Annotated in this window: 47 protein-coding genes, 3 tRNA genes and 2 pseudogenes (2 of these 52 only partly in view); 30 read left to right on the forward strand and 22 right to left on the reverse strand. The window is 55.4% G+C overall.

The annotated features are described in order from the left end of the window. Positions 1-578, forward strand: the 3' portion of a protein-coding gene (kduD, locus tag OVA10_RS06560) for a 2-dehydro-3-deoxy-D-gluconate 5-dehydrogenase KduD (RefSeq protein WP_100779059.1). It extends 184 nt beyond the left edge of the window; only the last 578 of its 762 coding nucleotides appear in the window; the start codon falls outside the window, past its left edge; the stop codon is at positions 576-578. Positions 579-888: 310 nt separating this feature from the next. Continuing rightward, positions 889-2,307 (forward strand): arabinose-proton symporter AraE, encoded by a 1,419-nt coding sequence (araE, locus tag OVA10_RS06565; protein ID WP_255409579.1) that lies wholly within the window; start codon positions 889-891, stop codon positions 2,305-2,307. 39 nt (positions 2,308-2,346) lie between these two features. Here the strand turns inward: araE and OVA10_RS06570 are convergent, their stop codons facing one another. The 5 genes from OVA10_RS06570 to OVA10_RS06590 form a co-directional block, all read right to left on the reverse strand. After that, positions 2,347-3,474 (reverse strand): oligogalacturonate lyase family protein, encoded by a 1,128-nt coding sequence (locus OVA10_RS06570; RefSeq protein ID WP_268195649.1) that lies wholly within the window; start codon positions 3,472-3,474, stop codon positions 2,347-2,349. 66 nt (positions 3,475-3,540) lie between these two features. After that, positions 3,541-4,827 (reverse strand): ABC transporter substrate-binding protein, encoded by a 1,287-nt coding sequence (locus tag OVA10_RS06575; RefSeq protein ID WP_123428604.1) that lies wholly within the window; start codon positions 4,825-4,827, stop codon positions 3,541-3,543. Positions 4,828-4,841: 14 nt separating this feature from the next. Then, entirely contained in the window at positions 4,842-5,969 is a 1,128-nt protein-coding gene (locus tag OVA10_RS06580) for an ABC transporter ATP-binding protein (protein WP_268195650.1), read from the reverse strand. A gap of 12 nt (positions 5,970-5,981) precedes the next feature. Then, entirely contained in the window at positions 5,982-6,884 is a 903-nt protein-coding gene (locus OVA10_RS06585; RefSeq protein WP_100779064.1) for a carbohydrate ABC transporter permease, read from the reverse strand. Further along, positions 6,877-7,767, reverse strand: a complete 891-nt coding sequence (locus OVA10_RS06590; RefSeq protein WP_100779065.1) for a carbohydrate ABC transporter permease — start codon at positions 7,765-7,767, stop codon at positions 6,877-6,879. The genes OVA10_RS06585 and OVA10_RS06590 overlap by 8 nt, the downstream gene beginning before the upstream one ends. Before the next feature lie 546 nt (positions 7,768-8,313). On the opposite strand from OVA10_RS06590, the gene wzz(fepE) reads away from it, so the two are divergent. Beyond that, complete coding sequence (gene wzz(fepE), locus OVA10_RS06595) at positions 8,314-9,444, forward strand: LPS O-antigen length regulator Wzz(fepE) (RefSeq protein WP_268195651.1); 1,131 nt, start codon at positions 8,314-8,316, stop codon at positions 9,442-9,444. 47 nt (positions 9,445-9,491) lie between these two features. Here the strand turns inward: wzz(fepE) and OVA10_RS06600 are convergent, their stop codons facing one another. Beyond that, positions 9,492-9,815 carry a cupin domain-containing protein gene (locus tag OVA10_RS06600; protein WP_268195652.1) on the reverse strand — a complete coding sequence of 108 codons (324 nt, stop codon included), beginning with the start codon at positions 9,813-9,815 and terminating at the stop codon, positions 9,492-9,494. Between the two features lie 136 nt (positions 9,816-9,951). Between OVA10_RS06600 and OVA10_RS06605 the strand changes: the two genes are divergently transcribed. Further along, positions 9,952-10,644, forward strand: coding sequence for an aspartate/glutamate racemase (locus OVA10_RS06605; protein WP_123428610.1), 693 nt, complete (start codon positions 9,952-9,954; stop codon positions 10,642-10,644). Positions 10,645-10,648: 4 nt separating this feature from the next. On the opposite strand, the gene OVA10_RS06610 is transcribed toward OVA10_RS06605, so the two are convergent. Further along, positions 10,649-11,569, reverse strand: coding sequence for a LysR family transcriptional regulator (locus OVA10_RS06610; protein WP_268195653.1), 921 nt, complete (start codon positions 11,567-11,569; stop codon positions 10,649-10,651). 121 nt (positions 11,570-11,690) lie between these two features. On the opposite strand from OVA10_RS06610, the gene lysA reads away from it, so the two are divergent. After that, positions 11,691-12,953 (forward strand): diaminopimelate decarboxylase, encoded by a 1,263-nt coding sequence (gene lysA, locus OVA10_RS06615; protein ID WP_268195654.1) that lies wholly within the window; start codon positions 11,691-11,693, stop codon positions 12,951-12,953. On the opposite strand, the gene OVA10_RS06620 is transcribed toward lysA, so the two are convergent. Beyond that, the gene (locus OVA10_RS06620; RefSeq protein ID WP_107702910.1) at positions 12,945-13,961 is read right to left on the reverse strand and encodes a LacI family DNA-binding transcriptional regulator; all 1,017 of its coding nucleotides are present in this window, start codon (positions 13,959-13,961) and stop codon (positions 12,945-12,947) included. The genes lysA and OVA10_RS06620 overlap by 9 nt on opposite strands. 401 nt (positions 13,962-14,362) lie before the next feature. Here OVA10_RS06620 and OVA10_RS06625 point away from each other — a divergent pair, with 401 nt between their 5' ends. From OVA10_RS06625 to OVA10_RS06640, 4 genes are all read left to right on the forward strand, one after another. After that, positions 14,363-15,700, forward strand: coding sequence for a PTS sugar transporter subunit IIC (locus tag OVA10_RS06625; RefSeq protein ID WP_268195655.1), 1,338 nt, complete (start codon positions 14,363-14,365; stop codon positions 15,698-15,700). Positions 15,701-15,707: 7 nt separating this feature from the next. After that, entirely contained in the window at positions 15,708-17,135 is a 1,428-nt protein-coding gene (locus OVA10_RS06630) for a glycoside hydrolase family 1 protein (RefSeq protein ID WP_268195656.1), read from the forward strand. 95 nt (positions 17,136-17,230) lie between these two features. Then, positions 17,231-18,004, forward strand: a complete 774-nt coding sequence (locus OVA10_RS06635; RefSeq protein ID WP_100779075.1) for a GntR family transcriptional regulator — start codon at positions 17,231-17,233, stop codon at positions 18,002-18,004. Next, positions 18,001-18,477, forward strand: coding sequence for a GNAT family N-acetyltransferase (locus tag OVA10_RS06640; RefSeq protein WP_248859101.1), 477 nt, complete (start codon positions 18,001-18,003; stop codon positions 18,475-18,477). Before OVA10_RS06635 ends, OVA10_RS06640 begins: the two co-directional genes overlap by 4 nt. On the opposite strand, the gene galR is transcribed toward OVA10_RS06640, so the two are convergent. Then, a complete protein-coding gene (gene galR / locus OVA10_RS06645) occupies positions 18,438-19,454 on the reverse strand; it encodes an HTH-type transcriptional regulator GalR (RefSeq protein WP_100779077.1) in 1,017 nt (338 codons plus the stop codon). The genes OVA10_RS06640 and galR overlap by 40 nt on opposite strands. 625 nt (positions 19,455-20,079) lie before the next feature. On the opposite strand from galR, the gene aas reads away from it, so the two are divergent. Further along, entirely contained in the window at positions 20,080-22,239 is a 2,160-nt protein-coding gene (gene aas, locus OVA10_RS06650; protein WP_268195657.1) for a bifunctional acyl-ACP--phospholipid O-acyltransferase/long-chain-fatty-acid--ACP ligase, read from the forward strand. After that, entirely contained in the window at positions 22,232-23,425 is a 1,194-nt protein-coding gene (gene lplT / locus OVA10_RS06655) for a lysophospholipid transporter LplT (protein ID WP_100779079.1), read from the forward strand. The genes aas and lplT overlap by 8 nt, the downstream gene beginning before the upstream one ends. Positions 23,426-23,477: 52 nt before the next feature. On the opposite strand, the gene OVA10_RS06660 is transcribed toward lplT, so the two are convergent. The 4 genes and pseudogenes from OVA10_RS06660 to OVA10_RS06675 form a co-directional block, all read right to left on the reverse strand. Then, complete coding sequence (locus OVA10_RS06660) at positions 23,478-24,518, reverse strand: NADP(H)-dependent aldo-keto reductase (protein ID WP_102104674.1); 1,041 nt, start codon at positions 24,516-24,518, stop codon at positions 23,478-23,480. A gap of 133 nt (positions 24,519-24,651) precedes the next feature. Beyond that, the gene (locus OVA10_RS06665; protein ID WP_100779081.1) at positions 24,652-24,870 is read right to left on the reverse strand and encodes a YgdI/YgdR family lipoprotein; all 219 of its coding nucleotides are present in this window, start codon (positions 24,868-24,870) and stop codon (positions 24,652-24,654) included. Positions 24,871-25,005: 135 nt separating this feature from the next. After that, the gene (gene mutH, locus OVA10_RS06670; protein WP_100779082.1) at positions 25,006-25,692 is read right to left on the reverse strand and encodes a DNA mismatch repair endonuclease MutH; all 687 of its coding nucleotides are present in this window, start codon (positions 25,690-25,692) and stop codon (positions 25,006-25,008) included. Between the two features lie 152 nt (positions 25,693-25,844). Then, a pseudogene (locus tag OVA10_RS06675) lies at positions 25,845-25,922 on the reverse strand (hypothetical protein); the annotation flags it as partial. Between the two features lie 454 nt (positions 25,923-26,376). Between OVA10_RS06675 and rppH the strand changes: the two are divergent. The 12 genes and pseudogenes from rppH (at position 26,377) to recD (ending at position 44,711) form a co-directional block, all read left to right on the forward strand. Then, entirely contained in the window at positions 26,377-26,907 is a 531-nt protein-coding gene (gene rppH, locus OVA10_RS06680) for an RNA pyrophosphohydrolase (RefSeq protein WP_100779083.1), read from the forward strand. Between the two features lie 12 nt (positions 26,908-26,919). Continuing rightward, entirely contained in the window at positions 26,920-29,166 is a 2,247-nt protein-coding gene (gene ptsP, locus OVA10_RS06685) for a phosphoenolpyruvate--protein phosphotransferase (protein WP_100779084.1), read from the forward strand. Positions 29,167-29,355: 189 nt separating this feature from the next. After that, positions 29,356-30,231, forward strand: coding sequence for a prolipoprotein diacylglyceryl transferase (gene lgt, locus OVA10_RS06690; RefSeq protein ID WP_107702914.1), 876 nt, complete (start codon positions 29,356-29,358; stop codon positions 30,229-30,231). A 6-nt stretch (positions 30,232-30,237) separates the two neighbouring features. Beyond that, on the forward strand, positions 30,238-31,032 hold the full coding sequence (gene thyA, locus OVA10_RS06695; protein WP_100779086.1) for a thymidylate synthase: 795 nt from the start codon (positions 30,238-30,240) through the stop codon (positions 31,030-31,032). Positions 31,033-31,216: 184 nt separating this feature from the next. Next, on the forward strand, positions 31,217-31,678 hold the full coding sequence (locus OVA10_RS06700; protein ID WP_268195658.1) for a prepilin peptidase-dependent protein: 462 nt from the start codon (positions 31,217-31,219) through the stop codon (positions 31,676-31,678). Further along, positions 31,672-32,235, forward strand: a complete 564-nt coding sequence (locus OVA10_RS06705; protein ID WP_268195659.1) for a prepilin peptidase-dependent protein — start codon at positions 31,672-31,674, stop codon at positions 32,233-32,235. Before OVA10_RS06700 ends, OVA10_RS06705 begins: the two co-directional genes overlap by 7 nt. After that, entirely contained in the window at positions 32,232-32,633 is a 402-nt protein-coding gene (locus tag OVA10_RS06710) for a DUF2509 family protein (RefSeq protein ID WP_102104670.1), read from the forward strand. The genes OVA10_RS06705 and OVA10_RS06710 overlap by 4 nt, the downstream gene beginning before the upstream one ends. Further along, a complete protein-coding gene (locus OVA10_RS06715; RefSeq protein ID WP_248859095.1) occupies positions 32,618-32,941 on the forward strand; it encodes a prepilin-type N-terminal cleavage/methylation domain-containing protein in 324 nt (107 codons plus the stop codon). Before OVA10_RS06710 ends, OVA10_RS06715 begins: the two co-directional genes overlap by 16 nt. Positions 32,942-32,953: 12 nt before the next feature. Further along, positions 32,954-36,329, forward strand: a pseudogene (recC, locus tag OVA10_RS06720) (exodeoxyribonuclease V subunit gamma). Positions 36,330-36,469: 140 nt separating this feature from the next. Beyond that, a complete protein-coding gene (ptrA, locus tag OVA10_RS06725; RefSeq protein WP_268195660.1) occupies positions 36,470-39,352 on the forward strand; it encodes a pitrilysin in 2,883 nt (960 codons plus the stop codon). Then, positions 39,349-42,894, forward strand: a complete 3,546-nt coding sequence (recB, locus tag OVA10_RS06730; RefSeq protein ID WP_268195661.1) for an exodeoxyribonuclease V subunit beta — start codon at positions 39,349-39,351, stop codon at positions 42,892-42,894. Before ptrA ends, recB begins: the two co-directional genes overlap by 4 nt. Beyond that, positions 42,891-44,711, forward strand: coding sequence for an exodeoxyribonuclease V subunit alpha (gene recD / locus OVA10_RS06735; protein ID WP_268195662.1), 1,821 nt, complete (start codon positions 42,891-42,893; stop codon positions 44,709-44,711). The genes recB and recD overlap by 4 nt, the downstream gene beginning before the upstream one ends. 50 nt (positions 44,712-44,761) lie before the next feature. On the opposite strand, the gene argA is transcribed toward recD, so the two are convergent. Further along, positions 44,762-46,093: an amino-acid N-acetyltransferase gene (gene argA, locus OVA10_RS06740; protein WP_100779095.1), complete on the reverse strand. Its 1,332-nt coding sequence runs from the start codon at positions 46,091-46,093 to the stop codon at positions 44,762-44,764. A 228-nt stretch (positions 46,094-46,321) separates the two neighbouring features. Here argA and amiC point away from each other — a divergent pair, with 228 nt between their 5' ends. Then, a complete protein-coding gene (gene amiC / locus OVA10_RS06745; protein ID WP_100779096.1) occupies positions 46,322-47,575 on the forward strand; it encodes an N-acetylmuramoyl-L-alanine amidase AmiC in 1,254 nt (417 codons plus the stop codon). An 89-nt stretch (positions 47,576-47,664) separates the two neighbouring features. Here amiC and OVA10_RS06750 read toward each other — a convergent pair. The 3 genes from OVA10_RS06750 to OVA10_RS06760 all read right to left on the reverse strand — a co-directional run bounded on the left by OVA10_RS06750 (position 47,665) and on the right by OVA10_RS06760 (position 47,993). Beyond that, positions 47,665-47,741: transfer RNA gene (locus OVA10_RS06750), tRNA-Met, on the reverse strand. A gap of 43 nt (positions 47,742-47,784) precedes the next feature. Beyond that, a tRNA-Met gene (locus OVA10_RS06755) sits at positions 47,785-47,861 on the reverse strand. 55 nt (positions 47,862-47,916) lie between these two features. Further along, a tRNA-Met gene (locus OVA10_RS06760) sits at positions 47,917-47,993 on the reverse strand. A gap of 208 nt (positions 47,994-48,201) precedes the next feature. On the opposite strand from OVA10_RS06760, the gene mltA reads away from it, so the two are divergent. Together mltA and tcdA are read left to right on the forward strand one after the other, a co-directional pair. Then, the gene (gene mltA / locus OVA10_RS06765; protein WP_100779097.1) at positions 48,202-49,299 is read left to right on the forward strand and encodes a murein transglycosylase A; all 1,098 of its coding nucleotides are present in this window, start codon (positions 48,202-48,204) and stop codon (positions 49,297-49,299) included. 97 nt (positions 49,300-49,396) lie between these two features. Continuing rightward, positions 49,397-50,203 (forward strand): tRNA cyclic N6-threonylcarbamoyladenosine(37) synthase TcdA, encoded by an 807-nt coding sequence (tcdA, locus tag OVA10_RS06770; protein WP_123428642.1) that lies wholly within the window; start codon positions 49,397-49,399, stop codon positions 50,201-50,203. Here the strand turns inward: tcdA and csdE are convergent. Both csdE and csdA read right to left on the reverse strand, forming a co-directional pair. Continuing rightward, on the reverse strand, positions 50,194-50,640 hold the full coding sequence (csdE, locus tag OVA10_RS06775; RefSeq protein WP_123428644.1) for a cysteine desulfurase sulfur acceptor subunit CsdE: 447 nt from the start codon (positions 50,638-50,640) through the stop codon (positions 50,194-50,196). The genes tcdA and csdE overlap by 10 nt on opposite strands. Beyond that, a complete protein-coding gene (gene csdA, locus OVA10_RS06780; protein WP_248859090.1) occupies positions 50,640-51,845 on the reverse strand; it encodes a cysteine desulfurase CsdA in 1,206 nt (401 codons plus the stop codon). The genes csdE and csdA overlap by 1 nt, the downstream gene beginning before the upstream one ends. Before the next feature lie 191 nt (positions 51,846-52,036). On the opposite strand from csdA, the gene OVA10_RS06785 reads away from it, so the two are divergent. The 4 genes from OVA10_RS06785 (at position 52,037) to rlmM (ending at position 55,062) form a co-directional block, all read left to right on the forward strand. Beyond that, the gene (locus tag OVA10_RS06785) at positions 52,037-52,264 is read left to right on the forward strand and encodes a YgdI/YgdR family lipoprotein (RefSeq protein WP_100779101.1); all 228 of its coding nucleotides are present in this window, start codon (positions 52,037-52,039) and stop codon (positions 52,262-52,264) included. Between the two features lie 349 nt (positions 52,265-52,613). Beyond that, the gene (gcvA, locus tag OVA10_RS06790) at positions 52,614-53,528 is read left to right on the forward strand and encodes a glycine cleavage system transcriptional regulator GcvA (protein ID WP_095283191.1); all 915 of its coding nucleotides are present in this window, start codon (positions 52,614-52,616) and stop codon (positions 53,526-53,528) included. 45 nt (positions 53,529-53,573) lie between these two features. Then, complete coding sequence (locus tag OVA10_RS06795; protein ID WP_100779102.1) at positions 53,574-53,969, forward strand: DUF423 domain-containing protein; 396 nt, start codon at positions 53,574-53,576, stop codon at positions 53,967-53,969. Beyond that, positions 53,962-55,062 (forward strand): 23S rRNA (cytidine(2498)-2'-O)-methyltransferase RlmM, encoded by a 1,101-nt coding sequence (gene rlmM, locus OVA10_RS06800; RefSeq protein ID WP_100779103.1) that lies wholly within the window; start codon positions 53,962-53,964, stop codon positions 55,060-55,062. Before OVA10_RS06795 ends, rlmM begins: the two co-directional genes overlap by 8 nt. A 75-nt stretch (positions 55,063-55,137) precedes the next feature. On the opposite strand, the gene xni is transcribed toward rlmM, so the two are convergent. The 3 genes from xni to OVA10_RS06815 form a co-directional block, all read right to left on the reverse strand. Next, positions 55,138-55,893 carry a flap endonuclease Xni gene (gene xni / locus OVA10_RS06805; RefSeq protein ID WP_268195663.1) on the reverse strand — a complete coding sequence of 252 codons (756 nt, stop codon included), beginning with the start codon at positions 55,891-55,893 and terminating at the stop codon, positions 55,138-55,140. A gap of 108 nt (positions 55,894-56,001) precedes the next feature. Further along, positions 56,002-57,369, reverse strand: a complete 1,368-nt coding sequence (locus tag OVA10_RS06810; protein WP_123428650.1) for an L-serine ammonia-lyase — start codon at positions 57,367-57,369, stop codon at positions 56,002-56,004. A gap of 61 nt (positions 57,370-57,430) precedes the next feature. After that, positions 57,431-57,671: the 3' end of an HAAAP family serine/threonine permease gene (locus tag OVA10_RS06815; protein ID WP_100779106.1), read on the reverse strand. 1,049 nt of this gene lie beyond the right edge of the window; 241 of the gene's 1,290 nt are visible here — the last part of the coding sequence; the start codon falls outside the window, past its right edge; it ends in the stop codon at positions 57,431-57,433.

Raw genomic sequence — 57,671 nt, forward strand, 5'->3', positions numbered from 1 at the left:
TGACCGCGGACCTGCGCAAAATCGACGTGATCCCTGAACTGCTGGATCGCGCCGTGGCGGAATTTGGTCATATCGATGTGCTGGTCAACAACGCGGGTCTGATTCGTCGTGAAGACGCGATCAACTTCAGCGAGCGCGACTGGGATGACGTGATGAACCTGAACATTAAGAGCGTGTTCTTCATGTCTCAGGCGGCGGCGAAACACTTTATCGCCCAGGGTAACGGCGGCAAGATCATCAATATCGCCTCCATGCTCTCTTTCCAGGGTGGCATCCGTGTGCCGTCTTACACTGCGTCAAAAAGCGCCGTGATGGGCGTGACCCGTCTGCTGGCAAACGAGTGGGCGAAGCACAACATCAACGTCAACGCGATTGCACCAGGCTACATGGCGACCAACAATACCCAGCAGCTGCGTGCGGATGAACAGCGTAGCGCGGAAATTCTCGACCGCATCCCGGCGGGCCGTTGGGGTCTGCCAAGCGATCTGATGGGGCCGATTGTCTTCCTGGCCTCCCCGGCATCTGACTACATCAACGGCTACACCGTTGCGGTGGACGGTGGCTGGCTGGCGCGTTAATTCTCGCCTTATAAAGAAAACCTCTGCCTGGTGCGGAGGTTTTTTTTGCCAAAAAATCAGCTTGTCCATATTCGCAAAGTCATAAAATCCATAGTGAAAATCCATGATGGATGCATATCACAACTTTATTGCTTATAAATTAATGCATTAACAATAAATGGTGATTAATTACCCAGAGTTGAAATTGTAATGTCCATCACAGATCGCTACTGCCCAGCCAAATAATCCATAACTTCGCGTCTAACAGCCTGACACTTTTGCTGGCTTTCTCGTAATTTCAGTTAACGTCTTAACGCTGTTCAGGCAGGAAATTATGACATCTATCAATGACTCTACCTTTATGCCCCGCGCCCTGCGCGATACCCGCAGAATGAATCTGTTCGTGTCCGTTTCAGCGGCGGTGGCCGGTTTACTGTTTGGGCTGGATATCGGCGTGATCGCCGGTGCGCTGCCGTTTATCACCGACCACTTTACGCTTAGCAGCCGTCTGCAGGAGTGGGTGGTGAGCAGTATGATGCTCGGCGCGGCGCTGGGTGCCCTGTTCAACGGCTGGCTCTCTTTCCGGCTGGGGCGCAAATACAGCCTGATGGTGGGGGCAGTGCTGTTTGTCGCCGGTTCGCTCGGTTCCGCGTTTGCCACAGGCGTTGAAGCGTTACTGCTTTCCCGGGTGCTGCTGGGCGTAGCGGTGGGGATTGCGTCCTACACGGCCCCGCTCTACCTCTCTGAAATGGCGAGTGAAAACGTGCGCGGGAAAATGATCAGCATGTACCAGCTGATGGTGACGCTGGGTATCGTGCTGGCATTTCTTTCGGATACTTATTTCAGCTATAGCGGCAACTGGCGCGCAATGCTGGGCGTGCTGGCGCTGCCCGCCGTACTGCTGATGGTGCTGGTGATTTTCTTGCCGAACAGCCCGCGCTGGCTGGCACAAAAAGGGCGCCACGTGGAGGCGGAAGAAGTGCTGCGGATGCTGCGCGATACCTCGGAAAAAGCGCGCGAAGAGCTGAATGAAATCCGCGAAAGCCTGAAGCTGAAGCAGGGCGGCTGGTCGCTGTTTAAAGCCAACCGCAACGTGCGCCGCGCGGTGTTTCTTGGGATGTTGCTGCAGGCGATGCAGCAGTTTACCGGGATGAACATCATCATGTATTACGCGCCGCGCATTTTCAAAATGGCCGGTTTTACCACTACCGAACAGCAGATGATCGCCACGCTGGTGGTGGGCCTGACCTTTATGTTCGCCACCTTTATCGCCGTATTTACCGTCGATAAAGCGGGGCGCAAACCGGCGCTGAAAATTGGTTTCAGCGTGATGGCGCTCGGAACGCTGATCCTCGGCTACTGTCTGATGCAGTTCGATAACGGCACGGCCTCCAGCAGTCTCTCCTGGCTCTCCGTCGGCATGACCATGATGTGCATCGCAGGCTATGCGATGAGCGCTGCGCCGGTGGTGTGGATCCTGTGCTCGGAAATTCAGCCGCTGAAGTGCCGCGACTTTGGTATCACCTGTTCCACTACCACCAACTGGGTGTCGAACATGATTATCGGCGCGACCTTCCTGACGCTGCTCGACTCCATCGGCGCAGCGGGAACCTTCTGGCTCTATACGGTGCTGAATGTGGCGTTTATCGGCATCACGTTCTGGCTGATTCCTGAAACCAAAAACGTCACGCTGGAACATATCGAACGCAAGCTGATGGCGGGGGAGAAGTTACGCAATATCGGCGTCTGATTTTTGCTGCCCGGCGGCGCTACGCCTGCCGGGCTTTTTTTACACTCGCGCTAAATACAGCGCCGGCATTCCTTCCTCATCCGACGTATACAACACCCACTGATTATCCGGTGAAAACGACGGGTGTGGATGCGTCACCTGGCGGTCACCGTCCAGCACTTTCCAGCTGGTGTTATGCTGGCAAACGGCGTGTTGCGTTCCGGTCGCAATATTAAATACCCAGATAAAAGGATCGTTCAGGCTGATATCGCCCGTGTTGTGCGGCGCGCCGTCGCCCACGATCAGCGAGCCGTCGTGGTTACTCATCAGATGCGAACAGGGCGGTATTGCCATCAGCTGACGATTTTCCAGCGTCAGTGGATCGGCGCTGCAAAGATAGCGCTGAGGATCGTTCTCCTTGTGCGCGACGTAATAGAGCGCGGAACCATCCGGCACCCAGAATTCATGGGTAAAACTTTCCCCCGGCGCATGCTGGCGCACCTTGCGAAGCTGGCTGCCGTCGGGATTGATGAGCCACATACGGGCGTCGATGGCATCTCGCGGTCCTTCATGGCAAAACGCCACTGTGCTGTCGTCAAACGGACGATAGATCGGATGCCCGAGCCAGCGTTTTTCCTGCAAAATCACCTGCTGCTCGCCGGTGCGTAGATCAATATTGCTCAGGCGGCATTCGGGCTGGGTAAAGTAAAAGGCGCGGAACTTGCTCCAGTCGGTCAACGGCTGCCAGTCACGCTTTTTGATTTCGATCCCGACCAGTTTTGTGCAGTCTGAATTCGCGACCCAGGTGCCATACGCCACCCACTCGTCGTCGACCGCATACACAATCTGCTCTTCGAAACTGTCGAGACAGACGCGCCGCAGTTCGCGGTTGTTTTTCACATACCACAGCGAGTTATCATCATGAGATAAGAACCCGCCAAAGGTGTTATCACCCGCACCGTCGGTGAGCTGGGTGGCCTGCTCTCTGGCGATATCCAGCAGGTAGTAGTTCCAGTGGCCCTCAAACGCGCCGCCAAAAATCAGCTTGCTGCCGTCCTGAGTAAAACACTTTTGATAGAAGTAGTTGCGGTGACAAATGATGTGCGGGGGCGTCATCCGTATCACCTCGTGCCCCGTTTCACTGTCCTGGCGCGTGCGAAAATTCAGCGGGATGATTTTGCCTTTCATAGCGTGTTCTCCGGATAAAAAAATACCCTGCTACCGGAGGTAGCAGGGCAGGGAAGGTCACAGGAATTAGCGCATCGCGCGTTTCAGGATACGTTCAGCCTGACGCTGGAAGTCGGTTGCCGTCTCTTCCACGGATTTCTGACCGTAGTCGAGATACTGCAGGGAGGTGCCGAACTGCGCCACGATCTGCGGGTCGTCAAAGTATGGCGAGACAGAGAGTTTGGCTGGCAGAGACTGCGCCAGGCGCAGGCCCGCAACGGCCGGATCGTTCTCTTTGATGGTGCCGTCTTCTGTCAGGTATTGCACCGCCACTTTACTCAGCGGCACGCCGCGCTCCAGACCCAGCGTATCCACCCCTTCTTTGCTGTTCAGCAGGAAGTTAATGACTTTTGCTGCGGCTTCCGGGTTTTTGCTCGATTTACCGATAGAGAGCATCTGCGCCGGTTTGAAGAACAGGCCAGCATCCGTTGCGCCTGGCAGCATTGGGTAGCTACCCAGCTCCAGTTTCGCCGGTGGCTTCAGGTTGTCGGAATACTTGTTAATGGTGGAGTTCCACATGTAGGTACCGCCCCATTCACCCTGAATCCACGGCTTCATTTCATACATGTTGCTCTTGCCGAATGACGCGTAGTATTTGGTGTCTGGCATCACGTGGCTATCCACCAGATCTTTGTAAGTCTGGAAGAATTCCACCCACTGCTCTTTGCTGTAGGAGAATTTTTTCGCTTTTTCGTCAACGGCTGGAATGTTGTATTTCTGAATCATGTAGGAGTTCAGCAGTGCCAGCGTGTCCTGATGTTCCAGAACCACCGGGTAATACTGTTTACCCAGTTTGCTCTCAAAGGCTTTACCCGCGGCTTTCAGCTCGTCCCAGGTTTTCGGGTATTCGACGCCCGCTTTTTTCCAGGTCTCATCGTTAAAATAGAACACGCGCGCGGTCACGGAGATCGGAATACCGTTCAGCTTGCCGTCGACAGTGGTGGACTGCAGCTCTTTGGCATCGAACTGACTTAAGTCGATCACGTCTTTCATTTTGTTGAGATCGTAGAAGCCGTCGCCGGTTTTCGAGAAGATCGGCAGCCAGTTCCAGTTAGTCTGCATAACGTCCGGCTCGGTGCCGCCTGCAATCTGGGTGGTCAGGCGCGACAGGTGGCCGTCCCAGCCGGTGTATTCGGCTTTGACGTTAATGTCCGGATGCTGTTTGTGGAACTCTTCTAACGCTTTCAGGGTAACCTGATGGCGGCCATTACCCCCCCACCAGGACATACGTAAATCAACATCTTGCGCCATCGATGGCAAAGCAGTAAGGCCCAGGGTAGCGGAGATTGCTGCGCTTAAAAGCACTTTTTTCATTTTTATAACTCCAGTTAGATTGAGATGTTCAGTTCAGTTTTTGCATCAAAAATGTGGCACTTATTCATATCAAACTTGAAATACACCTTACGGTGAAGTCCTTTATCAATCATAGGCTTAGCTTCATCGGAAGGAATTCGGGCAGTCAGTTCGTAATCAGAGACTTTCAGGTAGACGAAGAACTCGTGACCCATGTTCTCTACGCGGACCAGCTCGCCGCTGCAGCTACCTTCTGCGAACGGCTCGTCAGAGACAGAGACGAATTCCGGGCGGATGCCGTAGAAGGTGTCTTGCGCCTGATGGCCGATCACTTTGTCGTGCAGGGTTTCGCTTAATGGCATCGTTTCATTGCCGATGCTCAGCGCCAGACGGCCCTGCTGATCGACCAGTCGAGTGGCGCGAATATTCATCTCAGGTGCGCCGATAAACCCGGCCACGAACATGTTTTTCGGTTTGTGGTAGAGGTTGTCCGGGGTATCCACCTGCATGATGTGACCGAGTTTCATCACGCAGATGCGGTCGCCCATGGTCATCGCTTCCGTCTGATCGTGGGTGACGTAAACGGTGGTCGCCGGTTTACCGGATTTCTTCAGCTGTTTGTGCAGGTCAGAAATACGGATACGCATCGAGGCGCGCAGCTTGGCGTCGAGGTTGGAGAGCGGTTCATCGAACAGGAACACGTCAGGTTTTTTGACGATGGCGCGACCCACGGCCACACGCTGTGCCTGACCGCCGGAGAGCTGGCGCGGTAAACGGTCCAGCAGCTCTTCCAGTTCGAGGATTTTCGCCGCTTCGTTGACCTGTGCTTCAATCTGATCTTTCGGCATTTTGCTGAGCTTCAGACCGAAGGCCAGGTTTTCACGCACGGTCATGTGCGGATAGAGCGCGTAGTTCTGGAACACCATCGCAATTCCGCGCTCTTTTGGCGCGAGGTTGTTGACGATCTTCTCACCGATGCGGACTTCGCCACCGCTGATGGTCTCAAGACCCGCCAGCATACGCAGAGTGGTCGATTTGGCGCAGCCGGATGGCCCGACGATCACCATAAATTCCCCCTCAGCGATTTTCAGGTCGATAGCATGTACCGCTTTGAAGCCGTTGGAGTAAACCTTTTCCAGTTTGTTGAAAATAACTTCAGCCATGATATTTCCCTCTTAACCTTTAATTCCGCTGCTGGTTACGCCCTGTACGAAGTAGCGCTGTGCCAGGAAGAAGACAATGATGGATGGCAGAATGGAGATGCTCGCCATTGCCAGAATTTCGTTCCACGGCGCACCTTCGGTGACGTCGATGGACATTTTCAGAGCCAGTGCAATCGGGTATTTATCCACGCTGTAGACATAAATCAGCGGCCCGATGAAGTCGTTCATTGACCACATGAACTGGAACAATGCGACGGAGATAATGGCCGGTTTCAGAATCGGCACTACCACATACCACAGCACCTGCAGGGAGTTACAGCCGTCGATCTGTGCGGCTTCTTCCATGTCACGCGGAACACCGCGCAGGAACTGAATCAGCATGAAGACGAAGAACCCTTGGGTGGCGAACGCCAGCGGCAGGTACAGCGGCATATAGCTGTTCAGCATGCCCATTTCGCGGAACATCAGGTACTGCGGGATCAGCAGTACGGTGCTCGGCAGGAGCATGGTGGTGATGAGCGTGGCGAACCAGAATTTCTTCCAGGGGATCTCGAAGCGGGCAAAGCCGTACGCCACGATGGTGGAGGAAATAATGGTCAGAATCACTTTCGGGATCACATACTTAAAGGTGTTCAGCATGTAATGGCCAAAGTTGTATTCGGTACCGGTTTTCCAGCCGTTGATAAAGCCGTCCCAGGTGGCGTGTGCGGGCCACAGGCTCAGGGTGGTGAAGATCTCGTGGTTCGGTTTGAACGACGCCGAGAACATCCACACCAGCGGATAGAGCATCAGCAGGCCAACAAACAGCAGGATCACGTAGCGGATACTGGCGTTGATTTTCTCTTTGCGCAGCGTGCGGGCCACTTCGCGTTCCGCGATGCTTCTCGCCGTGGAGAGTTCCTGAATATCAGCCATTTTTGCCTCCCTTATCGGCAGAGTAGAACACCCAGTATTTCGAAGATTTAAAGGCGATAGCGGCAAAGACCGCGACGACCAGGAACAGGATCCAGGCCAGCGCTGCGCCGTAACCCATATCAAAGTACTTGAAGGCGGTGTCGTAGATGTAAAGCGAGAACAGATAGGTCGAATAGGTTGGTCCACCGCCCGTTATCACGTACGGACCGGTAAATTCCTGGAACGCCTGGGTGGTCTGCATAATGAAGTTGAAGAAGATCACTGGTGTAATCAGCGGCACGGTCACTTTCATGAACATCTGCCATTTGGAAGCGCCGTCGATCATCGCCGCTTCATACTGAGACTGCGGAACGTTTTGCAGAGCGGCCAGGAAGATGACCATAGCGGAACCAAACTGCCAGACGCGCAGTAAGGTGACGGACATCAGCGCCAGAGACGGTTCACCGAGCCAGTTCACCGGGTCCAGACCAAATACACCGATAAAGCTGTTCAGCAGGCCATCAATCGCAAACAGCGCGCGCCACAGAACGGCAATAGCGACGGAGCTGCCGAGGATTGACGGAATATAATAGGCCGTTCGGAAGAATCCAATGCCGCGTAATTTAAAGTTCAGGACAAACGCAATTCCCAGCGCAAAGGCCAGCTTCAGCGGGATGGTCAAAAATACATAGGCAAAAGTGACGCCCATGGATTTCCAGAAGAGGGTATCTTCTGTAAACATGTAGCGGTAGTTTTCTATGCCGTTAAATACCGGCGGGCTCATCAGATCGTAATCAGTGAAACTGAGAAAGAAAGATGAAACAAAGGGAAACGCGGTAAAGATTATCAACCCGATTATGTAGGGTGATATCCACGCTAGCCCCAGCATTTTGTTTTCATTCATACATACCTACCTGGCAATCAATGGTTTAAAACGGAATCTGCTGGTGGTGCTGCTGCCCGCATCGGTTTTACGAGACGGGGAAGCGAGTGTTCGGTGTGCGTCGCACGAGGTCTACTCCATTTACCTGCTGATAAATAAGATGTTTTATCATTCCATTTGGACACGCCTTGTCTGGGTTTCAAAAACAAACGAACCGTTGTTCTTGATTTGTAAAACATCGTTTTAATTTATTTTATTGCGATTTGTTTCTGCGTCATTCTATTAATGATGGAAATGTGATCGCTGTCGAAACGCTGTTTCAATAAGGTGAGGTGGCTGGCAATTTTGACTTTTAGACAGAAGAAAAGCCGAAGGAGGAGATCGGTGACGGGTGAAACATGTGTCTTTGTAACATTCAATAACTCATTGCGACTAACTACTAAATTTCGTAGCGCATTCCTCATTTTTTGCAAACGCACATTCAGATGATTCTTAGTTTCGGGTATCATCCATTTCACCTAACTGTGATTGGCAGGATTTCACTGCAACTCAACCAGAAGAATTAGAATGTCTGCTATGGATATCAAAAAAAGCACGGAGCTGCATTTTGCCAGTTATCCACCCCCGGTCGTTGCCCAGAAAGAAATTGACCTCCTGGGGCTCTTCGAAATCTTATTTGCTGCCAGAAAGCGGATTATTGCTGTGGTTTTCGCTTTTGCTGTCGTGGGGCTTATCGCCGCCTTCCTGATGCCACAAAAGTGGACCAGTAAAGCGGTAGTGACCCCCGCGGAGCAAACCCAGTGGAGTGACGTGCAGAAAATGCTGATCGCGCTGCAGGTGCTGGATGTCGATGTCAGCGTTAAGCGCTCGGACGTCTTTAACCTGTTTATCAAAAAGTTTCAGTCTCAGTCGCTGCTGGAAGAGTATCTGAAAACCTCCCCCTTCGTGATGGCGCAGTTAAAAGATGCTGAGATCGATCCGCAGGACTTGCATCGCGCGGCGGTGAATATTGCTGAACGCATGACCGCGACCGATAACGCAGCAGCCAAAAATTCCGATAAAGCGCCCTACGCGTCATGGACGTTGAGTTTTAGCGCGCCGACGGCGCAAGACGCGCAGATCGTGCTGAAAGGGTACATCGATTACATCTCTGCCATCGTTGAGAAAGAGACGATGCTCAACGTGCGTAACGCGCTGGGACTGAAAACGCAGATGGAAAAAGAGCGGCTGGAGCTGGACCGTGTCCGTCTGACGACGATCCATAACACCAATCTTCAGCGCCTTAACTACTCTCTGGAAGTGGCAAACGCCGCCGGAATCAAAAAGCCGGTCTACAGCAACGGTCAGGCGGTAAAAGATGATCCTGATTACTCCATCGCGCTGGGCGCGGACGGGATTGCGCAGAAACTGCGAATTGAGAAATCGTTGAAAGATGTGGCCGAGCTGAACGCCGATTTCCAGAACCGCGAATACCATCTGGCTCAGCTGGAGAAGCTCTCCATCAATGATGTGAATTTTGAACCGTTCAAGTATCAGCTTTCGCCGTCGATGCCGGTGAAAAAAGACGGACCGGGCAAGGCTCTGATCATTATCCTGGCCGCTCTGATCGGTGGAATCGTGGCTTGTGGCAGCGTGCTGATTCGTGAGGCAATGCATGCACGTTCACCGCTACCAGAGCATGAACTGGCGACGAACTAAATCACATTGATGACGAGAAGGGCGGGGTAACAACCGCCCTTTTTTATTTATTTGAGGAAATCTTCGCGCACGGGGGTGAAGGTATCCAGCAGCGTGCCAGGTTTCAGGCACACGCAGCCGTGCATCACGTGCGGCTCTTTATAGAGGGTATCGCCCGCCGTCACCACGTGCTTCTTTTCGCCAATGGTGAACTCGAATTCGCCGGAGAGCACATAGGTTAACTGTTCGTGCGGATGGTTGTGCATTGGCCCAATCGCCCCCTGCTCAAAATTGACTTCCACCGCCATCATCTTGCCGTCGTGCGCCAGAATACGACGCGTCACGCCATTGCCCAGATCCTCAAGCTGTGTCTCTTTGTGGAAAATAAACATCGTGGTGTCCTGTTAATTAGTGAAACATTGTTTTAATTAATTTATATCAGCGCGAGTGAAAAGGAAACGGCAAGCCAAATAACTGGAAACAGGATCACAAGTTTGCTTCACTGGAGAAATCTGAACAGGAGAACATATGAAAACGATCGGTCTGCTGGGAGGAATGAGCTGGGAGTCCACCATTCCTTATTATCGCCTGATTAATGAAGGCATCAAACAACGTCTCGGCGGCCTGCATTCGGCGAGCCTGCTGCTGCACAGCGTCGATTTCCATGAGATAGAGGCCTGCCAGGCCAGCGGTGAGTGGGATAAAGCGGGCGAAATCCTCGCACAAGCGGCCCTCGGGCTGGAGCGTGCGGGCGCGGATGGCATTTTGCTCTGTACCAACACCATGCACAAAGTGGCGTCACATATTGAGGAAAGCTGCTCGCTGCCGTTCCTGCATATCGCCGATGCCACCGGGCGGGCCATAACCGCCAGCGGGATGACGCGCGTGGCACTCCTGGGGACGCGCTACACCATGGAGCAGGATTTCTATCGCGGGCGACTGGAGTCACAGTTCGGCATTGAAAGCCTGATCCCCAACGAGGCCGACAGGGCGCGCATCAACCAGATCATCTTTGAAGAGCTGTGCCTCGGTACCTTCAGCGACGCCTCGCGCCACTATTATCTCGGCGTGATCGATAAACTCGCGGAGCAGGGCGCCGAAGGGGTGATCTTTGGCTGCACCGAGATTGGTCTGCTGGTTCCGGCTGACGACAGCGCGCTCCCGGTCTTTGACACCACGGCAATTCATGCCGCCGATGCCGTCGAGTTTATGTTGTCGTAAGAGGCTAGTTTTGCAGGTCCGGTAACTGCTGCGCCACCCGGTGGGAGTGCTCCACCAGATGCGCCGTAAACGCATCAACCAGCGCAGACGCCGGGCGATGCAGCGGACGAATCAGGCTCACGGTAAAGGGAACGGAAATGCTAAAGCGGCGGATCACAATCCCGCTTGCGGCATAGTCCAGCGCCGTGAGCGGATTCACCACCGCAATCCCCACGCCCGCCCGCACCATCGCGCAAATGGACGCCGCGCTGTGGGTCTCTACCACCATCCGTCGTTTCACCTGATGTTCCTGGAACAGCGTATCCAGCAGCTGTCGGTAGCTGTCGGTCTGTGACAGGCTGATATAGTTTTCACCGTGGAAATCCGCCGGTGTCAGCACGTTTTTGCTGGCAAGGCGGTGGCCCTCAGGCAACACGCAGACTTCATCCAGAGACAGCAGTTCAGTGCGCTCCGTTCCCGCAGGTGTGACCAGGGTTTCGGTCAGGCCTAAATCGTGGCGCTGTGCCGAGAGCCACTCTTCAAGCAGCGGCGACTCCTGCGGCACAATAGTGAGATTCACGTCGGGATAGCGGGCGAGAAACGGCTGAATCAGCGGCGGCAGGAACGACTGGGAAAAGACCGGCAGGCAGACAATCGATAGCTCGCCCTGGCGGAATTCCCGCAGACTCTCCGCTGCACTGACGATGCGGTCCAGGCCGTACCACGAGCGCTGAACTTCTTCGAACAAGCGCAAACCCTGCACCGTCGGATGCAGCCTGCCGCGCGTACGCTCAAACAGCGTCAACCCTAACACTTTTTCAAACCGCGCCAGCTCGCGGCTCACCGTGGGCTGCGAGGTGTGCAGCATCTGCGCGGCTTCGGTCAGATTACCGGTGGTCATCACCGCGTGAAAAATTTCGATATGGCGTAGGTTAACGGCGGACATAGGGCACCTGTTTTGATCGGGAATCCATATCATTTTTGCATAGACTCGCGATAAAACGATATTTTTTATTCTCTTCGCGCTGTGGCGTAATGTTAAAAAATGACGTTACCCGGAGAACACCATGCCACGCCCCCTGAACAGTACCGATACCGATCTGAATGCCGAGAACCTGCTGCGCTTACCCGCTGAGTTTGGCTGCCCGGTCTGGGTTTATGACGCGCAGATCGTTCGCGAAAAGATTGCGGCGCTGCATCAGTTTGACGTGGTGCGTTTCGCGCAGAAAGCCTGTTCAAACATCCATATTCTGCGTCTGATGCGCGAGCAGGGCGTGAAAGTGGATTCCGTTTCGCTGGGTGAAATCGAACGTGCGCTGACGGCAGGGTACGATCCGAAGCACGACGGCGAGGCGATTGTCTTCACCGCTGACGTGATTGACAGCGCGACGCTCGCCCGCGTGCATGAGCTGCAGATCCCGGTCAACGCCGGTTCGGTGGATATGCTGGAACAGCTGGGGCAAGTTTCGCCGGGCCACCGCGTCTGGCTGCGAGTCAATCCGGGTTTTGGTCACGGGCACAGCCAGAAAACCAACACTGGCGGTGAAAACAGCAAGCACGGCATCTGGTATACCGACCTCCCTGCGGCACTGGAAGTGCTGCAGCGCTACAACCTGACGCTGGTGGGCATTCACATGCACATCGGTTCCGGCGTCGATTACGGTCATCTTGAGCAGGTGTGCGGCGCGATGGTGCGCCAGGTGATCGAATTCGGTCAGGATCTGGAGGCGATCTCCGCCGGTGGCGGCCTGTCGATCCCGTATCGCGAAGGGGAAGAGGCGATCGATACAGATCACTACTACGGCCTCTGGAGCGCGGCGCGCGACAAAATTGCCGCCCATCTGGGCCATGCGGTCAAACTGGAAATCGAGCCGGGACGTTTCCTGGTGGCAGAGTCCGGCGTGCTGGTCACTCAGGTCCGCAGCGTGAAGGCGATGGGGAGCCGACACTTCGTGCTGGTGGATGCGGGCTTTAACGATCTGATGCGCCCGGCGATGTACGGCAGCTATCACCATATTACCGCGCTGGCGGCGGATGGTCGTGACTTAACGCAGGCGCCGCGGGTTGATACCGTGGTCGCCGGTCCGCTGTGCGAATCGGGCGATGTCTTTACCCAGCAGGAAGGGGGCAAAGTGGAAACCCGCGCGCTGCCTGTCGTTGCGCCGGGAGATTACCTGGTGCTGCACGATACGGGGGCGTATGGCGCGTCGATGTCGTCCAACTACAACAGCCGTCCGTTGCTGCCAGAAGTGCTATTCGATAACGGCGTGGCGCGGCTGATTCGCCGTCGCCAGACCATTGAAGAGCTGCTCGCGCTCGAACTATTTTGAGGTGTAAAACGGCCCTGTCGTGACCGAATCGCGCAACATGAGCGTACCGGTAAACGGCGGGATCGTCTCGATCGGCTGGTGGTTAGCCAGCCGAACCGCCTGATCGATAGCCGTGACGATCATATTATCGATTGGCAGATAGACGGTGGAGAGGGCGGGTTCCAGCCATTTGGCGCTCGGCGCGTCGTCAAAACCAAACAGCGAAATGTCCTGCGGAATATGCAGCCCGGCCTGATGCAACGCTTTGGACGATCCGAGCGCCATATCATCGTTACAGGCGAACAGGGCGGTAAACGGGACTTTCTCGCTGAGCAGTTCGTTGCACAGCTCGTATCCCCGCGTCATGCCCGCATCTCCGTACTTCACCCGACGATCGTCCCAGGCAATGCCGTGTTTTTCCAGCGCCTGACGATAGCCCATCAGACGTGCTTTACCCGTTGGGGTGTGAATGGGCACTGTAATGCAGGCGATCTCCCGATGGCCCTGGCTAATCAGATAATCGACCGCTTTAAACGCCGCTTCCTGCTGCTCGAAAAACACGCATCGATCGCGCGCCAGACTGACGTCGCGGTTAATCACCACCAGCGGCATTTTCACGCTGTTGATAAGCTTCATGATCGCTTTTTCGCTCATATAGCGCGTGTACAGCACAATGGCGTCGCACTGGCGGTCTGCCAGCATTTGCACCGCCTGCTCTTCACGCTCAGGCGCGTCATGGCCGTCGGTGACGATCAGCTGCTTGCCGTGCGTTTCCGTCTGGCGCGACGCCTGCTGCAGCAGACGACCAAAGTAAAAACCATCAAAAGTTGAGACCACCAGACCAATGCTGTTGCTGGTCTGGTTCGCCAGCGACTGCGCGAGGAAATTTGGGCGATAGCCCAGCTCTTCCATCGCGTTAAATACCTGCTGACGCGTACTCTCTTTGACCTGACCTGTGCCATTCAGCACGCGCGAGACCGTGGCTTTCGACACACCCGCGCGTAGTGAGACATCCAGCATTGTTGCCATTAGACATTCCTGCATTCACGTAATCGTCCGCAGTTTATCACAGACCCTCAGGCGCATAAGCGAGACGGCGAGGGGAAAATCCCTATCGCGATCACGGTTCAGCATAAAACGGGGTAACTGGCATACCAAAGTGGTGAAAAATCATGATTTGGAATACCTCTGGCCGCATTGAGAGTTGAATCACAGAACCCTGAGCGACCTGAAGCTATTTTTGGTATGCCAATAGTATCCGGCTGTACACCTTATTCTCTATCCAGGCGGCTTCATGTGGCAGGACGGCGGCACCCGTACCCATCCCGATGCACTTACGTTAGGCAGCGGTTCGGGTGAGTGAGTGCAGCCATAACCCTGCAACGTGAAAGGCGACGGGTATAAAAGCCCTTTTACTGAGGTATTACCTTATGGCAGTGCAGGAAAAACTGATCGACGCTCTGGGCAGTTTCGCCACTAAATTCAACAGCTATCGCTATATCATGGCGATAAAATCCTCGTTCATTACCTTAATGCCAGTCATCATTGTGGGCGCCTTCTCGGTGCTGATTTCCAACATGGTGCTGGACCCTAAAAACGGCCTCGCGAGCTTCCAGTCCCTCTCGTTTCTGGCGGCGCTTAAGCCGATCACTAGCGCGATAAACTACGCCACGCTGAATTTTCTCAACATTGGCGCGGTGTTTTTAATTGGTATTGAGCTTGGGCGTATCAACGGTATCAAATCACTGTTTCCGGGCCTGCTGGCAGTGATCTGCTTTATCTGTGTCACGCCGACCACCGTCGAAATGCTGGTCGACGGGCAGATGCACGTGGTGAAAGACGTGCTGCTACGCCAGTTCTCGGATACCCGCAGCCTGTTCCTCGGCATGTTTATTGCCATTCTCTCCGTCGAGGTTTACTGCTGGCTGGAAAACCGTCCAGGGCTGAAAATCAAAATGCCTGATACGGTCCCGCCGAACGTTTCAGCGTCGTTCTCGGCGCTGATCCCGGCGATTATCACCACCACCGCCATTGCGACCTTCGGTTTTATCTTCCATCAGCTGACCGGCATGTACCTGTATGACGCGGTCTATCAGGTGGTGCAGCAACCGCTTGAGCGCGTGGTGCAGAGCCTGCCGGGTATTCTGTTGCTGATGTTCGTCGCGCAGCTTTTCTGGGTGATCGGCATCCACGGTAATCAGATGATCAAACCGATCCGCGAGCCGCTGCTGCTGGGGGCGATCACCGTCAACATGAGCGCCTTCGAGCAGGGCAAAGAGATCCCCAACATCATCACCATGCCGTTCTGGGATGTGTACATGAGCATCGGCGGATCGGGTTTGACCATCGGCCTGCTGATCGCGGTGATGATTGGCACGAAGCGCAAAGAGATGCGTGAGATCGCCAAGCTCTCTATCGGGCCGGGGATTTTTAACATCAACGAACCGGTGATCTTCGGTATGCCAATCATGCTCAACCCCATCCTTGCGATCCCGTTCATCATCACTCCGCTGGTGACCGGCTCGATTGGCTATTTCGCGACGGTCACCGGTTTCGCCGGAAAAGCCGTGGTGATGGTGCCGTGGACTACGCCTCCTCTGATCAACGCCTGGTTGTCGACGGCGGGATCGATGGGAGCGGTGATCACCCAGCTGATCTGTATCGTCACCGCCGTGCTGATCTATCTGCCGTTCGTGAAGATGGCCTCACGCCGCGCGGAGCAGGCGGCCCTGCAGGCGCAAAGCCAGCAAGCGACAAATAACGCATGAGGATCTCATGAGCACAAAACACATCTCGATCCCGCAGGATTTTATTCTGGGTGCCGCTGCGTCGGCCTGGCAAACGGAAGGCTGGAGCGGCAAAAAAGAGGGGCAGGATTCGTGGATCGATCTCTGGTACAAAAACGATCGTCACGTCTGGCATAACGGCTACGGCCCGGCGGTGGCGACCGATTTTATCAACCGCTTCCGCGAAGACGTGGCATTGATGAAGCAGGCCGGACTGACGCACTATCGCACCTCTATTAACTGGTCGCGGTTTTTGACCGATTACGAAAACGTGATCGTCGATGAAGAGTACGCGGCGTATTACGATGCTCTGTTCGACGAAATGCACCTTCAGGGCATCGAGCCGATGATCTGCCTGGAGCACTACGAGCTACCGGGTGCGCTGCTGGAAACCTACGGCGGCTGGGCCTCAAAGCAGGTGGTGGAACTCTTTGTGCGTTACGCCGAAAAAGTGTTTGCACGTTATCACGGGAAAGTGACGCGCTGGTTCACCTTCAACGAGCCGATTGTGGTGCAGACGCGCGTTTATCTCGACGCGCTGCGCTGGCCCTACGAGCAGAACACAGGCACCTGGATGCAGTGGAATCATCACAAAGTGCTGGCGACGGCGAAAGTGGTGAAGCTGTTCCATGAGAAAGGCTACCGGGGAACCGTGGGCTGCATCCTGAATCCGGAAGTGACCTATCCGCGCTCGAAAGCGCCCCATGACGTGCGCGCGGCAGAGATCTACGATCTGTTCTATAACCGCATCTTTCTCGACCCGCTGGTACATGGACGTTATCCACAGGCGCTGTTTACCTTACTTGAGCAGCACCATGTGCAGTGGGAGTACAGCGCGGATGAGCTGGCAATCATTGCCGAAAATACCGTCGACGAGCTGGGGATCAACCTCTATTACCCGCACCGGGTCAAAGCCCCGTCACGGGCCTGGCATCCGGAAACGCCCTTCCATCCGGCCTACTACTACGAACCGTTCGAACTGCCGGGGCGCAAAATGAACGCCTCGCGCGGCTGGGAAATTTATCCACGAATTATCTACGACATGGCGATGCGTATCAAAAACGACTATCGCAACATCCCGTGGTTTGTGGCGGAAAGCGGAATGGGCGTAGAAAACGAAGGGCAATTCCGGGGCAGCGACGGGGTTATTGCCGACGATTATCGTATCGCGTTTATCAGCGAGCACCTCTATTACACGCTGCTGGCGCGCGAAGAGGGGGCAAACTGCCACGGCTACATGCTGTGGGCGTTCACCGATAACGTCTCGCCGATGAACGCGTTCAAAAACCGCTATGGCCTGATTGAAATCGATCTGGCCGATAACCGCGCCCGCCGGGCGAAAAAGTCGGCGGCGTGGTTCCGAAAGCTGCGCGATGAACGCACGCTGACGCTGACTGTCGATGATGAATGGAAATAGGCTAATCACGACGCAGGTTCTGGTAAAATAGCCGCCAACTGGCCGGGAGGATGCCCGGCCCGAGCGTCAACTCAACTGTCAGTACAGGTGAAATCGTGGAGAAGGCCGTCGTTCCGCCAGAAAAAAAACAGTACCAGGAGATTGGCGATGATCTGCGCACGCAAATCATCGACGGTCACTATCCTGTGGGGTCCCGTCTGCCGCCTGAGCGCAATATCGCCGAGACGTACGGCGTCAGCCGCACCATCGTGCGCGAAGCCTTACTCATGCTGGAGTTGCAGGGTACCGTCGATATCCGTCAGGGTTCCGGCGTTTACGTGATGCGCATCCCCGAAGAGCACGAAAACGAGGAAGAGCGCTTTTTAAATAGCGACGTCGGCCCGTTTGAGATTTTGCAGGCGCGCCAGCTGCTCGAAAGCAATATTGCCGCCTTTGCCGCGAAAATGGCGACCCGCGCGGATATTGATAATCTGCGCCGCATCATCGAGCAGGAGCAGCGCGCGATTGCCGCCGACGATCACAGCCAGGATAACAACAAGATGTTCCACCTGGTGCTGGCGGGCGCAACGCAAAACCAGATGCTGCTGGCGACTGTCGAGAGCGTCTGGCACCACATGGACAGCAGCCCGCTGTGGCAGCAGTTCAACGTTCACATCGCCAGCCGCGCATATCGCCTGAAGTGGCTTGGCGATCGCCAGACCATTCTCGCGGCCCTGCGTCGTCGCGACGTGATGGGGGCGTGGCAGGCCATGTTCCAGCACCTGGAAAACGTCAAAAAAAGCCTGCTGGAGCTGTCGGATGAAGACGCGCCGGATTTTGACGGCTATCTTTTTGAATCTGTCCCGCTTTTCCAGGGGAAACTGGTGTGAAGATCATTCCCCTTTATGCCGCTGCGCACCATGCCCAGCGCGTAACCGACTGGCTATGGCAGGCGTTTGGTGACGGTTTACCGCGTGAATTCTTTGCCAGCATCATCGAACACAGCCAGACGCCGGGCGCACTGCCGCTCACGTTTGTGGCGGTCGAGGGCGAAACACTGCTGGGCACCGTGGGATTATGGCGCTGTGATTTGATGACACGCCAGGATCTCTTTCCGTGGCTGGCGGCGCTGTACGTTGACGACGCCGCGCGCGGGAAAGGGCTGGCAGGGCAGTTGCAGGAGCATGTGATGGGCTATGCCGCAAAGGCCGGGTATTCCGAGCTGCATCTCTGGTCAGCCTGCCGGGACTTTTATGAGCGCTACGGCTGGCAGTACATCGGCGATGCGCTGGAATACCCGAATAAAAACGTCCATCTCTATCGCTATTCGCTGACCGGATCTGCGGGGGCAACCACGGAGTGACGGCGAACCAGCGTCGGGCTGAACAGGTGAGTGATATCTGGCGGCGGGCGTTTTTCGGCCAGCGCCAGGGCCAGTTCAGCGGCCTGCGTTGCCATGGTCACAATCGGATAGCGCACGGTGGTTAAGCGCGGGCGCACGTAGCGCGCGACCAGCACATCATCGAAACCAATCAGCGAAATTTCTGCCGGTACGTCGATACCGTTATCGTTCAGCACCCCCATCGCACCCGCGGCCATCGAGTCGTTATAGCAGGCCACGGCGGTGAAATTCCGCCCACGACCTAACAGCTCCGTCATCGCCTGCTCGCCGCCGCTCTCGTCGGGTTCGCCATAGGTGACCAGACGGTCGTTGCACGGCAGGCCGCTTTCGCGCAGGGCATCGTAATAGCCGCGCAGACGATCTTCGGCATCGGAAATCTGGTGGTTTGAACAGAGATAACCAATGCGCGTATGACCCTGCTGGATCAGATGGCGTGTGGCAAGCCAGGCGCCGTAGCGATCGTCCAGTGCCACGCAGCGTTTCTCATAGCCGGGGATAATGCGGTTAATCAGAACCATGCCGGGGATCTGTTTCATCAGATGCAGCAGTTCGGCGTCGGGGAGGACTTTGGCGTGAACCACCAGGGCGGCGCAGCGATGGCGTATCAGCTGCTCAATGGCCTGGCGCTCTTTTTGTTCGTTATGGTAGCCGTTGCCGATCAGCAGGAAATTGCCGGTCTGGTACGCCACCTGTTCAACCGCTTTGACCATCGCGCCGAAAAAGGGATCCGACACGTCGCCGACCACCAGACCCACGGTTTCCGTCGACTGCTGCGCCAGGGCGCGCGCGTTGGCGTTGGGATGATAGTTCAGGGTTTCCATGGCGCTTTGCACGGCCTGACGGGACGCATCGCTGGCTTTCGGTGAATTGTTGATGACGCGAGAAACGGTCGCCACAGAAACACCTGACAGACGAGCCACATCCTTAATTGTCGCCATTAAATACCTTCTTTAGGGGGTAAGCGTTTACACACTCAATAGTGTTGCGGAAAACCGAGGTGCATTCAAGGGCTGGCCCGCAATGCACCTCGCAAACGTGACGCAGAACATGGGAAAACAGTGTAATCGTTACACGGGGAAGCATGTCAGAATAATGTCAAAGCGAACCTTTGCTTACACTTTGCGGCAGGCTGTTGCGATTGTCTGCTGGTGGAGAATGTGAACAGATTGCTAAAGTCGAGATCCCAGAGGTATTGATAGGTGAAATCGACTCCGGTTGATTAACACGAATTACACCAACCTGCGTCCATACGCAGGTTTTTTTTGTCTGTAACTTCAACATGTAACAGCAATCGATATTTTTCACACCTGGTTGCACTTAGGCTCATTCCCTTGCGTTTTCGCGCTGGCGAAGCGGATTGCCAGCAGCCACAATCAAGATCCCAGAGGTATTGATTGGTGAGAATTCTTGGTACGGTTTCGTACTCATCTCTTGCACCAGCCTGCGCGGATGCGCAGGTTTTTTTTCGCCTGAAATACGCTACCTCTCCTCCCGCCTGCACTTCTCGTGTAATCTGCCACAATTTAGCGTAACCCTAAAATTTAACAGGCAAAGGGAGTTGAAATGCTATTTGGGTTCTTCCGTACCTTGTTTCGTATCCTCTTTCGCGTCCGCCTGACGGGGGACACTCAGTCATTGCGCGGCGAGCGCGTGCTCATCACTCCAAACCACGTCTCCTTTATCGACGGCGTTTTGCTGGCACTTTTCCTGCCTGGCCGTCCGGTCTTCGCGGTCTACAGCTCCATCAGCCAGAAGTGGTTTATGCGCTGGCTGGCGCCGCTGATTGATTTTGTTCCCCTCGATCCGACCAAACCGATGATGATTAAACATCTGGTGCGCCTGATCGAGCAGGGCCGTCCGGTGGTGATCTTCCCGGAAGGGCGTCTTACCGTGACCGGCTCGCTGATGAAAATCTACGACGGCGCGGGGTTTGTCGCGGCGAAATCCAAAGCCACCGTGGTGCCGCTTCGCATCGAAGGGGCAGAGCTGACCTATTTCAGCCGTCTGAAAGGGCTGGTGAAGCAGCGCCTGTTCCCGCAAATCACCCTCCACATTTTGCCTCCGACCACGCTGCCGATGCCTGAAGCACCGCGCGCACGGGATCGCCGCAAGATCGCAGGCGAAATGCTCCATCAAATTATGATGGAAGCGCGCATGGCCGTGCGCCCGCGCGAAACCTTATATGAATCGCTTCTCTCCGCGCAGGACCGTTTTGGCGCGAAGAAAAACTGCATTGAAGATATCAATTTCACGCCCGATACCTATCGCAAGCTGCTGACCAAAACCCTGTTTGTGGGCCGTATTCTGGAAAAATACAGCCAGCACGGGGAAAAAATTGGTCTGATGCTGCCTAACGCCGGGATCAGCGCGGCGGTGATTTTCGGTGCGGTCTCGCGCGGACGCATTCCGGCGATGATGAACTACACGGCGGGTGTGAAAGGGCTGACCAGCGCGATAACGGCTGCGGAGATCAAAACCGTTTTCACTTCGCGCCAGTTCCTCGATAAAGGCAAACTCTGGCATCTCCCGGAGCAGCTCAAGCAGGTGCGCTGGGTGTTCCTCGAAGATTTAAAAGCTGACGTTACCCTTGCCGATAAGCTGTGGATCTTTGCTCATCTGCTGGCGCCACGTCTGGCGCAGGTTAAACAGCAGCCGGAAGATGCAGCCATTATTCTGTTTACCTCCGGTTCTGAAGGCAATCCGAAGGGGGTTGTCCACTCCCATAAAAGTATTCTGGCGAACGTCGAGCAGATCAAAACCATTGCCGACTTCACCGCGAACGATCGTTTTATGTCGGCGCTGCCGCTTTTCCACTCCTTTGGCCTGACGGTCGGTCTGTTTACGCCGCTGTTCACGGGCGCCGAGGTGTTCCTTTATCCTAGCCCGTTGCATTACCGAGTTGTACCGGAACTGGTGTATGACCGTAACTGTACGGTGCTGTTTGGCACCTCAACGTTTCTTGGCAACTATGCGCGTTTCGCCAATCCGTATGATTTCTTCCGCGTGCGCTACGTGGTGGCGGGAGCAGAGAAACTGCAGGACAGCACCCGTCAAATCTGGCAGGACAAGTTTGGTCTGCGCATTCTTGAGGGTTACGGCGTGACAGAGTGTGCCCCGGTGGTCTCGATCAACGTGCCGATGGCGGCGAAGCCTGGCACGGTCGGGCGCATTCTGCCGGGCATGGACGCACGTCTGTTAGCGGTGCCGGGCATTGAAGATGGCGGTCGCCTGCAGCTCAAAGGGCCAAACGTGATGAATGGCTATCTGCGTGTGGAAAACCCAGGCGTGCTTGAAGCGCCGACGGCGGAAAACGCGCAGGGCGAGGTCGAAACCGGCTGGTATGACACGGGCGATATTGTGCGCTTTGATGAGCAGGGCTTCGTGCAAATCAAAGGCCGCGCCAAACGCTTTGCCAAAATCGCCGGGGAGATGGTCTCACTGGAAATGGTGGAACAGCTGGCGACAGCGGTTTCTGCCGACAAAATGCATGCCACGGCGATTAAGAGCGACGCGAGCAAAGGCGAAGCGCTGGTGCTCTTTACCACCGACAGCGAACTGAAACGCGAGCAGCTTCTGCACTACGCCCGCGAGCATGGCGTGCCTGAGCTGGCCGTGCCGCGCGATATTCGTTATCTGAAACAGTTACCGGTGCTCGGCAGCGGTAAACCCGATTTTGTCGCGCTGAAAGGCATGGTTGATGAGGCGGAACAGCATAATGCGTGAGTCAGTACACACTAACACCTCCCTGTGGTCAAAGGGCATGATGGCGGTGACCAGCGCTCAGTTCCTTTCGGCCTTTGGCGACAATGCGCTGCTATTTGCCACGCTGGCGCTGCTGAAAGCCGAGTTTTATCCGGACTGGAGCCAGCCCATCCTGCAGATGGTGTTTGTGGGTGCTTACATCATTTTTGCGCCGTTTGTCGGGCAGGTGGCTGACAGTTTCCCTAAAGGGCGCGTAATGATGTTCGCCAACAGTCTCAAACTGCTGGGCGCGGCGAGTATCTGCTTCGGCTTTAATCCCTTCATCGGCTACACGCTGGTGGGGATTGGCGCGGCGGCGTATTCACCGGCGAAATACGGGATTCTGGGGGAGCTGACCACCGGCGACAAACTGGTTAAAGCCAACGGCCTGATGGAGTCCTCGACAATTGCCGCCATTCTGCTCGGCTCCGTCGCCGGTGGTGTGCTGGCGGACTGGCATGTGCTGGCCGCGCTGGGTGTGTGTGCGCTGGTGTATGCGGGCGCAGTCGTGGCGAACCTGTTTATCCCGACGCTGCCCGTGGCGCGTCCGGGGCAATCCTGGCGCTTTACGCCGATGACGGCCAGTTTCTTCAATGCCTGCCGCGTGCTGTGGCGTAACGGCGAAACGCGCTTCTCCCTCCTGGGCACCAGCATGTTCTGGGGCGCGGGCGTGACGCTGCGCTTCCTGCTGGTATTGTGGGTGCCGACGGCGCTCGGGATCACCGATAACGCCACGCCCACCTATCTCAACGCGATGGTCGCTGTGGGGATTGTGGTCGGGGCCGGTGTGGCAGCGAAGCTGGTCACCCTGGAAACCGTATCGCGCTGTATGCCTGCGGGGATTTTGATTGGTGTTGGCGTGCTGTTTTTCTCCCTGCAACATGCGCTGCTGCCGGCTTACGTGCTGCTGATCCTGATTGGTATGCTCGGTGGTTTCTTTGTTGTACCGCTGAACGCACTCCTGCAGGAGCGTGGTAAACAGACCGTCGGGGCGGGTAACGCGATTGCGGTGCAAAATCTCGGTGAAAACACCGCGATGCTGCTGATGCTGGGGCTGTATTCGCTGGCGGTTAAAGTGGGATTACCGGTCGTGGGCATCGGCATCGGGTTCGGTGGGTTGTTTGCGCTGGCAATTGCGGGGCTGTGGCTCTGGCAGCGTCGTCGGTAACGGATTGCCGGGCGGCGACTTCGCCTTACCCGGCATACCAGATCAAAACGCGTTACGGTGCCGGATAGGTGTAAACCTGATGCACCGCCTCAATCTCCGCCAGCACCTCTTCGCTCAGCTCCAGATGGAAACTGTCGATGTTCGTTTTCAACTGCTCCATTGTGGTGGCACCCAGCAGGGTGCTTGCCACGAACGGCTGACGACGCACAAAGGCTAATGCCATCTGTGCCGGGTCCAGACCGTGACGTTTCGCGATATCAACATACGCCGCAACGGCTTTCTGCGTTTGCTCACCGCTGTAGCGGGTAAAACGGCTGAACAGGGTATTACGTGCCCCAGCAGGTTTTGCGCCGTTGAGGTATTTACCGGTCAACGTCCCGAAGCCGAGGCAGGAATAAGCCAGCAGCTCAACGCCTTCATACTGTGTCACTTCCGCCAGACCCACTTCATAACTGCGGTTAACCAGGCTGTAAGGGTTCTGAATGGTCACAATGCGCGGCAAATCGTGCTTATCGGCCAGATGCAGATAGCGCATCACGCCGAACGCCGTTTCGTTCGAGACGCCAATATAGCGGATCTTACCGGCGCGCTGACACTCGGTCAGAGCTTCCAGGGTTTCGAGCAGGGTCACCACCGGCGCGCTGTCGCTCCAGGTATAGCCCAGCTTGCCGAAGCAGTTGGTCGGGCGCTGAGGCCAGTGAACCTGGTATAAATCGAGATAGTCGGTCTGCAAGCGCTTCAGGCTGGCATCCAGCGCGGCGCGGATATTTTTGCGATCCAGAATCTGATTCGGACGAATGCCCGCGTCGTTATTGCGCGACGGGCCGCTGACTTTCGACGCCAGCACCAGCTTTTCGCGATTGCCGTTTTTCGCCAGCCAGTTGCCAACGTAGGTTTCGGTCAATCCCTGGGTTTCCGGGCGCGGAGGCACCGGGTACATTTCGGCCACATCAATCAGGTTGATCCCCTGGCTGACGGCGTAATCGAGTTGCGCATGGGCATCGGCTTCGCTGTTTTGTTCACCGAATGTCATCGTGCCCAACCCCAGTTGGCTGATCTCCAGAGTGCTGTGGGGGATACGGTGATAATGCATAGCCGGCTTCCTATACTGTGTAAATTGACGGCGTCAGGAATCTCCCCGACGAAGGACTATAAACATGGCAGAGGGGGAGCAAAAGGGGAAGAAAAAAATCAAAAAGGCCAGTAAGCAACTGACCTTTAACTGTTTATCTTTCGATGATTTGCGAAACTTCGTCGCGATTGATCTGCATCTTATTGCCCTGCTGATCGTTGTAGCTTACAAGGCCGGTATCGTCGTCGACTTCGGGTTTGCCGTCAGTCAGAATCATTCGACCGTCTTTTGTCGCCATAACGTAATCACTGCTACAACCTGAAACCGCAAACGCTAAACCCACCGCTGAGATTATCACTGCCCATTTTTTCATCGTTATCATCCTCACCTGGCTCGTATCACATCATAGTGTAGTAATAACCTGAGAAAGCGTCAGGAGGAAGCAGTAAAATCTTAAACATCAGGTGAATGTGTTTGATTCAGTTCAAACTTCGGCTAAAAACCGCGTTTAAGCGAAAAAGTGACGAGCCAGCAGAGCACCGGTGAAGTTCTTCTTTAAATAGAAGCCGCGCGGCAGCGTCAGGATCGGTTCTCCCTGAGCGCCAATCGCCTCGGTCAGCGCCTTGCTGTTAGCGGCTTTCGGGCGTAACTGCATCACCTCGCCATGACGCGCGGTAATCCGCTCGACCTGACCCAGCACGATCATATCCATTAGTTCCTCCCAGTCCTGCGAAAGCTGCCGCTCTTCCTCTTCGTTTGGGCTCCACAGCAGTGGCGCACCCACGCGGCGATCCGCAAGGGGAATAGCTCTGTCGCCTTCGATGGGCACCCATAGCACGCGCTTGAGCTTATGGCGTACGTGGCTCATTTCCCAGGTCACACCCGTATTCCCGGTGAGCGGCGCAACGCAGACAAAGGTGGTTTCCAGTGGTTTTCCCTGGCGATCAATGGGGATGGTTTTAAGCTCCACCCCGAGAGCGGCAAAATCCTGCTCGGGTTTACTGCCCGCGCTTGCGCCAAGCCAGCGCTCCAGCAACACACCGATCCAGCCTTTATCCCGTTTCAGATCCGCAGGAATCGGCAAGCCCGCCATGGCCGCCAGCTCGCCGAGCGAGTAGCCCGCGACGCGTTGTGCCTGCTGCAATAACTGCGCTTCAGTAGCCGGAGGGGAGGTGAGTGGAAGGAGCGGAAGCATAACGTTAAACCTTTGATTAAAAAATGAACCGTAAAAGCAGACCTTGTGGATAGAGTTTAACTATTTCTTTAGCGATATGGCAGGTTGATGATTTATCAGCATTTTTAAGACAAATCCACTGCCGGATAAAAAGGGTAAAATCGGGTTGTTCAAAACTGGTCACTGACAATGAACAGGATCTTACACCATGTTATCCACAGAAAAGTGGGATAAGTGGGAATAACCCTCACTACTGTTTCAATTTACAGCCTTGACGTGCGACGAAAATCGAATTTTCACACAAATAGTGCCTAAGTTATTGGCACAATCTGTGGATAAAACCGACGCTGTTCGATCTTTCATCAGCACGCGGATCTCTCATGTGATGATCGTCACGTTATGGCGTCTTATTCACAGAGGTTACCCATTAAGATAATGAAATATAGCTATTTATTTCTCGATGAGATTGCGGGGTGATTTCCTTCCCGCAATGTTGTCCAGCGGTAATTCCATACTTCTTCACAACTATATCCACAGAAAAAGTGAATAAAATGGCCCTTCTTGTCCGTCATCTGTTTATAACTTGAGTGAAAATTGTGAGTTATTCAAATGTTATTCGTTCGCAGCCCTGTAAGAGAGTGGTTTACCGCCTCACAGGAGTATGAAACAATCGATCATATATAAGGTTTAGTTTGAGGTAGTCCGGTGATTGATGACGATGGCTACCGCCCGAATGTAGGTATCGTAATTTGTAATCGTCAGGGCCAGGTTATGTGGGCAAGACGGTATGGTCAGCACTCCTGGCAATTCCCGCAAGGCGGGATCAATCCAGGAGAGTCCCCAGAACAAGCGATGTATCGGGAGCTGTTCGAAGAAGTCGGCTTAAGCCGAAAAGATGTTCGCATCCTGGCTTCGACCCGCAACTGGTTGCGTTACAAGTTACCGAAACGTTTGGTGCGTTGGGACACAAAGCCGGTTTGTATCGGCCAGAAACAAAAGTGGTTTCTTCTGCAATTGGTGAGCAACGACTCGGAAATCAATATGCAAACCAGCAGTACGCCAGAGTTCGATGGCTGGCGTTGGGTGAGCTACTGGTATCCCGTTCGTCAGGTCGTGTCCTTTAAGCGCGACGTTTACCGCAGGGTGATGAAAGAGTTTGCAAGTGTGGTGATTGCGTTTCAGGAGGCCCCTCCTAAACCGCAAAGCCCACCTGCCTGGCGACGTAAAAGAGGTTAAGCAACGCACATCATGCTCACCCGCTTGCGAGAAATAGTCGAAAAGGTTGCCAGTGCTCCGCGCCTCAATGAGGCGCTGGACATTCTGGTGACCGACATCTGTCTTGCGATGGAAACCGAAGTCTGTTCGGTGTATCTGGCCGACCACGATCGACGCTGTTATTACCTGATGGCGACACGTGGGTTGAAAAAACCGCGTGGTCGCACCGTTGCGCTCGCCTTTGATGAAGGGATCGTTGGCCTCGTTGGACGGCTGGCGGAACCCATCAACCTCGCCGATGCGCAAAAACACCCCAGCTTTAAATATATCCCTTCCGTCAAGGAAGAGCGTTTTCGCGCGTTTTTAGGTGTCCCTATCATTCAGCGCCGCCAGCTTCTTGGGATACTGGTGGTGCAGCAGCGTGAGCTTCGCCAGTTTGACGAAAGCGAGGAGTCATTCCTCGTAACGCTGGCCACGCAAATGGCCGCAATCCTCTCCCAGTCTCAGTTAGCCGCGCTGTTTGGCCAGTATCGCCAGACGCGTATCCGTGCGCTGCCCGCATCGCCGGGCGTGGCCATCGCCGAAGGGTGGATGGACGCCACGCTGCCGCTCATGGAGCAGGTGTACGAAGCCTCCACGCTGGACGCTGCCCTTGAACGCGAACGTCTGACCGGTGCGCTGGAAGAGGCCTCCAACGAATTCCGTCGCTACAGTAAGCGTTTTGCCGCGGGGGCGCAGAAAGAGACGGCAGCGATTTTTGACCTTTATTCCCACCTGCTGTCCGATGCGCGCCTGCGCCGCGAACTCTTTGCCGAAGTGGACAAAGGATCGGTGGCGGAATGGGCGGTGAAAAAGGTCATCGAACGGTTCGCTGAGCAGTTTGCCTCCCTGACAGACGGTTATCTGAAAGAGCGTGCGGGCGATCTGCGAAGTCTGGGCCAGCGTCTGCTGTTCCATCTCGACGATACCATTCAGGGCGAAAACGCCTGGCCAAAACGCTTTGTGCTGGTCGCCGATGAACTGTCGGCAACTACTCTCGCCGAACTGCCGCATGACCGACTGGCAGGCGTCGTGGTGCGCGATGGCGCAGCCAACTCCCACGCGGCCATTATGGTGCGCGCGCTGGGTATTCCCACCGTCATGGGCGCGGATATTCAGCCTTCGGTGCTGCAACGCCGCACCCTGGTGGTCGACGGTTATCGCGGTGAGCTGCTGGTCGATCCTGAGCCCGTACTGCTGCAGGAATATCAGCGATTAATCAGTGAAGAAAACGAATTAAGCCGCCTGGCGGAAGATGACGTCGATCTGCCCGCGCAGTTGAAAAGCGGCGAGCGGGTTAAGGTGATGCTCAATGCAGGCCTTAGTCCGGCGCACGAAGAGAAGCTCGGCAGCCGTATCGACGGCATTGGCCTGTACCGCACTGAAATTCCGTTCATGTTGCAAAGCGGCTTCCCTTCCGAAGAGGAGCAGGTGGCGCAGTATCAGGGAATGCTGCAGATGTTTAACGACAAGCCCGTCACCCTGCGAACGCTGGATGTTGGCGCGGATAAACAGCTGCCGTACATGCCCATCAGTGAAGAAAACCCGTGCCTTGGCTGGCGTGGGATCCGCATTACGCTCGATCAGCCGGAGATTTTCCTGGTGCAGGTGCGCGCCATGCTGCGTGCTAACGCAGCCACCGGAAATCTCAGCATTCTTCTGCCGATGGTGACCAGTCTGGACGAAGTCGACGAAGCGCGTCGCTTGATCGAACGTGCTGGGCGCGAAGTGGAAGAGATGATCGGTTATGCGATTCCCAAACCGCGCCTCGGCGTGATGCTTGAAGTCCCTTCGATGGTCTTTATGCTGCCACAGCTGGCCAACCGCGTGGATTTCATCTCGGTCGGTACGAACGATCTGACCCAGTACATTCTGGCGGTGGACCGTAACAATACGCGCGTCGCGAGCATTTACGACAGCCTGCACCCGGCGATGCTGCGTGCGCTGGCGATGATTGCGCGTGACGCCGAATTGTACGGAATCGACCTGCGCCTGTGCGGTGAAATGGCAGGGGATTCCATGTGTGTGGCGATCCTGATCGGTCTTGGCTTCCGTCATTTGTCGATGAACGGTCGCTCGGTGGCGCGTGTGAAATATCTGCTGCGCCACATCGAAATCGAAGATGCTCAGGAGCTGGCAAAACGCAGCCTTGAGGCACAGCTGGCGACGGAAGTCCGTCACCAGGTCGCGGCCTTTATGGAGCGTCGCGGCATGGGCGGTTTGATCCGCGGTGGTCGCTAAACTTTCCCATTCCCTACACGAATGGAGCGACACTCGGCTCCATTCTCTATACACATCTTTTACATCTCAGGCGCATCCTCCGCGCCTGCCTTGTGCTATGATTCGCAACTTTGGAGCGTGGGTTAACCCTGCGCGCGCTTATTTTTCGCTGTCCACTTTCAGCGGAATAACAACATCTTGTGGTGACAGATGAACAGTGGTTATCTGCATTTTCCGGAATTTGATCCGGTCATTTTCTCAATCGGTCCCGTTGCGCTTCACTGGTACGGTCTCATGTACCTGGTCGGCTTCATCTTTGCCATGTGGCTTGCGGGTCGTCGCGCCAGTCGTCCGGGCAGCGGATGGACGAAAAACGAAGTTGAAAACCTGCTCTATGCCGGGTTCCTCGGGGTATTCCTCGGTGGGCGTATCGGCTATGTGCTGTTCTACAACTTCCCGATTTTCCTGAACGATCCGCTTTACCTGTTCCGCGTCTGGGACGGAGGCATGTCCTTCCACGGCGGTCTGATAGGTGTGATTCTGGTGATGGTCATCTTCGCCAAACGCACCAAACGCAACTTCTTCCAGGTGGCTGATTTTATTGCCCCACTGATCCCGTTTGGTCTGGGCGCGGGTCGTCTCGGTAACTTCATTAACGGGGAACTGTGGGGTCGTGTCGATCCGAGTGTCTCCTTTACGATGCTGTTCCCGAACTCACGTGCGGAAGACCTTGCGCTGCTGCCTTCCCACCCAGAGTGGCAGTCTATCTTCGACACCTACGGCTCACTGCCGCGCCACATGTCGCAGCTGTATGAGCTGGCGCTTGAGGGTGTGGTGCTGTTTATCATTCTGAATCTCTTTATCCGCAAACCGCGTCCAATGGGTGCCGTCTCCGGGCTGTTCCTGATTGGTTATGGTGCGTTCCGAATCATCGTTGAATTCTTCCGCCAGCCGGATCAGCAATTCACCGGGGAATGGGTACAGTACATCAGCATGGGGCAGATTCTCTCCATCCCGATGATTGTCGCGGGTATCATAATGATGATTTGGGCGTATCGTCGTCGTCCACAGCAACAGCTTTCCTGAGGAACCATGAAACAGTATCTTGAATTGATGAAAAAAGTGCTCGACGAGGGCACGCCAAAAAACGATCGCACCGGCACCGGAACGCTCTCTATTTTTGGCCACCAGATGCGCTTTAACCTTCAGGAAGGTTTTCCGCTGGTGACGACCAAGCGCTGCCATTTGCGCTCGATCATTCATGAACTGCTCTGGTTCCTGCAAGGCGATACCAACGTGGCCTATCTGCACGAAAACAACGTCTCGATTTGGGACGAATGGGCAGATGAGAACGGCGACCTCGGCCCGGTCTACGGCAAACAGTGGCGCGCGTGGCCAACGCCAGATGGTCGCCACATTGACCAGATTACGACCGTGCTAAACCAGCTGAAAAACGATCCCGATTCACGTCGCATTATCGTCTCAGCCTGGAACGTCGGCGAGCTGGACAAAATGGCGCTGGCGCCTTGTCACGCCTTCTTCCAGTTCTATGTCGCTGACGGCAAACTGTCCTGCCAGCTCTATCAGCGCTCTTGCGACGTGTTCCTCGGTCTGCCGTTCAACATCGCCAGCTATGCATTACTGGTTCATATGATGGCGCAGCAGTGCGACCTTGAAGTCGGTGATTTTGTCTGGACCGGTGGCGATACGCACCTGTACAGCAATCACATGGAACAAACGCACCTGCAGCTGACTCGCGAACCGCGCGCACTGCCGAAGCTGGTTATCAAGCGTAAGCCGGAATCCATCTTTGACTATCGCTTCGACGATTTCGAGATTGAAGGTTACGATCCCCACCCTGGTATCAAAGCCCCTGTCGCTATCTGATACATCAAATCCTGACACAACCGGTGCTCTTTAGCGCCGGTTTTTTTTGCCCAGATTTCACTTTTACGAGCGGCTTTCCAGCGTTTTTGCAACGTAATGCAACGGATGATTTTCACAGGAAAGCGCCTCGTAATCTTCACTTTCTGCTGTCGTTTTTCTGGGCGCTTCCCGCCACACTGCGGGCATGAAAAAACAACGCGGCTTTACGCTTATCGAAACCATGGTGGCAATTTCCCTTGTCGTCATTCTCAGCGCCACAGGGCTGTCGGGCTGGCAGAGTTGGCAGCAACAGCAACGCCTTTGGCAAACAGCCCATCAGGTACGTGACTACCTGGTACAGCTTCGTAACGATGCGAACGGCTATAACCGGGATCATCTCATCGTGGTGAATAAGGACGGCGAAAAGGCATGTATTGCGACGACGAAAAGTGCGGACTGCCAGACTCAGAGCGGGCTGGTCCTCAATTTTCCATGGCCGGAAGTCACGATTGCTGAACTGACGAAATCCCTGGCGTTTTATGGATTACGGGATACCGCCTGGCCCGGGAGGATACGCATCAAAAGCCCAGCGGGAGAATGGCTGATTATCGTGTCGAACACCGGGCGTATCAGGATGTGCAACAGCACAGGGAAGGGAACATGTTGAAAAACCAGTGCGGCTTCTCGCTGACCGAGGTACTCATCGCAATGGCAATTAGCAGTATTTTGCTGCTGAGTACCGCGCGTTTTATGCCGGCATTACAGCGAGCCATTCTCAAGCAAGAGCAACAGCAGGAGCTAGAAGAAGAGGTCTGGCTCAGAGCCACTGCTATCGGCAAGCAGCTGCAAAGGGCCGGATACTGCAACGGCTCTTGTCAGGGGCCCGCGTTGACGATGGGTAGGGCAGGGCGCTGTGTCATTGTGCAATGGGATGCCAACAGCAATGGCCGCTGGGAGAATGCCCCCTCGACAGAGGCGGAGCAAACAGGGTTTCGCTTGGAAGCTGGCGCACTTGAAACCCAGCGGGGAGCCACAAGCTGCGAAGGAAAAGGCTGGGAGAAACTAACCGAACCTGAACGTGTGTTGGTGACTCACTTCCTGGTGAGCAAAATTGAGCACACTGGCTTTGCGCCTGAGCTAAGTATCGAGCTGACAGTTTCCACAGCACGTCCACACGCCGAGCCAATACAGGTCACACATCGTGTCACAGGATTTAATCTGTGAAACGTCAACGTGGGATGTCATCGCTTGCGCTGGTCCTGTTGCTCCTTGTGATCGGCAGCCTGACCCTGACCGGCCTTAATCTGCAGCTCGATGCTTTTACGCGGATGGTGAGCCGTGAGCGGCAGCTGATTTTGCAGCAAGCCAACGTCCAGTCGGCGCTGGAGTGGGGCAAAAGCCAGCTCTGGCCGGTAGGGCCAGGTATTCAGTGCAAAAAAGGGCTGCAAGGGCGAGTCTGTCTGCGCGTTACTGAAGACAATCGCGTCCTGCTTATTGCGGGGAGTGGTGAGCTGCTGCTGTGGCGCGGCGGGATAATCCAGGACGGGCGAGTGGTGTTCTCCCGCCATGGCTGGAGCGATTTTTGTCCACTGAAGGAGAGCGCACTGTGTCAGCTACCTTAGCCCGGCAAAAGGGATTTAGTATGGTGGAAGTTTTGTTAGCGATGATGCTACTGGTTATCGTCATTACTGCGCTGTCTGGCTATCATCGGGCGCTGGCAGCGCGATTTACGGTATTCAATCAGTATCGCCAGCTCTGGCACTCTGCCTGGAGCCAGACCCAGCTGTCACAGGGGACGTTACCGGATGGCTGGCGGATAAACAGGGGGCAGACAATGCAGGCTGGATGTGTCAGCATCTCGGTCACTATAATTTCGCCTTTGGGGCGGCAGGGTCAGATGACACGCCTGCATTGCCCGCTTAGTCAGTAGTCGGGAGCGTCTATGTTACGGGTCTACCACTCAAATCGTCTTGATGTGCTGGAAGCATTGATGGAGTTTATCGTCGAGCGCGAGCATCCTGCCGATCCCTTTGAGCCAGAAATGGTGCTGGTGCAAAGCACCGGTATGGCTCAGTGGCTGCAAATGTCCCTGGCGCAAAAATTCGGTATTGCGGCAAATATCGAGTTCCCGCTTCCGGCGAGTTTTATCTGGGAGATGTTTGTTCGCGTCCTGCCGAACATCCCCAAAAAAAGCGAATTTAATAAGCAAAGCATGAGCTGGAAGCTAATGTCGCTGCTGCCGGATATGCTGGCGAGCGATGCGTTCGCCATGCTGCGCCACTACCTGAGCGATGATACCGACAAACGTAAACTGTTCCAGCTGGCCTCGCGGACGGCGGATCTGTATGACCAGTATCTGGTCTATCGCCCGGAATGGCTGACGTCCTGGGAAAAGGGTGAGCTGATTGACGGCCTGCCTGAGGCGCAAATCTGGCAGGCCCCGCTGTGGAAAGCGCTGGTGGAACACACCGAAAAACTGGGCCAGCCGCAGTGGCACCGTGCCAACCTTTACGAGCGGTTTATCTCAACCCTCGAAAAGGCCTCTGAACCGCCTGCCGGGTTACCGTCGCGCGTCTTTATATGCGGGATTTCCGCTCTGCCACCTGTTTACCTGAGCGCGTTAAAAGCCCTGGGTAAGCATGTCGATATCCACATTCTGTTCACCAACCCGTGTCGCCATTACTGGGGGGATATTCAGGACCCTAAATGGCTCGCCCGTCTTGTCGCTCGCCAACGGCGGCGGATCTTTGAAGAGCGCGCGATCCCGCTCTTCAAAGACAGCGACAATGCCGCGCAGCTCTTTGATGACGAAGGCATTCAAAACTTGCCGAACCCGCTGCTGGCCTCCTGGGGAAAACTGGGGCGTGACTACATTCACATGCTGTCCGATATCACCTCGTCCGGCGAAGGCGATGTGGATGCCTTTGCGGAGATCACTCCTGATAGTCTGCTGCATAACGTACAACTGGATATTCTCGATCTGGAGAACCGCGCCATCGCGGGGATCACTGCCGAAGAGTTTGCCCGCAGCGATAAGAAGCGAAAACTGGATCCAGAGGATCGCAGCGTTACCGTACATGTGTGTCATAGCCCGCAGCGCGAAGTTGAAGTGCTTCATGACAAGCTGCTGGCGATGTTGCAGGACGATCCTGAACTGACGCCGCGCGATATTGTGGTCATGGTGGCGGATATCGACAGCTACAGCCCGTTTATTCAGGCGGTGTTTGGTAGCGCCACCGGCGAGCGATATCTGCCTTATGCCGTTTCCGACCGCCGGGCGCGCCAGTCGCATCCGGCTTTGCAAGCGTTTATCAGCCTGCTTGCTCTGCCCGATAGCCGCTTTATTTCGGAAGACGTACTGGCGCTGCTGGATGTTCCGGTGCTGGCTGCTCGCTTCGACATCGACGAAGAGGGGCTGCGCTATCTGCGCCAGTGGGTCAATGAATCGGGCGTTCGCTGGGGGATTGACGATGATAACGTCCAGGAGTTCGAGCTCCCGCCGACGGGGCAACACACCTGGCAGTTCGGCCTGACGCGTATGCTACTGGGCTATGCAATGGAGAGCCATCAGGGGGAGTGGAATGAGGTTCTGCCTTACGATGAATCTTCAGGGCTGATTGCCGAACTGGTCGGCCATCTGGCTTCACTGTTGATGCAGCTTAATCGCTGGCGGCGCGAGCTGATGCAGTCCCGCACGCTTGAGGAATGGCAGCCACTGTGCCGGGAAATGTTGAATGATTTCTTCCTGCCCGACACGGACACCGAAGCGGCGATGGCGCTTATCGAACAACAGTGGCAGGCCATTATCGACGAAGGTATTTCATCTCATTATGGCGAGGCTATTCCGCTCTCCTTGCTTCGCGATGAACTGACGCAGCGCCTGGATCAGGAACGTATTAGCCAGCGCTTCCTTGCCGGTCCCGTCAATATTTGTACGCTAATGCCAATGCGTTCGATTCCGTTCAAAGTCGTTTGCCTGCTCGGAATGGACGATGGTATCTATCCGCGCGCGCTGGCACCGCTGGGCTTTGATCTGATGAGCCAGCAGCCGAAGCGTGGTGACCGTAGCCGACGTGACGATGACCGTTACCTCTTCCTCGAGGCGTTGATTTCGGCCCAGCAAAAGCTCTATATCAGCTATATCGGGCATTCCATTCAGGATAACAGCGAGCGCTTTCCGTCAGTTGCTGGTGCAGGAACTGGTCGATTACATTGGGCAAAGCCACTATCTGCCGGGTGATGAGGCGCGTAACTGCGACGAAAGCGAACAGCGGGTAAAAGCTCACATCACCTGTCTCCACACCCGCATGCCGTTCGATCCGGCTAACTACGTCGATAACGAACAGCAAAGCTATGCCCGCGAATGGCTGCCCGCTGCGAGGAAAGAGGGGCAAGCCCATACGGATTTCATTCAGCAACTTGAGCCTCGTTTGCTTGAGACGCTCACCTTTGAGCAGTTGCAACGGTTTTGGGCGCACCCGGTACGCGCGTTTTTCCAGCAGCGGTTGCAGGTGAATTTCCGCTCCGAAGAGAGCGAGATCCCCGATGCAGAACCTTTCACCCTCAATGGATTAAGCCGCTATCAGCTGAATCAACAGCTGCTTAATGCGCTGGTTGAAGAGGAAAATGCACAGACGCTGTTTCGTCGCTATCGGGCCGCAGGCCAGCTCCCGTATGGTGCATTTGGAGAAATCGCCTGGGATATGCAGTGTCAGGAGATGCAGGCTCTGGCCGATCGCGTCATTGAATTCCGTCAGCCGGGAAAAAGCCTTGAAATCGATCTGACCTGCAACGGTATTCAGCTCACGGGCTGGCTACAGCAGGTGCAGCAGGACGGGCTATTGCGCTGGCGTCCTGCCATGCTCAGTGTGTCACAAGGTTTGCAACTCTGGCTCGAACATCTTGTCTACTGTGCGGGCGGTAACGAAGGTGAAAGCCGTTTATTCGTCCGTAAGGACGGCGAATGGCGCTTCCCTCCAATGGCGTCCGATCAGGCTCTGGCCTGTCTCGAACCCTATATCGAGGGCTATCGCCAGGGGATGAACAAGCCGCTGCTGTTGCTGCCAGAAAGTGGGGGGGCGTGGATAAAAGCCTGTTACGACGCGCAGAATGATGCCATGTTAACGGATGACGCCTCGCTGCAAAAAGCGCGCAGCAAGTTTTTACAGGCGTATGAAGGAAATATGATGGTGCGCGGAGAGGGTGATGATGTCTGGTATCAGCGGTTATGGAGAACCCTTGAGCCGGAGTACTTCGACGCCATTACGCAAGAGGCTCAACGCTATCTGTTACCTTTGTTTAAATTTAATCAGTCCTGATGATTGTATAAAAATTGCGCAGGAGAAAGCGTTCATTTATTATGCCCCTCTTGTCACGGACTGATGTACCAACATAAAGAGATGCTGGCGTGCCCAGCACGCAAATTGTTAATGATGTAGCCGTGATGAAGAGGTAGTGAATGCCAGGCAGCACCTTGTTAAAAGCGTTTGTTTTGTTTGTCGCCCTCTGGGCACCCCTCACTCAGGCAGATACCGGTTGGCAGCCCGTTCAGGAAAAAATCCATAAGAGCGAAAAAGACACCCGCCAGTATCAGGCTATTCGTCTTGATAACGGGATGACTGTGCTGCTGGTCTCCGATCCGCAGGCGATTAAATCGCTCTCTGCGCTGGTCGTCCCCGTCGGTTCGCTGGAAGACCCCGATTCGCATCCTGGTCTTGCCCATTACCTTGAACACATGACGCTGATGGGGTCCAAAAAATATCCGCAGCCGGATAGCCTCTCTGAATTCCTCAAAATGCACGGTGGCAGCCACAATGCCAGCACGGCACCTTATCGCACTGCGTTCTATCTTGAAGTCGAAAATGATGCGCTGGAAGGGGCGGTTGACCGTCTCGCCGATGCCATCGCGTCGCCTTTACTGGATAAAAAGTATGCCGATCGCGAGCGTAACGCCGTCAATGCCGAACTGACCATGGCGCGCACGCGAGACGGTATGCGCATGGCGCAGGTCAGTGCCGAAACAATTAACCCGGCGCACCCAGGCTCGCGTTTTTCAGGGGGTAACCTGGAAACCCTGAGCGATAAACCCGGCAGCCCGGTTCTCGATGCCTTACACGCCTTTCGTGATAAATACTATTCCGCCAATCTGATGAAAGCGGTGGTTTACAGCAACAAACCGCTGCCGGAGCTGGCGCGTCTTGCGGCACAAACCTATGGTCGCGTGCCGAATAAAAATATCGAAAAGCCGGAGATCACCACACCAGTGGTCACGGATGAGCAAAAAGGGATCATCATTCACTACGTGCCTGCGATGCCGCGTAAAGTGCTGCGTGTCGAGTTCCGTATTGATAACAATACCGCGCAGTTTCGCAGCAAAACGGATGAGCTCCTCACCTATCTGATCGGTAATCGAAGCCCGGGCACGCTCTCTGACTGGCTGCAGAAGCAGGGGCTGGTAGAGGGGATCCGCGCTGATTCCGATCCTGTCGTCAACGGCAACAGCGGTGTTCTCGCGATCTCGGCAACCCTGACCGACAAAGGCCTTGCGCACCGCGATCAAGTGGTTGCGGCGATCTTCAGCTATCTGTCGTTGCTGCGCGATAACGGTGTGGATAAAAGTTACTTTGACGAACTGGCCCACGTGCTGGATCTCGATTTCCGCTACCCGTCGATCACCCGCGATATGGACTATGTTGAATGGCTGGCTGACACCATGATTCGCGTTCCGGTGGAAAATACGCTGGATGCGGTGAACATCGCCGATCGCTATGACGCTGATGCCATCAAAGCGCGCCTGGCGATGATGACCCCGCAGAACGCCCGCATCTGGTATATCAGCCCGAAAGAGCCGCATAACAAAACCGCGTACTTTGTCGATGCGCCGTATCAGGTGAATAAAATCAGTGCGCAAACCTTCGCTGACTGGCAGAAAGAGTCCGGCCAGATTGCGTTAAAATTGCCTGAACTTAATCCGTACATTCCTGACGATTTCACGCTCATCAAGCCTGCAAAGGAATACCCGCATCCGGAACTGATCGTTAACGAACCGACATTACGTGTGGTTTACACCCCAAGCCGCTATTTTGCCAGTGAGCCGAAAGCCGATGTCAGCGTGGTGCTGCGCAATCCGCAGGCCATGGACAGCGCCAAAAACCAGGTGATGTTTGCGCTGAATGACTATCTGGCGGGGATCGCCCTGGATCAGCTCAGCAATCAGGCGGCTGTCGGTGGGATCAGTTTCTCCACCAACGCCAACAACGGGCTGATGGTCAATGCTAACGGTTACACCCAGCGTTTACCGCAGCTTTTCCAGGCGCTGCTGGAGGGGTATTTCAGCTACACGGCGACCGAAGAGCAGCTGGAGCAGGCCAAATCCTGGTATGCGCAAATGATGGATTCGGCGGAAAAAGGCAAAGCTTTTGATCAGGCGATTATGCCTGTGCAGATGCTGTCGCAAATTCCGTACTTCCAGCGTGAAACGCGCCGCGCGCTGCTGCCGTCAATCACCCTGAAAGAGGTGATGGATTACCGGACGGCCCTGAAAACCCATTCGCGCCCCGAGTTTCTGGTTGTCGGCAACATGAGTGAAGATCAGGCTAAAACCCTCGCGCAGAATGTTCGCAAACAGCTGGGTGCCAACGGCAATGAGTGGTGCCGTAACCAGAATGTGCTGGTGGAAAAACAGCAGAATGTGATCTTTGAAAAGGCGGGGAGCAGCACGGATTCTGCGCTGGCCGCAGTATTTGTACCGACCGGCTACGATGAGTATGCCAGCTCCGCCTACAGCGCGGTGCTGGGGCAGATCATCCAGCCGTGGTTCTACAATCAGTTGCGTACCGAAGAGCAGCTTGGCTATGCGGTGTTTGCGTTCTCGATGAACGTGGGTCGCCAGTGGGGACTGGGCTTCTTGTTGCAGAGCAGCGATAAACAGCCCGCTTATCTGTGGCAGCGTTATCAGGCCTTCTTCCCGCAGGCTGAAGAGAAACTGCGCAAAATGACGCCGGAAGAGTTTGCTCAAATTCAGCAGGCCGTGATCGCGCAGGTGCAGCAGGCTCCGCAAACCCTGGGCGAAGAGGCATCGCAGCTGAGCAAAGATTTCGATCAGGGTAATATGACCTTTGATTCACGTGATAAAGTAGTGGCCGAAATAAAACTGCTGACGCCTCAAAAGGTTGCCGACTTCTTCCACCAGGCGGTGGTGAAGCCGAAAGGCATGGCATGCTTGTCTCAGGTTTCCGGCAGCCAGAACGGGAAAGTGGATTATGTGAATCCGCAAGGCTGGAAAGTCTGGGAGAGCGTCAGCGCACTGCAGAAATCGATGCCCTGGAGTAAGAAAGAATGACCGATACCGCTGAGTCCCTTGATCCCTTACGTTTGCCGCTTCAGGGCGAACGATTGATTGAAGCCTCAGCGGGAACGGGAAAAACCTTCACCATTGCCGCCCTCTACCTGCGCCTTCTGTTAGGACTGGGCGGCAATGCTGCGTTTGGGCGTCCGCTCAGCGTGGAACAACTGCTGGTGGTGACCTTCACCGAAGCGGCGACCGCCGAACTGCGCGGACGTATTCGTGCGAACATACACGAACTGCGTATCGCCTGCCTGCGCCAGACCACAGACAACCCACTTTACGCTCGTCTTCTTGAAGAGATCGCTGACAAGCAGCAGGCCGCTCAATGGCTGCTTCTGGCCGAGCGTCAAATGGACGAAGCTGCCGTCTTTACCATTCACGGGTTTTGCCAGCGCATGCTGAGCCTGAATGCGTTTGAATCGGGCATGCTCTTTGAACAGCAACTCATTGAGGATGAATCCGAACTGCGCCACCGGGCGTGCGCGGACTTCTGGCGCCGCCATTGCTATCCGCTCCCGCGTGATATCGCCGAAGCGGTGCATGCCTTATGGAAAGGGCCGGAAGAACTTTTACGCGCTATCGAACGCTACCTGCAAGGCGAAGCACCGGCGATAAAATCCCCGCCGCCTGCGGATGAAACGCTGGCTGCGCGACACGAGAAAATTATTTCGCTGATAGCCGCCCTGAAGCAAAAATGGTGCGAGTCGGTTGCCGATATCGACGCCATTCTTGAAAATTCCGGCCTTGACCGCCGCAAATTTAACCGTGGTAATCAGGCGAAATGGATCGAAAAAATCAGCGCCTGGGCGCAGGAAGAGACGCGCAGCTATCAGCTGCCCGATGCGCTGGAGAAGTTTTCTCAGAGCTTCCTGGTGGAGCGCACCAAAGCTGACGGTATCGTCCCTGAACATCCGTTGTTTGTCGCGATAGAAACGCTGCTGGCGCAGCCGCTGACCCTTAACGATCTGATGATCACGCGTGCGATGGCCGAGATCCGCGAAACCGTTGCGCGTGAAAAACGTCGTCGTGGCGAGCTGGGTTTCGACGATATGCTAAGCCGCCTGGATGCGGCACTCGGCAGTGAAAATGGCGACGCGCTGGCAGCGGCGATCCGCGCCCGCTTCCCGGTAGCAATGATCGATGAATTCCAGGATACCGACCCGCAGCAATACCGTATTTTCCGCCGTATCTGGCGCAGACAGCCCGAAACGGCGCTGTTGCTGATTGGCGATCCTAAACAGGCCATCTACGCCTTTCGCGGCGCGGATATCTTCACCTACATGAAAGCCCGCGGAGAGGTCGAAGCGCACTATACGCTGGACACCAACTGGCGTTCCGCGCCGGGAATGGTGGCGAGTGTAAATACGCTTTTTGAGCGTATGGATGCGGCTTTCATGTTCAAAGAAATTCCGTTCTCGCCCGTTAAGTCGGCTGAGAAAAACAGCGCACTACGCTTTGAGTACCGTGGTGATGTTCAGCCTGCGATGAAATTTTGGCTGATGGACGGCGAAGGCTGTGGCGTCAGTGATTATCAGAACGTCATGGCGCAGCAGTGTGCGGCGCAGATCCGCGACTGGCTCAGCGCCGGTGCGCAGGGCGAAGCGCTACTGTGGAAAGGTCACACCGCTAAAGCGGTCAGCGCCTCGGACATTACCGTGCTGGTGCGCAGTCGCCAGGAGGCGTCGCTGGTGCGCGATGCCCTCACGCTGCTCGCGATCCCTTCTGTTTATCTCTCTAACCGCGACAGCGTGTTTGAAACGCTCGAAGCACAGGAGATGCTATGGCTGTTGCAGGCCGTGCTGACGCCTGAGCGGGAGAGTACGTTGCGCAGTGCGCTGGCAAGCTCAATGCTCGGTCTTAACGCGCGTGATATTGATGCGCTGAATAACGACGAAAGCGCATGGGATGCGGTGGTTGAAGAGTTTGCGCATTATCGTGAGCGCTGGCAAAAACGCGGCGTTATGGCGATGCTGCGCGAACTGATGGCTCAGCGTCATGTCGCTGAAAATATGCTGGCGACCGCAGGCGGTGAACGCCGCCTGACCGACATTTTGCACATCAGCGAGCTTTTACAGGAAGCGGGATCGCAGCTTGAGAGCGAACATGCGCTGGTACGCTGGCTGTCGCAGCATATCGCCGATCCTAACAGCAATGCGGCCAGTCAGCAGATGCGTCTCGAAAGCGACAAGCATCTGGTGAAAATCGTGACGATCCACAAATCAAAAGGGCTGGAATATCCGCTGGTTTGTCTGCCGTTTATCGCCAACTATCGTGCGCAGGATCAGGCGTTCTATCACGATCGCGTGTCGTTTGAGCCGGTGCTCGATCTCAGCAAAGCCGATGCCAGTATTGAGCTTGCCGAGGCGGAGCGTCTGGCGGAAGATTTACGCCTGCTGTATGTCGCCCTGACGCGCTCCGTCTGGCATTGCAGCCTGGGCGTTGCCCCGCTGTTCCGCCGTCGCGGCGAGAAGGCGGGGGAGAGCGATTTCCATCAAAGTGCGCTCGGGAGGCTGATTCAAAAAGGTGAGCCCAAAGATGCCGCCGGGCTGCGCCAGTGTCTCGACGCGTTATGTGATGAAAATATTGCCCTGCAGATCCCCGGCCAGCCCGATCTTTCCCGCTGGCAGATGCCAGAGCCATCGGTGCCCGATTTAGGCGCGCGGCAGATTACGCGTGCGCTGGTGGACGACTGGCGAGTCACCAGCTATTCCGGCCTACAGCAGCATGGACAAAACATTGCGCAGGATCTGATGCCCAAACTCGACGTAGATGCGTCGGGCGTAGGTGAGGTGGTGGCAGAACCCGAGCTTACACCGCATCAGTTCCCGCGCGGTGCGTCGCCAGGCACGTTTTTACATAGCCTGTTTGAAACGCTCGATTTTACGCAGCCGGTGTCGCCGGAGTGGGTGCTGGAGATGCTGCAAAAAGGCGGGTACGACGCCCAGTGGCAGCCGGTACTTACCGCGTGGATCACGGCGATTTTAGAGGCGCCGCTTAATGATTCGGGGATCTCCCTAAGCCAGCTTACGGCAAAAGAAAAACAGGTTGAGATGGAGTTCTATCTCCCGATTGCCGGGCCGCTGACAGCGAACGCACTGGATACAATTATTCGCGAGCACGATCCGTTGTCGAAGAACAGCCCGGCGCTCAATTTCCGCCAGGTGAGTGGGATGCTGAAAGGCTTTATCGATTTGGTGTTCCGCCATGAGGGGCGCTACTACCTGCTGGATTACAAATCCAACTGGTTGGGCGAAAACAGCGAGGCCTATACCCGCCAGGCAATGGCCGCCGCAATGCAGTCGCATCGCTATGATTTGCAGTATCAACTTTATACCCTGGCGTTGCACCGCTACCTGCGCCACCGCATCGCAGATTACAACTATGAAGACCATTTCGGCGGTGTGATTTATCTGTTTTTACGTGGCGTTGACGCCCGGGATCCGCAGTCGGGGATCTTTACCACGCGCCCGGATCCGTTGTTGGTTGATAAAATGGACAGACTGTTTGCCGCGAGCACGGAAGAGGTGGCCCAATGACTATGAAAGATCGGTTACTTGAGGCGGTAGAGCAGCGTGCGCTGCGCCCTCTGGACGCGCAGTTTGCCATGATGGTGGCGGATAACGATGCTGCGGTCATGCTGGCCGCCGCAATCCTCAGCAAAGATGCCGGTGAAGGCCATGTGTGCTTGCCCCTGTCACGCCTGGTACCGGATGAGAAAATGCCCGCTCCGCTGCAGGCCTGTTTCGCCCTCCTCGGCGAAACGATGGACTGGCAAGACGTGCTACTGCGCTCTGACGCCGTCAGTCACGGTGATATCCCGACGCCCTTAATTCTTTGTCACGACCGACTCTATCTCAATCGCATGTGGCGTAACGAGCTGGCGATTGCGCATTTCTTTAATGATTCCAATCAGCCTCTGCCCTATGACGATACTGCACTGATTCAAACCCTGAATGACCTTTTCGGTGATTCAGAAACGGTGAACTGGCAAAAAGTGGCGGCGGCGGTAGCCCTGACGCGGCGCATTTCGGTGATTTCTGGCGGGCCAGGGACGGGGAAAACCACCACCGTCGCAAAACTGCTGGCGGCGCTGATTCAGATGGCGGGCGAGCAGAAATGCCGTATCCGACTGGCTGCTCCCACGGGCAAAGCGGCGGCAAGATTGACGGAATCACTGGGCGGCACGCTGCAAAAACTGCCGTTGAACGATGCCCAGCGCAAGCTGTTCCCGAATGAGGCCAGCACGCTGCACCGCCTGCTTGGCGCCCAGCCGGGCAGCCAGCGTCTGCGCTATCATGCAGGGAATCCGCTGCACCTGGATGTGCTGGTGGTCGACGAAGCCTCGATGATCGACTTGACGATGATGTCGCGCCTGATCGACGCGCTACCGCCGCACGCCCGCGTGATTTTCCTCGGCGATCGCGATCAGCTGGCCTCGGTTGAGGCGGGGGCCGTGCTGGGGGATATCTGCAATTATGCCAGCGCAGGCTATACCCTCACGCGCGCGCAGGAATTATCGCACCTGACCGGCTGTCCGATTGAAGGGCACACAGAAGAACGGGCAGGGGCCTTGCGCGACAGCCTGTGCCTGTTGCAAAAAAGCTACCGTTTTGGCAGCGATTCCGGTATCGGCCAGCTCGCCGCCGCCGTTAATCGCGGCGATCGTACGGCCATCAGGACGGTATTTAACGGCACATTTAACGACATTGAGAAAAAACCACTCCAGACGGGCGAAGAGTATCTCGCCATGCTCGAGGATGCATTGCAGGGTTATCAGCGTTTCCTTCTGAGCGTGCAGCAACAGGATGCACCCGAAGCCGTGATTGCGGCCTTCGGTGATTATCAGCTTTTGTGCGCGCTGCGCGAAGGGCCGTTTGGCGTCACCGGGCTGAATGAACGGCTGGAGCTGGCGTTAGCGCAGAAGCGGAAAATCTTCCGCCAGCCGCACTCCCGCTGGTATGAGGGGCGCCCGGTGATGATCTCCCGTAACGACAGCGCTCTTGGGCTGTTTAACGGTGATATCGGCATTGCACTCGATCGCGGCCAGGGGCTGCGCGTCTGGTTCCAGATGCCCGATGGCAGCGTGAAATCGGTGCAGCCAAGCCGTCTGCCAGAACACGAAACGGCGTGGGCGATGACGGTGCACAAATCGCAGGGTTCGGAATTTGATCACGCGGTGCTGATTCTGCCCGCGCAAATGTCGCCGGTAGTGACGCGCGAGCTGGTGTATACCGCCATCACCCGCGCGCGGAAAAGGCTGTCGCTGTATGCCGACGAGCGTGTGCTGGCGCAGGCCGTGACGACGCGTACCGAGCGGCGAAGCGGGTTAAGCGCGGTGTTTGAATCTGCCTGAGTGTTTGGCTCCCTCTCTGTTTAGGAGAGGGAAGCGTAGGGCCTGTGGGGTTAACTCAAGTCCGCCATCAGCACTTTCGAACGTCGCTGATAGTTGTACATCTCTTTTTTACTCTCCGGCAGCAAATCAATATCGACCGGTGTAAAGCCGCGTTCCTGGAACCAGTGAATGCTGCGGGTGGTCAGGACAAATAATTTATTCAGGCCGATCTGACGTGCCTGGGCGGCGACCCGCTCAAGCAACACTTCGCCGCGCGATGAACTGCGGTAGTCTGGATGCACTGCCACGCAGGCCATTTCACCGATTTTCTCTTCCGGGAAGGGGTAGAGCGCCGCGCAGGCGATAGTCAGATTGTCGCGCTGGATGATGGTGAACTTGTCGATCTCCATCTCCAGTTGCTCGCGGGAGCGACGGACCAGAATTCCTTGCTGCTCCAGCGGCCGAATAAGCTCCAGAATCCCGCCAATATCGTTGATCGTGGCGCGACGAATCTGTTCCGCACTCTCCATTACAATCTGCGTACCAATACCGTCGCGCGAGAACAGCTCCTGCAGAAGCGCCCCGTCTTCCTGATAGCTAATCAGGTGGCTGCGACGCACGCCGCTGCGACAGGCTTTGACCGCCCCGCGCAGGAAACGCACGGTGCCGGAGTGGTAATCGCCTTCTGCTTCCAGCGCTTCGACGCGCGCCTGGGCTTCGTTCGGGAAAAGCTCCGAAACGATATCCCCTTGTTCGTTAAACACGCCCTGCGAGGAGCAGAAACCGATCATCTTCTCGGCTTTGAGTTTGATCGCCAGCTGCGTCGCCACCTCTTCGGAGGTGAGGTTAAAACTTTCGCCCGTCACGGAGACGGCAACCGGCCCCATCAGCACAATCGCGCCGTTATCGAGCTGGCGATGAATCGCCTCTTCGTCGATACGACGGATACGCCCACTGTGGCAATAATCCACGCCATCATCCACGCCCAACGGCTGGGAAATAATAAAATTGCCGCTGACCACGTTGATATGTGCGCCCTGAAGCGGTGTATTGTTGAGGCTCATCGACAGACGCGCAGTGATATCGAGCTGCAAAAGACCGGCTGCTTGCTTAACCAGCTCCAGGGTTTTGGCGTCAGTCACGCGGGTGTGCTTGTGATAAATCGGCTCGTGGTGGTGGGCCGCCAGATTGGCGTCGATCTGCGGACGCGCGCCGTAGACGACCACCAGGCGAATACCGAGGCTGTGCAGCAGACCGATGTCATTGACAATACTGGAAAAGTTCTCATGCTCAATGGCTTCGCCACCCAGCATGATGACAAACGTTTTTCCCCGATGGGTATTGATGTAGGGAACAGAATGGCGGAATCCCTGGACCAGTTCGGTTCTACGTTCCTTTACCACGGCACAACCCCTCAGTGAATGTTTATTCGTATTTTCTGTATTTTTATTCGATTATTGCCGCGCGCGCAACCCTAAATTCAGTGCAAACCAGAGAAAAAATTAAGTGATGCGTGCGTTACTGCATGATTGTTTACCCTTTTATAGATGACAGGTTATGCATCATTCGCTAAAGTTTTCGGTCAATTTGGACGTTTTGTCGGTAAATTCGTTTTCTTGCTCGGGAGAAGCATGTCGGGATCCAAATCAACAATAAGCCGCCGCCGCTTGTTACAAGGGGCCGGGGCGATGTGGTTGCTGAGCGTCAGCCAGGTTGCATTCGCCGCCGTCAGTCAGGTGGTGGCGGTGCGTGTCTGGCCGTCTTCGACCTATACGCGCGTGACGGTAGAGTCTAATCAGGTACTGAAATACAAACAGTTTGCGTTGAGCAATCCTGAGCGTGTGGTGGTGGATATCGAGGGCGTGAATCTGAACTCGGTGCTGAAAGGCATGGGGGCGCAGATCCGTGGCGATGATCCTTACATTAAATCTGCCCGCGTCGGCCAGTTTGATCCGCAAACCGTGCGCATGGTGTTCGAGCTGAAGCAAAACGTTAAACCGCAGCTGTTTGCCCTGGCACCGGTGGCCGGTTTTAAAGAGCGTCTGGTGATGGATCTCTATCCGGCTAATGCGACGGACATTCAGGATCCACTCCTCGCCTTGCTGGAAGATTACAACAAAGGCGATCTTGAGAGGCAGGTTCCTCCTGCTCAGAGTGGCCCGCAGCCGGGTAAAGCGGGGCGCGATCGCCCGATTGTGATCATGCTCGATCCGGGCCACGGCGGAGAAGACTCCGGAGCGGTCGGGAAATATCGAACGCGTGAAAAAGACGTGGTGTTGCAGATTGGTCGCCGCCTGAAGGCGTTGATCGATAAAGAGGGCAACATGCGGGCGTACATGACGCGCAATGAAGACGTGTTCATTCCGCTGAAAGTGCGCGTGGCGAAAGCGCAGAAACAGCGCGCGGACCTGTTTGTCTCCATTCACGCCGATGCCTTTACCAGCAGACAGCCGAGTGGTTCGTCGGTCTTTGCTCTGTCGACCAAAGGGGCGACCAGTACTGCGGCGCGGCTGCTGGCGGATTCCCAGAACGCCTCCGACCTGATTGGTGGGGTGAGCAAGAGTGGCGATCGCTATGTCGATCACACGATGTTCGACATGGTGCAGTCGCTCACCATCACCGACAGTTTGAAATTTGGTAAAGCGGTGCTGAGTAAACTCGGGAATGTGAACAAGCTGCATAAAAATAGCGTTGAGCAGGCGGGCTTTGCGGTGCTGAAGGCGCCGGATATCCCGTCGATTCTGGTCGAAACGGCGTTTATCAGTAACGTCGAAGAGGAGCGTAAGCTCAAGACCGCGAAATTCCAGCAGGAAGTGGCAGAGTCGATTCTGGCGGGGATAAAGGCGTATTTCTCGGATGGCGCGACGCTGGCCAGAAGAGGGTAGATGGTATGAGCCGGGTTCACGCCCGGCAAATCCACAAACGGCAGATACAAAAAAACACCCTTGAGGGTGTCTAATGTTTTTCGAAGAATTGGTTGCGGGGGCCAGATTTGAACTGACGACCTTCGGGTTATGAGCCCGACGAGCTACCGGGCTGCTCCACCCCGCGTCCGTCTTTCTTCTATTTTACGTACTACTGCTTAAAACTTGATTGGTTGCGGGGGCCGGATTTGAACCGACGACCTTCGGGTTATGAGCCCGACGAGCTACCAGGCTGCTCCACCCCGCGTCCGTCTTTCTACTGAGCAAAAACATCGTAGAAATTTACTGCATCAAATTTTAATTGGTTGCGGGGGCCAGATTTGAACTGACGACCTTCGGGTTATGAGCCCGACGAGCTACCAGGCTGCTCCACCCCGCGTCCGTGGATGCGCACTATACTCGGATAGGTTTTTGATGCAACCCTTTTTCTCATAAATACCAAAATTAGTATGTAAAATGAACGACATCGCCCTGTTCGGACGATTAATGCGCAAATCCTGCCTCAGGATGCGCTATCAGATTTCAATAGCCTGAGGGGTTTGTTATCTTCTTTATAGAGACTCAGGGCAACTTTAAGACGAGATATAATGAAAGGACGATGGGCGAAGTATCTGATGACGGGCGCAATGGTAGCGATTCTTGCGGCCTGCTCCTCTAAACCGACCGATCGCGGTCAGCAATATAAAGACGGGAAATTCACCCAGCCTTTCTCTTTAGTTAACCAGCCGGATGCCGTGGGTGCGCCGATCAACGCGGGTGACTTCGCTGAGCAGGTCAGCCAGATCCGCACCGCGTCACCGCGTCTGTATGGCTCGCAGAACAGCGTCTACAATGCCGTACAGGACTGGCTGCGTGCAGGCGGCGATACGCGCACCATGCGCCAGTACGGCATCGATGCCTGGCAGATGGAAGGGGCCGATAACTACGGTAACGTCCAGTTCACCGGTTACTACACGCCGGTGGTCCAGGCGCGACATACCCGTCAGGGCGAGTTCCAGTACCCTATTTACCGCATGCCGCCAAAACGTGGCCGCCTGCCGTCTCGCGCAGAGATCTATTCCGGTGCGCTGAATGAAACGTATGTGCTGGCCTACAGTAACTCGCTGATGGATAACTTCATCATGGATGTGCAGGGCAGCGGGTATATAGATTTCGGTGATGGCTCACCTCTTAACTTCTTTAGCTATTCCGGTAAAAATGGCCACGCCTACCGCAGTATCGGCAAAGTGCTGATCGATCGCGGGGAAGTTAAGAAAGAAGATATGTCGATGCAGGCTATTCGCGAGTGGGGCGAAAAGCACAGCGAAGCGGAAGTGCGTGAGCTGCTGGAGCAGAACCCGTCCTTCGTCTTCTTTAAACCGCAAAATTACGCACCGGTGAAAGGGGCCAGCGCGGTTCCGCTGATTGGACGTGCATCCGTGGCTTCCGATCGTTCTATTATTCCGCCGGGCACCACGCTGCTGGCAGAAGTGCCGACCCTGGACAACAACGGCAAATTCAGCGGTCAGTATGAATTACGCCTGATGGTGGCGCTGGATGTCGGTGGGGCCATTAAAGGCCAGCACTTCGATATTTATCAGGGCATTGGTGCGGATGCGGGCCATCGTGCGGGCTGGTATAACCATTATGGACGCGTATGGGTGCTCAAACCCGCAGCAAGTGCTGGCAACGTTTTCAGCGGCTGATTGTGGTAATCTAGCGCGTAATATTTACCGCCTTCTCCATCACAGGAGAAGGGCAGGGTGAGGATAAAACCTCACCCTTTTTACATCCTGAGGTCTTATGTCTGCGTTAATCAGCGATGCCTGGCGTCAACGTTTTGGCGGTACGGCGCGTTTATATGGTGAAAAAGCCCTGCAACTGTTTGCGGATGCGCACGTCTGCGTGGTCGGTATTGGCGGAGTCGGCTCCTGGGCGGCCGAGGCGCTGGCGCGTACCGGTATTGGCGCGATTACTCTTATTGATATGGATGATGTTTGCGTCACCAACACCAACCGTCAGATCCATGCCCTGCGCGATAACGTTGGCCTGGCGAAAGCGGAAGTGATGGCAGATCGCATCCGCCTGATTAACCCGGAATGTCGCGTCACGGTGATTGATGATTTCGTCACCGCCGATAATGTGGCGCAATACCTGGGCACCGGCTTTAGCTACGTGATTGACGCAATCGACAGCGTGCGTCCGAAGGCGGCCCTGATTGCCTATTGCCGTCGCTACAAGATCCCATTAGTGACCACGGGCGGAGCGGGCGGTCAAATCGATCCGACGCAGATCCAGGTGACGGATCTGGCGAAAACCATTCAGGATCCGCTGGCGGCTAAACTGCGTGAAAGGCTGAAAAACGATTTTAACGTGGTGAAAAACAGTAAAGGTAAGCTGGGCGTTGACTGCGTGTTCTCAACTGAAGCGCTGGTCTATCCGCAGGCAGATGGCTCCGTCTGCGCCATGAAAAGCACCGCAGAAGGGCCGAAACGAATGGACTGCGCCTCAGGCTTTGGCGCGGCAACAATGGTCACCGCAACCTTTGGTTTTGTCGCTGTCTCTCACGCCCTGAAGAAAATGATGGCCAAAGCCAACCGTCAGGCCTGAACCTGACGGGCGGCGTTCAGCACCGCTTCGCTGAGTGCGGACAGGCCCTGGCTGCGTGATGCGCTCAGTTGTCCGCGCAGCCCCAGCTCGTCAAACAGCGCCAACGGATCGCCATCCAGCAATTGCCGGGCGCTTTTGCCTTCCACGGCGGTGAGCAGCACTGCCAGTAAACCGCGCACGATCCGCCCTTCGCTGTCGCCAAAGAAATGCAGCGTCTCCCCGGATGTCGTCACACCCAGCCAGACGCGATTTTCGCAGCCTGGAATTTCTTTCGCCTGCGCTTTTAACGCATCAGAAAGTGTGGGGAGTTGCTTGCCCAGTAAAATCAGCTGACGGTATTTATCTTCCCACTGGGTGAGCGGGAGGAACGTTTGTCTCAGCGTCTCTTCTGTGATAACGCTGCCGAATGGGTGTCCGGCTAAGGATGAGCTCGTCATTAATCCACCAGGAGTTCAAGGGCGCGATCGACGGCCGCCACCAGGGCATCAACGTCGCTTTGCGTGTTGTAGGGGGCAAACGAGGCGCGCAGCGTACCACTGACGCCGAGTGCCGCAAGCAGCGGCTGTGCACAGTGCTGTCCGGCGCGCAGGGCGATACCGTATCCGGCCAGTAGGGTGACCATATCGCTGTGGTGAACACCGGCAAAATCAAACGCCAGCAGGCTGGAATCCTGAACGCGGAACGAGCGGAATCCGGGACGTTTTTTTAACTCTTCTTCTGCAAGTGTGGCCAGTCCACGGCTCCAGCTTTCGGCTTGCTCGACGTCCGTCTCAGCAAGCCACTCCAGTGCGGCGCTCAGCCCTATCACGCCCGCCACGTTTGGCGTACCGGCTTCGAGGCGGTAAGGGAGCTCCTGGGTTTTGAAACCGTCAAAGGTCACTTCGGTGATCATCTTTCCGCCGCCCAGCCACGGGGTCATTTGTGTCAGCAGTTCCGGTTTGCCATACAGCGCGCCGATCCCGGTTGGGCCATAAAGCTTGTGACCGGAAAAAGCGTAAAAGTCGATATCCAGTTTGCGGACATCCGCCGGGAAATGCACAACGCCCTGCGCGCCGTCGACCATCACAACTATGCCGTGGCGGTGTGCCATTTCAACGGCACGGGCCAGATCCGGACAACCGCCGGTAACGTTCGACATTTGTCCGAGGGCCAGAATTCGGCTGCGCGGGGTGATGAGTTCGGGTAAACGCCCGACGTCGGGCAGTAAATCCGTGCCCAACGGCAGTTTTACGATCCGGGCGCCCGTTTGTTCCGCGACCATCAGCCACGGCACTAAATTGGCATGGTGCTCGGCCTCGCTCACGATAATCTCGTCGCCCGGTTGTAGGATCGGACGAGCGTAGCACTGGGCGACCATATTGATCGCCTCGGTGGTGCCACGCGTCCAGACGATATTTTTACCGCTTTCGGCGTTGAGCAGACGCGCGACCTGATCGCGGGCGGCCTCGTAGCGCGCGGTCAAACGCTGCGCCTCGGCAAACTGGCTGCGATGCACATTCCCGGCGCTCAGGCTGTAGAACTGATTTGTCGCGTCGATCACAGCCTGCGGCTTAAGCGCTGTGGCGGCACTGTCGAGATAAACACCGGCATCGGCCAGCGCCGGAAACTGTGCGCGAAAATGCGCAGGACTGAAAGCGTTCATGGAATTCCTCATATCAATATGGAGATCGTCGCGCAATTTCGGCGGCAGGGCAAGGTTGTTGATCGCTATCGGAATTGTCTGTTTGTCCTGGCAGGTCTTGAGAAGCAGGTTATGCTGAATAGTGTTAGGTGAATGTTTTAGCCTGTTTTAAAACTAGGATTGAATAGCATTAATTGCTAAAGGAGAAAATTATGAACAAGACTGCCGCAATCATTTCTGCCTGTGTATTTACTTTTGCCCTGAGCGCCTGTTCTGGTAACAACTACGTGATGCATACCAATGATGGCCGAACTATCGTCTCTGACGGAAAGCCAAAAACCGATAATGAGACCGGGATGATCTCGTATAAAGATGCGAACGGGAACAAGCAGCAGATCAACCGCACTGACGTGAAAGAGATGGTTGAACTGGATAAGTAACAGATTTTAGACCAAAAAAAAGCACCGCAAATAGGCGGTGCTACATTAATCACTATGGACAGACAGGGTAAATGTACAGGAAGTGAAAAAAGGGTAGCTTCGCTACCGTGATCTGAATTGCAGACCAATTGCAAACACAACAACACAACATCACAACCGTAAGCCAAAAGCCCTTCAGAACACGCATTCCAAAAAAAGCTTTTCGTTCCGGCTCAGGAAGTGCCGCCACTATAGGTATTTGCTGGTAGTTCCTCAACGGACAAATTATAATGGCTCAGATAAAAAAAACTAATAGGTTAAACGTTGTTTCCTATGTGTTAAATACCTTTAACATCTAAGCCTAATACCCATGTCGAAGCGATTACCACCCCTAAATGCATTACGCGTTTTTGATGCTGCAGCACGCCATCTGAGCTTCACGCGCGCGGCCGATGAGCTTTTTGTGACGCAGGCCGCAGTAAGTCATCAAATCAAGTCTCTGGAGGATTTCCTGGGGCTTAAGCTGTTTCGCCGTCGCAACCGCTCCCTGCTTCTGACGGAAGAAGGGCAGAGCTATTTTCAGGATATCAAAGACATTTTTTCCCAGCTCACTGAGGCGACGCGCAAACTGCAGGCGCGAAGCGCTAAAGGTGCGCTGACGGTCAGTTTATTGCCCAGTTTTGCCATTCACTGGCTGGTGCCACGACTCTCTAGCTTTAACTCAGCTTATCCGGGAATCGACGTCAGGATCCAGGCGGTGGACCGTCAGGAAGACAAACTGGCGGACGATGTCGACGTCGCTATTTTTTACGGTCGCGGCAACTGGCCGGGCTTGCGTGTTGAAAAATTATACGCAGAATATCTCCTGCCAGTGTGCTCGCCCCTGCTGCTGACCGGCGACAAAGCGTTGAAAACGCCTGCCGATCTGGCGCAACATACACTTTTACATGATGCTTCTCGCCGCGACTGGCAAACTTATACCCGTCAGTTGGGTCTTAATCATATTAATGTGCAGCATGGCCCCATCTTTAGCCACAGCGCGATGGTGTTACAGGCTGCCATTCACGGACAGGGCGTGGCGTTGGCAAACAACGTGATGGCGCAGTCCGAAATTGAGGCAGGCCGCCTGGTCTGCCCGTTTAATGATGTTCTGGTCAGCAAGAATGCGTTTTATCTGGTTTGTCATGACAGTCAGGCAGAACTGGGTAAAATAGCCGCCTTCCGGCAGTGGATACTGGCGAAGGCGGCACATGAACAAGAAAAATTCCGCTTTCGTTATGAGTAATCATCTCTTTTGTGTGCCGGGCACGCATAACTTTAGGACAGAAACATGACCAGCCGTTTCATGCTGATTTTTGCCGCGGTGAGTGGCTTTATTTTTGTCGCACTGGGCGCGTTCGGCGCGCATGTGTTGAGCAAGACCTTAGGGGTCGTCGAAATGGGCTGGATTCAAACCGGCCTTGAGTATCAGGCATTTCACACGCTGGCTATTTTTGGGCTGGCGGTGGCAATGCAGCGTCGCATTAGCATTTGGTTCTACTGGAGCAGCGTATTCCTCGCACTGGGGACCGTTCTGTTCAGCGGCAGTTTGTACTGCCTCGCACTTTCACATTTGCGCCTTTGGGCGTTTGTTACACCCGTCGGCGGCGTCAGTTTCCTCGCCGGGTGGGTATTGATGTTTATCGGAGCTATCCGTCTGAAACGCAGGGGCGTTGTTCATGAGTAAGGTTGTTTTATATTGTCGCCCGGGGTTTGAGAAAGAGTGCGCCGCGGAAATTACTGACAAAGCGTCACGTCTGGAAGTCTTCGGCTTTGCCCGCGTCAAAGAACACTCGGGCTATGTGGTGTTCGAATGCTATCAGCCTGACGATGCGGATAAGATCGTTAGCAAGTTACCGTTCAGCTCGTTGATTTTTGCCCGTCAGATGTTTGCCGCGGGCGAACTGCTGACCGATTTGCCGCCAGAAGATCGTATTTCCCCTATCTCCGGCATGCTGCAGGGTGTGGTGGAGAAGGGTGGCGATCTGCGTGTTGAAGTGGCTGACACCAACGAAAGCAAAGAGCTGATGAAGTTTTGCCGCAAGTTCACCGTTCCGCTGCGCGCTGCGCTGCGTGAGGTGGGCGTGCTGACAAACTACGAGACGCCAAAACGTCCGGTGGTGCATGTCTTCTTTATTGCGCCGGGCTGCTGTTACACCGGTTACTCCTACACGACGAACAACTCGCCGTTTTATATGGGTATCCCGCGTCTTAAATTCCCGTCCGATGCGCCAAGCCGTTCTACGCTCAAACTGGAAGAGGCGTTCCACGTCTTTATTCCTGCCGATGAGTGGGATGAGCGCCTGGCGAACGGGATGTATGCCGTGGATCTGGGCGCGTGCCCTGGCGGCTGGACCTATCAGCTGGTCAAACGCAACATGTGGGTTTCGTCTGTCGATAACGGCCCTATGGCGCAAAGCCTGATGGATACCGGGCAGGTGACCTGGCTGCGTGAAGATGGTTTCCGCTATCGCCCGACCCGTAACAACATCACCTGGATGGTGTGCGATATGGTGGAGAAACCGGCGAAAGTGGCCGCGCTGATGGCCACCTGGCTGGTGAACGGCTGGTGTCGAGAGACGATCTTCAACCTTAAGCTGCCGATGAAAAAGCGCTATGAAGAGGTCTCCCAGAATCTGGCGTATATCCAGGAACAGCTGAATGCCCAGGGGATCAATGCTGAAATCCAGGCGCGTCAGCTTTATCACGACCGTGAAGAAGTGACGGTACACGTCCGTCGCTGGTGGGCTGCCGTGGGTGGACGTCGCGACGAGCGATAACGCCTGTTTGTGTGCCCGGTAGCGCTATGTTTACCGGGCAAACTCAAGGCCCCCCGGCAACTTTCTGCTCTGAACCTACCGCTCCAGCCGCAACTGCTGCAAATTCCCGTCTAACTGCAAATCCGTCTGTAACCGCGCCACATCCCGGCAGATAAATGCCATCTCTCTATGCGCTTCCAGCTTCTTGCGCCACTTCTCGGGAACATTCTCCAGATGGGCATAAATCCCTTCCAGATCCTGAAAATCCGTTAACAGCTGTGCTGCACTTTTAGGGCCAATCCCGGCCACGCCCGGCACTTTTGAGCTGCTGATGCCGGCAAGCCCCCAGTAGTCAGGCAGCTGTTGCGGCGAGACGCCAAATTCACTGGCGATAAAAGGGGCGTCGAGCCAGCGCTTTTGAAAGTAATCGCGAATACGAATGGTCGGTGAGAGTAGCTGGCAGTAGCCCTTGTCGGTGGAGACGATGGTGGCCTGATGCCCGGCGCCCGCAACTTTTATTGCCAGCGTCGCGGCCAAATCGTCGGCTTCGTTGCCATGCGCGCCCCAGCACGGCACGCCGCGCGTTTCAAAGGCGGCGCGAATGGCGGGCATTTCGGCGTGGAGATCGTCGGGCATCGGTGCGCGTCCGGCTTTGTAATCCGGTAAACGCTGGTGCCGCCAGCCTGTGTTACGCGCTTCGTCGTCGAAAACGGCCACTGCGTGAGTGGGCTGGCTGTGGCGAATAAGCTGCTCCAGCGCATGCAGGCAAGTGTCCTTGCAGGGTGTGCCTTGCACCGCATGAATACGGCGAATCAGGTTGAGCGCGTCGACAATAAGCAAATGAACAGCCACAGATAATCTCCCTTCTGTTAATGAATAAAGGGTAACACTGTCAGCAGGATGAAACTACGAGAGGTGTGGGAATTGGGAAGGCGCCTCGCAAAAGCGAGGCGCATAATTTTAATCGCAGGTCACGATTTTCATGGCCAGCCCGCCGCGAGAGGTTTCGCGGTATTTGGCATTCATATCTTTGCCGGTCTCGTACATGGTTTCAATAACCTTATCGAGGCAAACGCGCGGCTCGCTGGTACGGCGCAGGGCCATCCGCGCGGCGTTCACCGCTTTAACGGAGGCAATCGCGTTACGCTCGATGCACGGTACCTGCACCTGACCAGCAACCGGGTCACAGGTCAGTCCGAGGTTGTGCTCCATGCCGATTTCCGCCGCGATACAGACCTGCGTTGGGCTACCGCCCAGCAGTTCCGTCAGACCCGCTGCCGCCATGGAACAAGCCACGCCGACTTCACCCTGGCAGCCAACTTCAGCGCCAGAGATCGAGGCATTCATCTTATACAGTGATCCAATCGCGCTGGTGACGAGCAGATAGCGCGCCAGCGAGTTAGCGTTCACTTCACGGATAAACTTATCGTAGTAGGCCAGCACCGCCGGAACGATACCGCACGCGCCGTTCGTCGGTGCGGTAACCACACGCCCGCCAGCGGCGTTTTCTTCGTTAACCGCCAGCGCGAACATGTTGATCCAGTCAACGACCGCCATCGGGTCGGTGGTGGTTTTATCAGTGCTCACTAACATACGACGCAATGCCGCAGCACGACGCGGCACGCGCAGTTTGCCCGGCAGCACGCCTTCGGTGGTGATGCCGCGCTCGATACCGCCGCGCATCACATCCCAGACGTTTTGGAAGTGCTGTTCCAGCTCTTCTTTGCTGTGTAACGCCAGCTCATTTTTCATCATCAGACCAGAAAGTGACAAGCCGCTTTCCTGACAATGACGCTGTAAATCCGCCGCATTTTTGTACGGGTAAGGTACCTCAACGGAAGAGTTGCTGGCCTGACCAAAGTGGTCTTCGTCGACGATAAAACCGCCGCCGATGGAGTAATAGGTTTGGCTGTAAATCGCCTTTTCGCCTGCCAGCGCAGTAATACGCATACCGTTCTCATGCAGGGAGAGGTTGTCGGCATGGAAGTTCATGCACTTATCAACCGGGAACTCGACTTCATGGTCACCGTTTGCCAGCAGCAGGCGGCCATGAGTATTCACGTCCTGAATGAATCCAGGAATTGCGTCAATATCAACGGTGTCCGGCAGGTTCCCCGCCAGGCCCATAATAATGGCGATGTCTGTATGGTGGCCTTTACCCGTCAGAGACAGGGAGCCGTAAACATCGACAACCACGCGTGTGACGTCGTGCAGAATGCCGCGTGAAATCAAGTCATCCGTGAATTGTTTACCGGCTTTCATTGGCCCGACAGTATGAGAGCTGGAAGGTCCAATACCGATTTTGAAGATATCGAATACGCTAATCATGATGCGTCCCTTGCTATCAGTCAGAGGAGGAGTGCGCCGTCCGAAGACGGCGCAGGAGGTATTAGCTGAACAGAGAGAAGAAAATCGCGGAGATGGCAATCAGACCCATAATCACAACGAAGACGTTGCTGATGTGGCCGCTGTATTTACGCATTGCCGGGACTTTCTGAATCGCGTACATCGGCATCAGGAACAGAATCATCGCGATGATTGGACCGCCCAGGGTTTCGATCATGCCGAGGATGCTCGGGTTCATGGTCGCCACAGCCCAGGTCGTCAACAGCATGAACAGTGCAGTGATT

Origin of the sequence: Lelliottia sp. SL45, assembly GCF_026672535.1 — a bacterium.
Lineage (GTDB): Bacteria > Pseudomonadota > Gammaproteobacteria > Enterobacterales > Enterobacteriaceae > Enterobacter > Enterobacter nimipressuralis.

Bases quoted from the DNA above. Each gene is read 5' to 3' on its own strand.
- recB (WP_268195661.1), top strand. From the start codon at position 39,349: ATGACCGATACCGCTGAGTCCCTTGATCCCTTACGTTTGCCGCTTCAG.
- gcvA (WP_095283191.1), top strand. From the start codon at position 52,614: ATGTCGAAGCGATTACCACCCCTAAATGCATTACGCGTTTTTGATGCT.
- OVA10_RS06585 (WP_100779064.1), bottom strand. From the start codon at position 6,884: ATGGCTGATATTCAGGAACTCTCCACGGCGAGAAGCATCGCGGAACGC.
- OVA10_RS06610 (WP_268195653.1), bottom strand. From the start codon at position 11,569: ATGTCCGCCGTTAACCTACGCCATATCGAAATTTTTCACGCGGTGATG.
- ptrA (WP_268195660.1), top strand. From the start codon at position 36,470: ATGCCAGGCAGCACCTTGTTAAAAGCGTTTGTTTTGTTTGTCGCCCTC.
- csdA (WP_248859090.1), bottom strand. From the start codon at position 51,845: ATGAACGCTTTCAGTCCTGCGCATTTTCGCGCACAGTTTCCGGCGCTG.
- OVA10_RS06700 (WP_268195658.1), top strand. From the start codon at position 31,217: ATGAAAAAACAACGCGGCTTTACGCTTATCGAAACCATGGTGGCAATT.
- OVA10_RS06625 (WP_268195655.1), top strand. From the start codon at position 14,363: ATGGCAGTGCAGGAAAAACTGATCGACGCTCTGGGCAGTTTCGCCACT.
- OVA10_RS06630 (WP_268195656.1), top strand. From the start codon at position 15,708: ATGAGCACAAAACACATCTCGATCCCGCAGGATTTTATTCTGGGTGCC.
- OVA10_RS06580 (WP_268195650.1), bottom strand. From the start codon at position 5,969: ATGGCTGAAGTTATTTTCAACAAACTGGAAAAGGTTTACTCCAACGGC.
- galR (WP_100779077.1), bottom strand. From the start codon at position 19,454: ATGGCGACAATTAAGGATGTGGCTCGTCTGTCAGGTGTTTCTGTGGCG.
- thyA (WP_100779086.1), top strand. From the start codon at position 30,238: ATGAAACAGTATCTTGAATTGATGAAAAAAGTGCTCGACGAGGGCACG.
- mltA (WP_100779097.1), top strand. From the start codon at position 48,202: ATGAAAGGACGATGGGCGAAGTATCTGATGACGGGCGCAATGGTAGCG.
- amiC (WP_100779096.1), top strand. From the start codon at position 46,322: ATGTCGGGATCCAAATCAACAATAAGCCGCCGCCGCTTGTTACAAGGG.
- aas (WP_268195657.1), top strand. From the start codon at position 20,080: ATGCTATTTGGGTTCTTCCGTACCTTGTTTCGTATCCTCTTTCGCGTC.
- OVA10_RS06660 (WP_102104674.1), bottom strand. From the start codon at position 24,518: ATGCATTATCACCGTATCCCCCACAGCACTCTGGAGATCAGCCAACTG.
- OVA10_RS06620 (WP_107702910.1), bottom strand. From the start codon at position 13,961: ATGGCAACAATGCTGGATGTCTCACTACGCGCGGGTGTGTCGAAAGCC.
- mutH (WP_100779082.1), bottom strand. From the start codon at position 25,692: ATGCTTCCGCTCCTTCCACTCACCTCCCCTCCGGCTACTGAAGCGCAG.
- OVA10_RS06705 (WP_268195659.1), top strand. From the start codon at position 31,672: ATGTTGAAAAACCAGTGCGGCTTCTCGCTGACCGAGGTACTCATCGCA.
- OVA10_RS06810 (WP_123428650.1), bottom strand. From the start codon at position 57,369: ATGATTAGCGTATTCGATATCTTCAAAATCGGTATTGGACCTTCCAGC.
- OVA10_RS06575 (WP_123428604.1), bottom strand. From the start codon at position 4,827: ATGAAAAAAGTGCTTTTAAGCGCAGCAATCTCCGCTACCCTGGGCCTT.
- tcdA (WP_123428642.1), top strand. From the start codon at position 49,397: ATGTCTGCGTTAATCAGCGATGCCTGGCGTCAACGTTTTGGCGGTACG.
- ptsP (WP_100779084.1), top strand. From the start codon at position 26,920: ATGCTCACCCGCTTGCGAGAAATAGTCGAAAAGGTTGCCAGTGCTCCG.
- OVA10_RS06570 (WP_268195649.1), bottom strand. From the start codon at position 3,474: ATGAAAGGCAAAATCATCCCGCTGAATTTTCGCACGCGCCAGGACAGT.
- lgt (WP_107702914.1), top strand. From the start codon at position 29,356: ATGAACAGTGGTTATCTGCATTTTCCGGAATTTGATCCGGTCATTTTC.
- OVA10_RS06605 (WP_123428610.1), top strand. From the start codon at position 9,952: ATGAAAACGATCGGTCTGCTGGGAGGAATGAGCTGGGAGTCCACCATT.
- lplT (WP_100779079.1), top strand. From the start codon at position 22,232: ATGCGTGAGTCAGTACACACTAACACCTCCCTGTGGTCAAAGGGCATG.
- lysA (WP_268195654.1), top strand. From the start codon at position 11,691: ATGCCACGCCCCCTGAACAGTACCGATACCGATCTGAATGCCGAGAAC.
- rlmM (WP_100779103.1), top strand. From the start codon at position 53,962: ATGAGTAAGGTTGTTTTATATTGTCGCCCGGGGTTTGAGAAAGAGTGC.
- recD (WP_268195662.1), top strand. From the start codon at position 42,891: ATGACTATGAAAGATCGGTTACTTGAGGCGGTAGAGCAGCGTGCGCTG.
- OVA10_RS06600 (WP_268195652.1), bottom strand. From the start codon at position 9,815: ATGTTTATTTTCCACAAAGAGACACAGCTTGAGGATCTGGGCAATGGC.
- OVA10_RS06785 (WP_100779101.1), top strand. From the start codon at position 52,037: ATGAACAAGACTGCCGCAATCATTTCTGCCTGTGTATTTACTTTTGCC.
- OVA10_RS06795 (WP_100779102.1), top strand. From the start codon at position 53,574: ATGACCAGCCGTTTCATGCTGATTTTTGCCGCGGTGAGTGGCTTTATT.
- csdE (WP_123428644.1), bottom strand. From the start codon at position 50,640: ATGACGAGCTCATCCTTAGCCGGACACCCATTCGGCAGCGTTATCACA.
- OVA10_RS06590 (WP_100779065.1), bottom strand. From the start codon at position 7,767: ATGAATGAAAACAAAATGCTGGGGCTAGCGTGGATATCACCCTACATA.
- OVA10_RS06665 (WP_100779081.1), bottom strand. From the start codon at position 24,870: ATGAAAAAATGGGCAGTGATAATCTCAGCGGTGGGTTTAGCGTTTGCG.